This is a genomic window from Campylobacter sp. RKI_CA19_01116 (assembly GCF_025771405.1).
In the GTDB taxonomy this organism is placed as follows: Bacteria; Campylobacterota; Campylobacteria; order Campylobacterales; family Campylobacteraceae; genus Campylobacter_D.
The window spans coordinates 1-57,671 of sequence record NZ_JAKMQF010000008.1 but is presented as its reverse complement, the minus strand read 5'-3'; the positions used below and the strand labels follow the sequence as shown (position 1 = coordinate 57,671).

Sequence of the window (57,671 nt, the reverse complement as noted above, 5' to 3'; positions counted from 1 at the left end):
CCATTTGCAAGTGCTATTTCTCCTATCTTGGCATTTTTGGTTCCTCCACCAAAAATACTAGCCCTAGTACTTGTATGATGAGGACTTCTAAAAACCCTACTAGCACTAAAATCATCGTCTAAAGAATTTAATGACTTATAGGCATTTTGAGCTAAAATTTCTTTCAAACTTTGTGGTGGCATGATGAAAGGAAGTCTTTTAGCACACATACTTTTACCACTACCTGGACTACCTTCAAATAAAATATTATGCATACCCAAAGCTGCTATTATACAAGCAAATTTAGCATTTTCTTGACCCTTAACTTCTTTAAAATCACAAGGGTAAATAGAATTTTTTATATATTTTTGATTATTAATTTCTATGGCATTTTCAAATAAAGGATGGGCATTATTTATGTGATAATTCTCATAATTTTTTTCTTTAAAAAAATCCATAGCTTGAGCTAAATTTTCCAAAGCATAGATTGTTAAGTTAGGTATCATCGAAGCTTTTTGTGCTATAGCTTTTGGTACTACCACTTTGACATTTTGTACTTTTGCACTTAAAAAAAGTAAGATAGAAAATAAACTAGCAGTGCTTTTTATACTTCCATCTAAACCAAGTTCTCCAAAAACAAAAAAGTCATCTAAATTTTCTTTTTGAAATAAAATCAAAATCGCAATAGCCAAATCAAAATGAGAGCCATTTTTAGGGATATCTGAAGGACTTAAGTTAATAGTGATTTTTTGAGCTGGGAAATTGAAATTTTGACTTAATAAAGTTGCCTTAACTCTTTCTGTGCTTTCTTTGATGGTAGAATTTGCAAGACCCACTATACTAAAACCTGGCAAACCTCTTGTGAAAGTTGATTCTACATCGATAATATCAAGCTCTGTAGAAAAACTTGCACATTTTAGTTTTTTCATTTGGTCTTTTTGGATTTTTTCTTAAAGTCTTTATCAAATTTTTGACGTTTTAAAAAAGAAAGTTTTTCTATAAATAAATGCCCATCAAGATGATCAACTTCATGTTGAATAGCCACTGCTAAAAAATCATGTGCTTGCAAACTTTGTGGCTTGCCAAATCTATCTTGATAATCAAGTTGTATATTTTTATAACGCATCACATCTTCATAAAAACCTGGTATGCTTAAACAACCCTCGTTACAAGAAATTTTTTCATCATCTAAAGGTGTTATAATAGGATTAATAATTTCTAAAAGAGTTTGTTTATCTTCTTTTTGCTCACCTTCTTCATCACCAATATCTACAAGCAAAGCTCTAATTGGCACATCAACTTGAATAGCAGCCAAACCTACACCCTTATTAGCTATCATTGTTTCATACATATCATCTAAAAGTATATGTAAATCTTTATCAAAATTTTCTACTTTTTTTGACTCTAAAAATAATCTTGGATTAGGATAGGTAATTATCTTTCTTATCATTTTTCTTTTTCCACTATTATAAAGGGTTCTAAATTTTTTCCTGAATCTTTTAAAGCTTCAATACATTTTTCTATTAATTCTTCACCCTTGCTATCTTGATTAACAGCACTTATAGCCACTTCAACATCTACATCTATTTCTTTATCTGCTAGGAAAAAATTTGAATTTTCTAAAGATTCTAAAATTTTATTACATATTTCTTGTGCTTTTTCTAAATTTGTATGAGAAATCATCATAGCAAAAATATTGTTTCCACAGTGGGCTACTATATCGCTTGAAGAGACATTTTTACTAAAAATTCTACACACACCTTTTAAAAAAGCATTTTTTTCTTTTTGAGTATAAGTTTGCTCAAGAATTTCTTCTTTTACTCTAAAAAATATTAAGGAAGTATGATAATTATATTTTGCATTACTTTCAATGCTTTTTTCTAAATTTTCTAAAAAATATTTTTTATTATAAACTCCAAATTTAGAGTCAAAATCACTTTGCTCTTCTATATGTTTATAAGTTTGTCTAACCTCATCAAAACTTTCTTTAATCTCATCTGAATATTTATCTAAAATACTAGAAAATCTTGAAAGATCTGCTTCAAGAGCGTGAATTACATTAGAAACAGCTAAATTTCCTGTACTAATAGCAAGTTCTGAATTACGTCTTCTTAACATATCTTTAACTGTTTCAAGATGTCTATAAATCATAGCAATGTATTGCAATAATGCCGAAGTAGAACTAAAACTTTTTTTGATTTCTTGTTCTATATTTGCACGTTTGATACCATCATCGTTTTGCTCAAATTCCATAATCTCGCTAACTTTTTTCTTAAAAGCTACCGGACGTTCTTCAAGCATTTTTTGAAAATAAACTCCATAATTAGTTGGTGTTGGAGGTACATTATCTTTTACAAGCTCAGTCAAAATAGACTTTGCAAATTTTTCAAATTCACCTCCACTAATTTTTTGAATTTTTGGAGCTTCTTTGGCTGGAGTTGGATCGCTACTTAAATTTAAATCAGCAAATAAATCATCATCTAACATTGCTATGCTTTTCCTTATTTAAAACTTTTTTCCAAAACCTTATCGATTAAGCCATATTCCTTAGCTTCTACAGCACTCATAAAAAAGTCTCTATCAGTGTCTTTTTCTATTTTAGAGAGTTTTTGTTTGGTGTTTTTAGCCAAAATATCATTTAAAATCGCTTTTAATCTTAGAATTTCTTTTGCTTGAATTTCTATATCAGTTGCTTGCCCTCTTGCTCCACCTAATGGTTGATGGATCATAATTCTTGAATTTGGCAGAGCAAATCTTTTCCCTGGAGCACCACAACTAAGCAAAAATGCACCCATTGAAGCAGCTTGACCAATACAAATAGTACTTACATCAGCTTTAATATAATTCATCGTATCATAAATACTAAATCCACTGGTTACAACCCCACCTGGTGAGTTAATATAAAGATAAATATCTTTTTGAGGATCTTCAGCCTCTAAAAACAAAAGCTGAGCTACAATAGAAGCAGCAAGATCATCATTGATCTCGCCACTTAGCATGATAATTCTATCTTTTAAAAGTCTTGAATAAATATCATAACTTCTTTCGCCCCTGCTTGTTTTTTCAACCACATAAGGTATGTATGAGCTCATTATTTTTCACTTTCTTTTTCAGTTTTCTTTTTGTCATTTTTTTTGAAAATATCAGCAAAAAGTTTTTCTTCGATTAAAGACATTTTAATAGCAGGCAATGCACCTTGTTTTTTGTAATTATCTAAATGTTCTTGCGGGTTAAAACCATATCTATAAGCTTCAAAATAAATCGCTTGGATTAATTCTTGATCGCTTACTGTAACATTTCTAAGTTTTGCTAGCTCGTCTATAATGAAAGTTAATTTTACGCTTTTTTGTGCATCTTCTTTAAAACTTTCTCTTTTTTCTTTATATTTAGCCTCATCTTTAAATTCTTTTAATTCTTCTTCGCTTAAAGTTCTCAAAGAGCTTCTAAATTGCATATCTGTTTCTTGCTCTACTATATTTCTTGGTAAAACAAAGTCAAACTTAGCTACCAAAGCTTCTGCAAATTGATTTTTAAGCTCATCGTTGATAAGTTTAAAGATTTTTTCATTTTTTAGTTGTTCTTTTAATTTTGCATCTAATTTTTCAACACTTGGTTCTTTTTCTTCAGGTAACAAGCTTTTTAAAAGCTCTTCATTTAACTCAGGTAATTTAAGTTCTTGAATTTCGTGAATTTTTACTTTAAATACCGCATCTTTTCCTGCTAAATGCGCTGCGCCATATTCTTTTGGAAAAGTTACATTAATATCTTTTTCCTCACCTGCTTTTAAACCAATCATACCTTCTTCAAATCCTGGTATGAATTGTTTTGAACCAATTTCTAAAACATAATTTTGAGCTTTTCCACCATCAAATGCTTTACCATCAACAAAACCTTCAAAATCAAATTTAGCAAAATCGCCTTCTTTTAAAGCTCTTGCTTCTTTAATCGCTTCAGGAGTAGCAAATCTTTTTAATAATTCTTCTTTTTTTGCATCAATTTCTTTTTGAGTTACTTTTGGTGTATTATAAGTTGGAATTAGTTCTTCATATCCATCTAATTTTACTTCTGGTCTAAAAGATAATACCATTTGAGCCTCAATAGCGCCATCTTTTCTATCAAATTTTTCAAAATATGGCTCACCTACTAAATCTTTAGCCTCTTTTTTAACTTCTTTTAAAGCACCATCTACAGCATTTCTTAAAAGATCTTGCTCCGCATCTCTTGTAAGCTCTTTTTCATATCTTTTAAGTATAGCAGCAACAGGAACTTTTCCTGCTCTAAAACCATCCATTTTCATAGTTTTAGATGCTTTTTTAGCTAATTTTTCAACTTCTGCTTTAATAGCTCCTTGAGCAATTTTCACAGTAGCATTTGCATTTGCAAAATCAATTAGTTTTGCTGTAACTTCCATAATATTTTCCCTTTTTAAATAAAATTTTTTGATAATATACCAAAATTTTCCTTATCACTTTATATAAAAATAAAAATATGTTAAAATTTTAATTTTTGATGGAGAAAAAATGCAAGAAAAATTTGAACAATCAGTAAAAAATATGTTAGAGATTATTGGGGAAAATCCACAAAGAGAAGGACTTTTAAAAACTCCTACTAGAGTTTTTAAGGCTTTTGAATTTTTAAATAGCGGTTATAAACAAGATCCAAAACAAATACTAAATGATGCCTTATTTGAAAGCTCAAACAATGAAATGGTTTTAGTAAGAGATATAGAATTTTATAGTCTTTGTGAACATCATCTTTTGCCTTTTTTTGGGCGCGTGCATGTTGCGTATATACCAGATAAAAAAGTCGTAGGACTTAGTAAAATTCCACGCCTTGTAGAAGTTTTTGCAAGACGCTTACAAATTCAAGAACAACTCACAGAGCAAATCGCAGAAGCACTAATGGAACATGTAGGTGCAAAAGGCGTTGGGGTGGTTATTGAAGCAAGACATATGTGTGTTGAAATGCGTGGGGTACAAAAGGCAAATTCTACTACTAGCACTTCAGCATTAAGAGGTAGTTTTTTAAAAAGTGAAAAAACAAGAAAAGAATTTTTTACCTTAATTAACTCAGCAAAACAGGTTAGGTTTTAATGGGTTTAGAAAAACTTCGTAGCAAAATTGCTTCACAAAATCTTGCTAGTGTTTTTGGACAAATTACTAAAATTTCAAGTACTAGTATAGAAATAAATGGTTTAAAAACTAGCATAGGTGATATTATTAAAATAGTTTCTAGTGAAGATGAGAGCAAAGAAGCTATGGCTATGGTGGTAGAAGTAGATGAGAATTTAAGCTATTTGAGTCCTTTTGGTTTTGTGGAAGGTTTTAAAATAGGCGATCGTGCTTTTATTAATGATGCGGGTATGCAAATAGGTGTTAGTGATGAACTTTTAGGAAGAGTAGTTGATCCTTTTATGCGACCAAAAGATGGTAAAGGACCTATTGAGGCAAGTAAATTTATGCCTATTATGCGTGCACCTATTGATGCAATGAAACGAGGTTTGATAGAGGAAGTCTTTCCAGTAGGAGTTAAAACAATAGATGCGCTTTTAACTTGTGGGGTAGGACAAAAGCTTGGGATTTTTGCAGGAAGTGGGGTTGGTAAATCAACCCTTATGGGCATGATAGTAAAAAATTCCAAAGCTCCGATTAAAGTCATAGCTTTAATCGGTGAGCGCGGTAGAGAAATTCCTGAATTTATACAAAAAAATCTTGGTGGTAAACTTGATGATACTGTCATCATCGTTGCAACAAGTGATGATAGTGCGCTGATGAGAAAATACGGAGCATTTTGCGCTATGAGTGTGGCAGAGTATTTTAAAGAACAAGGCAAAGATGTGTTATTTATCATGGATAGTGTAACGCGTTTTGCTATGGCTCAAAGAGAAATAGGCCTAGCTCTAGGTGAACCACCTACGACAAAAGGCTATCCGCCAAGCGTTTTAAGTCTTTTACCTCAGCTTATGGAGCGCGCAGGAAAAGAAGAAGGTAAAGGCACTATAACAGCATTTTTTACCGTGTTGGTTGATGGAGATGATATGAGTGATCCAATAGCTGATCAAAGCAGATCAATACTTGATGGGCATATAGTGCTTAGTCGCGAACTTACTGACTTTGGAATTTATCCACCTATAAATATACAAAATTCAGCCTCAAGGGTTATGGGTGATATTATTAGTGATGAACACAAACTAGCTGCTAGAAAATTTAAACGTTTAAATTCTTTGCTTAAAGAAAATGAGGTTTTACTTAGAATTGGTGCTTATCAAAAAGGCACTGATAAAGAACTTGATCAGGCTATCGCTAAAAAAGACTTTATGCAACAATTTCTTAGTCAAAATCCTGAAGAAAGTTTTGAATTTGAAGATACTATCAATATGCTAAAAATGATTGATACACAATAATTGGAATGATTTTTGCTTTTTCATGATAAAAAGTCATGAAAAAAGGATGGATCATGTCAAATATAGCTTTTTTAGATCATCAACAAAGCTTGGGTTTAAAATACACCGATATTTGTCAAAATATCTTTGAAAGAGAAATTTTTACACATATGTTTTTAGAGTGTATAAGCTATCTTTTATTAGAAAATAAAGCTAAATTAAAATACTTAAAAATTATTAATTCAAAAGAAGAATTTATCGTTGAATTTAAAATCAACAATCAAAAAAAATCATTTATTATCAATGATAAAAAAATACTAAATGCAGAATTTAGTGCAAAAAGAATAACTCAAGATGAGTATGAAAGAGAAATCGCTAGAATTTATCAAATAGAAAGATATTTAAAAACACAAAGCAATCTTCAAAATTTTTCTAGCGAAATTAACACTACCATGAAAAATCTTTTTAAAGATATGGATGAGTTTAAAAACTATATCGATATGCTTGAAGCAAAAGAAAACACTCACAATCACTACTTATCAAAAATTTATAATATAGCTTAATATTAACCAAACTTTGCCGATAATACTACTAATCCAAACAAAAGGAGTATGTTATGGGCGAAGTTACTAACAACCAAGCAAGTTTAATGCTTAACATTGCAACTACTATGATGAAAAAAACCATAGAAGCCAATGAAAATGCAGTAATGCAAGTACTTGAAGGCGTAAATGCAAACCCTGCTCCAACTACTACTCCTAGCACTAGTTCAGGATTGCTTGACATTTACGCTTAATTTTTCTCTTCGATTCAAAAATTTTGGCATAGCTTTTGCTTTTTTAAGGCTAAGCAATATTTTTGAAGAGAAGAGTTATGTTTGTAAATTCTAATGTCAATCCGTATCAGAATTTTGCAAATTATCCTTTTGCAAAGACTGGACACGCGGAAGAAAAAAAAGAAAATACCAATATTAAAAGTGATTTACTTGATATAAAAGGTTCTAATTTAGATTATGAAGTAAGCTATGCAAGCGAGTTTGGTTTTAGAATCAATGAGCAAGGTTTTTTTGAAAAAGATCTTAATAAAACGGCTGCTTTGCCTCTTGATTATGATATTAATATAAAAAGCATAAGAGAAATTTCAAAACAACTTATAAAGCTTGATGAAAATTTAAACTATAACAAAATAGACTTACCAAGACTTTTAAACACTTATCATAATACACTAAAAACCATCAATCATGAATTTCAAAAAAATGATAATAGTTTTTTAAGTAAAGCACAAATTTCAGAATTAAATCAAGGTTATAGCTATACTTATGAAGGAAAAATTTTAAAAGTTTATGAAAATGCCAAAAGTTTACAAAATGCAAAAGAAGCAAATAAAAATCTAAATACCTTAATGCTTGATAACAAAATAGGAGACTTTGCATTCAATGCGAGCATTGAAAACACGGCTAGTAATCCTATCATAAGACCTTATCTAAACCGACAAGGCGAAGTTTCTAAAAGTGGATTATTGCTTAATTATATTTATCATGATTTAAAAGAACAAAATAATCAAAAGGCTAATTTCTTTTTAACTCCTATTGAGTTAGATATGTCTTCTAATGTAAATTTTCAAAAACTCATGAGAGGTCAAATGAGTATGCAAGATTATCTAAGTGAAAGCAATAAAGAAAAAATGAGTTTTGATTTATATTTATATATCAATGGAGTAGATAAAAACAACACCACAGAAGATAAACTTTCAGTTTTCTTTCAACAATACATCAACTATCAACACAGTATCAACATGCAAGAATTTGCTAATTCAAGTTCTATTTATAGTCTTTATAGTGAGCAAATTAGCAAAGATTTTGAAGCTTTAAAAAAAGAGTTTAATCAAAATGATTCTAATATCGATCTTGAAAAAATTAATACTCAAAAAGAACTTTTAGATACCCAATTTTTAGAAAATCGCAAAAGACAAGCAAGCATTAATAAAATTTTACACTCATATTTAAATGCAATGGCTTAACTTGTGCTAAAATAATAAAAAATTTTACACAAGTTAAATCCATTTAGTTTAATGTTAAATTTAACATTTTAGTGTATATTAACAAAAAAGATAAAAATTATCCTAATTAAAGGAGTGTAATTTTGAAAGTATATTTAGATAATAATGCAACAACACAACTTGCACCAGAAGCTTATGAGCTTATGAAACCTTTTTTAAAAGAACATTATGGTAATCCAAACAGCCTTCATCAATGGGGTAGTGCAACTCACCCTGCTTTAAAAGAAGCTATGGATAAACTTTATGCAGGACTTGGGGCAAGCGATTTAGATGACATCATTATCACTTCCTGTGCCACAGAGAGTATCAACTGGGTATTAAAAGGTGTGTATTTTGATAGAATTTTAAATAGCGATAGAAATGAAGTAATTATTTCTAGTGTAGAACATCCTGCAGTAGCAGCTAGTGCTATGTTTTTAAAATCTTTAGGAGTAAAAGTCATAGAACTTGGCGTTGATCATGAGGGTGTTTCTAGTGTAAAAGATCTAAAAGAAGCTATTTCAGATAAAACTGCCCTAGTAAGCATTATGTGGGCAAATAATGAAACTGGTATGATTTTTCCTATAGAAGAAATGGCTCAAATTGCTCATGAATATGGAGCATTATTTCATACTGATGCAACTCAAGCTGTTGGGAAAATCAAGGTTAATTTTGCAAAAGCTGGGGTTGATTTTGCTTCATTTTCTGCACATAAATTCCATGGTCCAAAAGGTGTAGGTGGACTTTATATTAAAAAAGATATAGAATTAACTCCGCTTTTACATGGTGGTGAGCATATGGGTGGTAGAAGAAGTGGAACTTTAAATGTGCCATATATTATAGCAATGGCAGAAGCTTTAAGAATTGCAAATACTATGCTTGATTTTGAAAACTCACACATTAGAAGATTAAGAGATAAATTAGAAGATTTAATTTTAGCTATGCCTGATACAAGTGTAGTTGGAGATAGATCAAGAAGGGTTCCTAATACCATCTTAGCAAGCATTAAAGGCGTAGAAGGCGAGGCTATGCTTTGGGATTTAAACAAAAATGGTATAGCAGCAAGCACCGGTTCAGCCTGTGCTAGCGAAGCACTTGAGAGCAATCCTATCATGGAGGCAATTGGTGCTGAAAATGATTTAGCTCATACTGCCCTAAGACTTTCTTTATCAAGATTTAACACAGAAGATGAAATTGATTATGCAGCAGAGCAAATAAAAAAAGCAACGCAAAGACTTAGAGCAATCTCAAGTACTTATGCATATAAGCCTGAAAATATTTAAAGGATAAAAAATGGCAAAGAATAATTTAATTGGCGGATCAATTTGGGATGAGTATTCTCAAAAAGTACAAGATAGAATGAATAACCCTCAACATATGGGCGAATTCACACAAGAAGATGCACAAAAAGCAAATGCAAAACTTATTGTTGCAGATTTTGGAGCTGAAAGCTGTGGTGATGCAGTTAGACTTTATTGGTTGGTAGATGAAAAAACTGATAAAATCATTGATGCTAAATTTAAAAGTTTTGGCTGTGGTACAGCAATAGCAAGTAGTGATACTATGGTTGATCTTTGTATAGGTAAAACCGTAGATGAGGCTGTAAAAATTACAAATTTAGATGTTGAATTTGCTATGAGAGATAACCCTGAAACTCCTGCAGTTCCACCGCAAAAAATGCACTGCTCAGTTATGGCTTATGATGTTATCAAACAAGCTGCGGCGCATTATAAAGGTGTTAATCCTGAGGATTTTGAAGATCAAATCATAGTTTGTGAGTGTGCTAGAGTAAGCCTTGGAACCATTAAAGAAGTAATTAAACTAAATGATTTACATACAGTAGAAGAAATAACGCAATTTACCAAAGCAGGTGCTTTTTGTAAATCTTGTGTTAAGCCTGGAGGACATGAGAAAAAAGATTATTATCTTGTAGATATTTTAGCTGAAACTAGGGCTGAAATGGAAAGAGAAAAGCTAAAAGATCAAAGTAAAACAGATATTGCTTTTGATGATATGACCATGGTTAAACAACTAAAAGCAGTAGAGGCTGTTTTAGATAGCGATGTGCGTCCTATGCTACATGGTGATGGTGGAGATTTAGAAGTAATTGATATCCAAAAAAGTGACAATAAAAATATAGATATATATATACGTTATCTTGGAGCATGTAGCGGCTGTTCAAGTGGGAGTGGTGCAACCTTATATGCTATAGAAAATATCTTACAAGAAGAACTTAGTCCAAATATACGCGTTATACCTGTTTAAGCAGTTTTTCTGCTTAAACTTTAAATTTCAAGCCTTTTTATGTTAAAATAACACGTTAATAAAAATTTAAAAAGGCTATTTATGCAAAGACTTCAAACCTTTGTTAAAAGTGAAACTTTTCCTGGTGTTTTACTAATATTTTTTACCGTACTTGCACTCATTTTACAAAATAGTTCTTTAACGGATCAATATACTAACTTTTTAAATATTCCTTTTGGCTTTCAAGCTGGAAGTTTAGAAATTTTCAAACCTTTACTTTTATGGATTAATGATGGACTTATTGCAATCTTTTTCTTTGCCATAGGACTTGAATTAAAATATGAAGTAACAAGAGGGCAACTCAATAGTATAAAGGCTATGTCTTTACCTGTATTTGCTGCACTTGGCGGTATGATAGTGCCTGCTTTGATTTTTGCGTTTTTTAACTATAAGGATCCTTTTGCTTTGCAAGGTTGGGCTATACCAACGGCTACTGATGTAGCTTTTGCGGTTGGTATTTTAATGCTTTTAGGCAAAAGAGTACCTACTTCTTTAAAATTATTCTTACTTTCTTTAGCTATTTTTGATGATTTAGGCGCGATTATTGTGATTGCTTTATTTTATACAAGTGAGCTTTCAGTTTTTGCTATGATTGCTGCTTTGGTGTGTATTTTAGCACTTTATTTGCTAAATCATTTCCACGTTACCAAAAAATCTTTTTATATCATCATAGCTATAGTATTTTGGATAAGCATGTTAAAAAGTGGGGTGCATGCAACTTTGGCAGGTGTGATTACTGCTTTATTTATACCACTTCAAACAAAAAGCGGTGAGTCTTTCTTAAAAGAAATAGAACATGATTTAGCACCCTGGGTAAGTTATTTCATCTTACCTATTTTTGCTTTTGCAAATGCGGGAGTTGATTTAAAAGATATGGATCCAAGTTTTATGTTTTCTTCGGTTAGCTTAGGTATTATTTTAGGATTATTTTTAGGAAAACAAATTGGAGTATTTTTATTTTCATATATTAGTATAAAACTAGGGCTAGCAAAACTTCCACAAAATGTTAATTTCAAACAACTTTACGGGGTTTGTATACTCACAGGTATAGGTTTTACTATGAGCTTTTTTATAGATGGCCTAGCTTATCAAAATAGTGATATTTTTGCATATTCAGACAAACTTGCAATTTTAGTAGCTTCATTATTAAGCGCTATAGTTGGATATGTTTACTTAAAACTTATTTATAGTTTTAAAAAATGAAATTAAGAAGCTTCCAAAACTTTTTATCACTTGAAATTTTAGGAGGATTGTTGCTTTTATTAGCAACGATCTTTGCCTTGCTACTTAAAAATAGTCCTTATGGACAACACTATATGGATTTTTTAAGTGTAGAAATGGGTGTAAAAGTAGGTGCTTGGGAACTTTTTAAGCCTTCTTTATTGTGGATTAATGATGGTCTTATTGCAATCTTTTTCTTTGCCATAGGACTTGAATTAAAAAAAGAATTTGTTCAAGGAGAGTTTAAAACTCTTAGTAATATTACCCTACCCTTAATGGCTGCTATAGGCGGTATAGTTGCGCCTGCTTTGATATTTTGTGCTATCAATTTTAACGATGCTTATGTTTTAAAAGGTTGGGCTATACCAACGGCAACTGATACTGCATTTGCTCTAGTTATACTTACAATGCTAAAACAACGCATACCAAGTTCTTTAAAAATATTCTTAGTATCTTTAGCGATTTTTGATGATGTAGGAGCTATTTTAATCATTGCTATTTTTTATACAGGAGAGCTTTCAACTTTAGCCTTTTTTGTTGCCTTTTGCTGTATTGTGGGTCTATTTTTACTTAATCGCTTGGGTAATGAAAGAAAATCATTTTATTATATACTTGGAGCATTACTTTGGCTTAGTGTATTAAAAAGTGGAGTGCATGCAACTTTAGCAGGTATTATCACAGCTTTATTTATACCTGTATATACAAAAAACAACCATGCTTTATTAGAAGAAATCGAGCATGGTTTAAAATTTTGGATAGCTTTTATAATACTACCACTTTTTGCTTTTGCCAATGCAGGGGTTGATCTTTCAAAAATTGAAGCTCATATGCTATTTAGCGGTGTAAGTGTAGGGATTTTCTTGGGCTTATTTGTTGGAAAACAACTAGGTGTATTTGGCTTTGCTTATATGGCAATTAAACTTAAACTTGCAAAACTACCAAAAGATGCTAATTTTAAACAACTCTATGGAGTTTGTATACTCACAGGCATAGGTTTTACCATGAGCTTTTTTATAGACGCCCTTGCCTATGAAGTAAGTGATATATTTAATTTTGTGGATAATTTTGCTATTTTACTAGCTTCCTTAGCTTCAGGTGTATTTGGCTATTTTTATCTGCGCTTTGTAAAATAATTAAGTTTTTTTTAAATTAAATAAGATATAATTTCATTTCTTATTTAATATTTGGCCCATTCGTCTAGCGGTTAGGACATCGCCCTTTCACGGCGGTAACACGAGTTCGAGTCTCGTATGGGTCACCACTTTTAACTTCTAATTACAAAAATATTAAAAATAGTAATTTTCCATAACTAAGCTTAATTTATAATCAATACATCAAATAAATATTCTAAAAGTAAAAAATATAAATAAATTTACCTACTGACAAGCTTGTAAGATTTTATGAAAATACTATGGATAATAAGGCTTATCCTTTAAGAATTTATAAGATAGAATTTTAACTTTCTTTATTTTCTCCATCTTTAAAAGAAAATATAGGCAAACTTAAACCATAATATATAGCCAAAAGTCTTGCTATGGTTCCTACAATCAATGAAGCAAGAATTACCCATAACTCATCTACGCCCAAAATATACAATATATAATACAAAGCCCCTGTTAATATAGCAACACCCGCATAAATTTCTTTTTGAAATACAAGTGGTATCCTAGCACACAATATATCTCTTAATATCCCACCAAATACACCAGTAATCACAGCTGAACTCACAGCCACTATAAAACCATACCCCATTTGTATTGCAATTTGTGCACCTAAAACACTAAAAACAACCAAACCTATAGCATCTAAAATCAAAAAAAGTTTTTCAAGCCTTATAACATATTTGGCAATTTTTGTTGTAATCATAGCTGCAACACAAATTAAAATCACATATTCAGGAGTTTTAATCCAAGTTAGCGGATGATGATCAAGTAAAATATCTCTAATAGAACCTCCGCCAATAGCTGTTACTAAAGCTATAAATATCACTCCAAAAAGATCCATTTTATGTCTTCCCGCAGCAATAGCTCCTGTCATCGCATCAACAGTAATTCCGATAATATAAAGTATAGTTAAAAGCATAATGAGTTTTAAAAAAACCCTTGTTAAAACAAGGGTTAATTTTTACTTACGATATCAATGATATTTTGAGCTACTTTTTTAGCAATAGGATCAACAAATTCAGCAGGAGAGGTAAATCCTACACAAGAGCAGTTAATCTCACCTAAAACATATTTATCTTTACCATTTTCATCTGTATCTAAGATAAAATCAGCAGTCCAAATCAAAGGAATATCATAATTTCCAAGTTTTGAACGAATTTCAGGCAAGGTTGCTAAAAACCAATCAACCAATCCTTGCCAATCTTTTGGCTCATCATATCTATATTTTGCACCTGAAAAAAGTGTAGCAGAGAATGCATCAGCACCTTCTGCAGGCTTTTTATGCACTACATAAATTGGAGTATGATAAAGCATTAAAATTCTAATTTCACCTTCTTTGATACGCGGCAAGAAAGTCATATCTACAAGCATACCATTATCACCTATAATGTATTGCTCACAAAAGTCCATAAACTCACCAAGTTCTCTTTCTTCTGTGTGATTATCTTTTGCTTCTGTGCATTTGATTTTTGCATTTAATGGCACACTTGTCGCCCCCATTGGTAGCTCATCTATCAATCTTACACGCCAAATTCCCTCACCCGTTGAACCACGATTTTGTTTTAAAACCCTCTCACCCTTTGCTAAAGTTTTTGGAAAACTTTCTTTAAAAGTTTTGATATCATAATACGCATAAGTATCTTCAGGCACTAAAGCCGTTTTATTAAGCTTGGTAAGCGCATCTTTAGCGCCATATCCTATCATCGCATCAGGATGAGGCATACCTATAACACCATTTGCACAAAGTTTTCTAAGCATATCAAAATACTCGTTTTCTTCTTTTAAATTTCCAGGATTAATTCTAGAAACATAAGCATCAGCATTGTTTTTTACATATTCATAAATTTCATCTTTCTTTTCAACTTCAAAAAAGATAACCTCAGCATTCCAACCTTGTTCTTTTAAGGCATTTACCATAGGCATAGTATCTTTTCTATGACCATCTTCACCTTTATCGCTACCACCTCTAACTTCAAAAAACACAATATTTTTTTTCATATTTCTCCCTTTTTAAAGATATTTTATCATCATATCTAAATAAGTATTAAATTTTTATTTGTTTTTTCCATAAACTCGTTGTAAATTTTGCAAATTTGAGCTTGCATTTAAAAGCAAAGCATCAGCCATGCAAATTGCTACCATAGCATTTACCACAACACTACCTCTTATACACACACAAGGATCATGTCTGCCTTTTAACTCGTGTATAATATTTTCTCCTTGAATATTTTGCGTTTGTTGGGGTAAAAATATAGAAGGAGTTGGCTTAAAATATGTTTTTATATCGATAAAATCCCCATTAGAAATTCCGCCTAAGATCCCACCGCTATGATTGCTTAAAAACACTCCATCTTTTAGCTCATCATTATTTTGACTTCCATATATATAGCTACTTTGAATACCGCTTCCTATTTCTATAGCTTTAACCGCATTGACTCCCATAATTGCATGAGCAAGTTTAGAATCAAGCTTATCATACAAAGGCTCACCTAAACCTTTTATAAGGTTTTTCACTCTAGTAAAAACTCTAGCGCCTATGCTGTTTTTAGCTTTTTTAGCTTTTAAAATTTCATCTTTAAAACTTTGCTCTAAATTTTTATCTAAAGCATAAACTTCACTATTTTTAGCATAATCAAAATCAAACTCATCATTACTAAGTTTGCTATCAATGCTTCCTACTCCAAAAACTCCGCTCATTATTTCTATGTCAAATTCTTTTAAAAGCATTTGTGCCACAGCTCCTGCTGCTACTCTTGCTACACTTTCTCTAGCACTAGCTCTTCCACCGCCTCTATAATCTCTAATGCCATATTTGTGATAATAAGTAAAATCAGCATGTGCAGGACGAAATACATCTTTTTCATAATCTTTTGAGCGTGTATTTTCATTATACACCAAAACACTTATAGGAGTTCCTGTTGTATAACCCTCAAAAACCCCACTTAAAACTTGAGCTTTATCTTCTTCTTTTCTAGGAGTGCTAAATTTATTTTGACCTGGCTTTCTTTTATCTAGCATTTCTTGCAAAAAATCAAAATCAAATTTCACCCCTGCTGGCATACCATCTATCACACAACCTATAGCTTGACCATGAGATTCGCCAAAGCTTGTAAATTTAAATCTTACTCCAAAGCTATTCATAGTTTTCCTAATTTCTCAAGTGCGATTTTAGCACATTGTTGTTGGGCTTCTTTTTTACTACCTGCTATAGATCTTGCTACTTCTATGCCTTGAATTTTTACTGCGATTTCAAATTGCTTTTTATGATCAGGCCCAAAAGCTTTTACCACTACATACTCAGGTGTGCCTGCCATATTTGCTTGTGTAATTTCTTGTAATCTTGTTTTATAGTCTTTAAACAAACTTTGTGTGTCAATATGCGGATAAACTTCATTAAGCAAATTTAATGCTATATTTTTAGTTTTTTCAAAACCTATTTCTAAATACAAAGCCCCCATTAGTGCTTCAAAAGCATCAGAAAGTATGGAAGGTTTATTGCGTCCATCGTTATTTTCTTCTGCAATAGACATAAAAATACATACTCCAAGATCAAGTTTTTGCGCTAAAGTTGCAAAAGATTTTTCATTCACCAAAGCTGCTCTAAGTTTAGAAAGATTTCCTTCTGAGTCTTTTTGAAATTTAAAAAACAAAAACTCCCCTACCACTAAATCCATCACAGCATCACCCAAAAACTCTAATCTTTCGTTATTATAAGGCTTTTTATAGCTTTTATGCGTCAAAGCTTCGATAAGCAATTGCTCATTTTTAAAATGATAATTTAATCTTTCTTGGAGTTTTTTAAGCATTTATTGACCTTTCTTCTTGGAGCTTTAAGGCTGCATTTCTTGCTAGCTCATCACAACGCTCATTTAATTCATGGCCATTGTGTGCTTTGATCCAAAAAGCAGTTATTTTATGATCTTTAGCTACATTTAAATACTCTTTCCAAAGATCAATATTTTTTTTACCCTTAAAATCCTTTTTTACCCAACCTTCAAGCCATTCATTAATACTTTGTACCATTAAATTTGAATCTGTGTATAACTTTACCTCACATGGTTCTTTTAAAGCTTTTAAAGCCTCTATAATAGCCATTAATTCCATGCGGTTGTTTGTTGTATTCTCACACGCCCCACTTTGTTCTTTTTGATGATTTTTATAAGTTAAAACATAAGCCCACCCTCCAAAACCAGGGTTATTTAAGCAAGAACCATCAGTATAAATTTCAATATTTTTCAAGCTTTTACCTCATAATAAATCTCGCATTTTCCAAATTCATAACAAAATGGACAATGATAAAAAAACAAAGGACTTTGATTTTTACAATTATTACACACATAAGTAAAGCTAAGATTTGCACTTAGCTTATTATCGTTTAAAATTTTTAAAATTTTTAGTTTATGATTTTTGATAGAAATAGCTTTGTTGCTTAAATTTTTTGCATAAAAAAACTCATGGTATTTTTCATCTTCAAGATTAAGCGGACTTTTGCATTCATTAAGCAAATCAATGACATTTTCAAATTGGGGCATTTGAGTAAGTTTATCTTTATAATGCAAAAAGCAAAGTCTTAAAATATACTCATTATCCTTGCTCAAAGCTAAAATTTCTTTTAGTTTTTGTTCTTGCTCTTTAGAACTTACTTGAATTTTAAAAGCCTTTATCAAGGCTTTTTCTGCATATATATTTTCTCCTAGCTCGAACAAACACTCTAAAACATCTAAAACCTTGTCATAATCTTTGAGTTTTAAATAAACAATTTTTAAAAGTTTTAAGCTTTCTTTATTGCGTGCTTTAATTTTTAAGGCATTTAACAAAGCTTCTACACTACGCTCTAAAAATCCTGCTTTCAGATAAACTTGTGCTAGTGAAAAAAAGATAAATTCTTTTTGGCTTGCTTCATTTGCTTTTTGCAAAGCTATGAGATAAATCCCCACAGCTTTTTCAAATTCACCACTTTTGGTAAAAATTTGAGCTAAGAAATTTAAATTTTCTATGCTTAAATTGGCATTTTTTAAAATTTGTTGATGTGTAGAATTAATTTCAAATTTTTTTACAAAACGATCAAGTTTGCTTTTTTGGTCTTTACTTGCAAAAATACGCCATATATAATGTGAGCTAGCTATGATAAAAACCAAAGCAGTTAAAACAATAAGACCAAATAAAGGATCGCGGTATTCTACAAAGAAAAAATCCATAACCTTACAACTTAATTTTCAAATTTATAACAATTATAGCTAAATGCTTATATAATTTTCTTTAAGGTTTAAAGATGATAGAACAAGCAAGTATAGAACAACTTTTACAAAAAACAGATATTGTTGATATCATAACTCATTATGTTGAAGTAAAAAAACAAGGCTCAAGCTATGTTTGCGTTTGTCCTTTTCATGATGATAAAAATCCTAGTATGCATATTAATTCTATTAAAGGATTTTATCATTGTTTTGCATGTAAGGCTGGGGGCAATGTTTTTAAATTTGTAATGGATTATGAGAAATTAAACTTCGTTGAAGCAGTGGAAAAAGTTGCTTCATGGAGTAATTTTTCACTTACTTATACCTCGCAAAAACAAGATAATAAAAAATCCATCATTCATATCTTGCCTACTCTTAATGCTTTTTACAAACAAAACCTAGCTAAAAACAAAGAAGCTTTAGCTTATCTTTATAAAAGAGGCTTAAATGATGAGGATATTAGAACCTTTGAACTAGGCTTTGCGCCAAGTTCCAATGAAACACTAAGACTTTTACAAAATGAGCAAATCACTCAAGAAGAAGCTTTAGAGGTAGGTGCGATAAAACAAAATGAAAATGGCGCTTATGCAAGTTTTATCAACCGCATTACTTTTAGCATTTATGATCATAAAAATTTGCTTATAGGCTTTGGTGGTAGAACTTTAGATGAAACAAATATGGCAAAATACGTTAATTCTCCCCAAAGCAAACTTTTTGATAAATCACGCGTTTTTTATGCACTCAATTTAGCAAAAGATGCCATTTATAAACAAAAAGAAATGATAATTTGTGAGGGCTATATGGATGCTATAGCCTTTCATAAAACAGGATTTAAAAATGCTGTAGCGGTTTTGGGAACAGCTTTGGGTGAAAATCACATACCTTTAATAAAAAGATTAGAAGCAAGGGTAATTTTATGTTTTGACAATGATAATGCAGGACTTAATGCCGCTGTGCGTTCAGCACATTTGCTAAGTTTAGCAAAAATTGATGGAAAAGTAGTCTTAATAGAAGGTGGAAAAGATCCGGCCGAACTTGTAGCAAGCCATCAAGAAAAATTACTTTTTAATATTTTAGAAAAAGGTATAGAACTTGGAGAATTTTATATAAGAAGTTTGATTGCAAGTTGTGATTTAAACTCAGCACTTAGCAAACAAAAGGCTTTAGAAGAGGTACAAAAATATACTTTTAACCTTGAACCTTTAATAGCAAATTCCTACACTACCTTGGTAGCAAATCTTTTGGGTGTAAATATTAATGATATTAAACTTTCTAAAAATACAAGAAAAATAAGCTTCATTAATCCTATAAAACAAAGTAAAATCAACAATATAAGCGAGTTAGAGCTTTTGAAATTTTTATATGAAAACAATGAAACCATAGGGCTTTTTAAGCTTTTAAGTACAAAAGAATATTTTTTACACCAAGACATTACTAAAGCTATTTTAGAGCAAAAAAACTTTGAAGATCCTAGTATAAGAGAGCTTTATGAATTTGAAAATATCAAAAATTTAAGCAATTTAGAAGAATTTTTATATGCTATTTGTAAGATCAACCTTGCATATTTTAATAAATTAAAAAGTTTGAATTTAAAACAAGCCTTTAAAAAACAAATTTATAATTTACTCAATCAAAATTTAGAAAAAATCAAAAAAAGCTATCAAAATGATGAAGTTTTTTTAAACCATTTGATAGAAGTTTTAAAAAGCGTGCATTTTTTAGATGATGAGGAAAGTTTGGAATTATTTTTAAATAGACTACAAAAAAACATCAAAGATAAAAAAGTAATTCATTATAACTTTGAAGAAGAAGTTTTTTAAATAAAAACTTGCGCAAAAATTAAAAAATATTCATTACAATATGCCAAAAATTTCGAAAGGAAAAAATGAAAGCATTAGCACTTTTTAGCGGCGGGCTTGATTCTATGCTTGCTATAAAACTCATAAGCTCTCAAGGTATAGAAGTAAAAGCTTTAAATATCAATATAGGCTTTGGTGGCACAAGCGATAAAAGCGAACTCATGACAAAACGCGCTGCTATGGCAGGGGCTAGTTTTGAAATGATAGATGTAAGAAATGCATATTTGCAAGAAGTTTTATTTAACCCTCAATATGGATATGGAAAGCATTTTAATCCTTGTATAGATTGTCATGCTTTTATGTTTAAAACTGCTCTTTCAATGTTAAAAGATGAAAATGCAAGTTTTATCATCACAGGAGAAGTAGTTGGTCAACGCCCAATGAGCCAAAGAAATGATGCTATGGCCAAGGTTAAAAAACTAGCACTTGATGAAGAAGATTTAATCTTGCGTCCAATGTGTGCTAAAAATTTACCTTTAACCAAACCTGAGCGTGAGGGTTGGGTTGATAGAGAAAAGTTAGAAAACATAAGTGGAAGAAGCAGAAAAAGACAACTTGAACTAGCTGCCAAATTTGGTTTTGAAGATTTTGAAAGTCCAGGCGGTGGATGTTTGCTTACACTTGAGAGCTTTTCTAATAAAATCAAAGATTTCATTAAATTTGATAAAAATATGCAAGTTAATGATGCTCAACTTTTAAAATACGGACGCCACTTAAGACTTCCAAATGGCTCTAAAATGATAGTAGGTAGAAATGAGTTAGAAAATCAATTTTTAAAAGAATTAAAAACTCAAAAATACGAAGAATTAAAACTTTTTGATTTAATAGGTGCTTATTCTTTGGTGGATGAAAACATCAATCCACAAGATCTTGAACTTGCTCTAAGCATAGCACTAACTTATGCTAAAACTCAAAATAATACAAAATACAAAATAGGCTTTAAAGATAAAATTTTCCAAAGTATGGCTTTTGAAGATAAAAATAAAATTCAAGAGTATTTTATAAATTAAACTACCCTTTAAAGGGTAGTTTTTTAGAATTTCTTTCTTCTAACCTCTGCTACAATATCAGCTGACATAGAATCAACTTCATTAGCTACAGAATTAGTCGCATGAGCAATTTGTGAGTTTTCTTTAGTTAAACCATCAATTACTGAAACAGATTGATTAATTTGTGAAATTCCTAAAGCTTGCTCCTTAATACTCTCACCCATTTCATTAATAGATTGAACTAAGATATTAGTATTAGCTTCAATCTCACCTAAAGACTTTTGAGTTCTTTCTGCTAGATTTCTAACTTCATCAGCAACAACAGCAAAGCCACGTCCATGTTCACCAGCACGTGCAGCTTCAATAGCTGCATTTAATGCAAGCAGGTTAATTTGATCTGCAATATCTCTAATAACATCGGTTACATCTTTGATATCACTACTTTGCTTAATAACCTCTTCAGTTCTTGCCGCTACTGCATTCATAGAAGCACTCATTTCTTCAACTGCAGCTGCACTTTCTTGTAAAGAATCAGCTTGTTTTTGCGCACCATCATTAAGTTTTAAAACACTCTCTTTTAAAGCATCAGCTTTAGTTTGAAGCATTTCACCTTGACTTAGTGAAGCTTGAAGCATTTTTCTAATCTCTGCACCTACTGCATTAAGTGATTTTTCTATCTCACCTTCTGCATTTTCAAGCTTATCGGAAAAATCAAGATTTTTAAAACTTGCAAAAACTCTTTCTATTTCATTTAAATCCCTACCTATTTTTAATTCCATATCCTCAAGCATTTTGTTTAACACTTCTTTTAATTCTACAAGTTTTGGATTTACAGGATTTGCCTCTATTCTTTGAGTGAAATATCCTTTTTCTATTTCACAAGAAACTTCTAAAATATTTTGCACAGTAATGTCATCTTTTTCTAAGCAAGTTTGAATATACTGAACATTATCATTAATCACACCAGCCATTTTGCCTATTTCATCATTATATCTAGGTTTTAAAACTTCTACTGTTGCAACCTCATGATTTAGGTATCTAAAAAATTTCATTAAATGACTTTGGAGTCTTTGTACTCTAATAGAAACAATTCTTTTTACAGAAATACTGATTGCAATCACGATAAAAATAACCGCTATAACAGAACTTACCAAGATGATATTTCTAAGATCTACGATTGGTGCATACACAGATTCATTAGGCACAACAGCCAACATAGCCCAATGAATTCCAGTATTTGGCCACACTTCAAATACCCTTATAGCTCCATGATATTCACTACCATCATCTGCTATATAATCAATAGCTCCTGCATGGATAGTTTTTTGAGCTTCTATCACATGAGCTGCATTTTTATTAACATCCGTAATTTTCTTCGTAACAAAATCTGCATTTGGATGTGTAGCTATAACACCATTGCTTGCTATTAAAATCCTTCTTGCTCCTTGATAAATTGATCTTGATGGATCATTTAAAAAATCTGCAATAGGTTTAAGATCATAAAGCATACCAACAACACCTATTGCCTTGCCTTCTTTATTTACAATAGGTGCAGCTACATTAAGTCCTAAAAATTTATTACCTTGGATGTTATACCATCTTGGTTCACCAAAATAAAGTTTATCACCACCCATTAAATTTTTAATAGCTTGTGTTGAAGCTATTTCTTCACTTGCTGCTATAGTTTGCATACCGCCAGCATTATTTGCGTCATTATCTTTCATCAAAATCATAAATTCATTATTATTTGTAAAGTATTTTGTATCAACGCCTAAATTTTTATATACAGAACCATCTTGCAAATAATAATAACCATAAGCCACATCACGGTTTGCATCAATAGCCTCCCCTAGAATATTTTCTATCCTTTTTGGGTTTATAGCACCTTCTGAAATAAGATTGTTTAATGTTCTTTGAGTACCAATAGCACTTACAAATAAAGACTTGATACTTGCTTCAGCTTGATTTCCATAGCGATGTACAGAAGCTGTAAGTGTATTTTCTATCTGCGTGTTTAAAATAGCAGTAGATCTGTTAATAATAAGCAAAGACAAAGCACTCAAAATTAAAATAACAGTAATAATTGCCACGAAGACAATTTTTGCACCAAGACTCCAATTTCGCATTTTCTCTCCTTAGATATTAAGTGGTAAAATATTCTTGTTATTATAAATAATTTTTATTAAAAAAATATAAAAAATTATTTTATTTTTATTTATTTTATAAGAATTGTAATTACTTTTATTTTTTATCGCTTAAAATACTATAAAATATGGATAATTGTAATTAATTTTTAGTTAGTATTTTTTGCCATTTATATTTAAAATATATTAAAAGTTATAAAATCGCTTTGTCCATTTTCGCTAATAATATTAAGAGTATATTTACCTTTTTTTAAATTTAAGGCCAAAGATTCTTCCTTACCTTCGAAAATTAGCTCTTGATTTAAATACCAAAAAAGCTTTTCTTTTCTAGGATTTGTAAGCTTTATTAATAATTTTTGTGAACCTTTTAAATCTTTTGGTAAAATGATATTAAGATTATTTAATGGATAAATAATTTTTAAATTTTGATTATAATTTTGCAAATTTTGCCTTTCTTTTGCAAAAAACGCTTGTGCATTAGAAGGTAAATTTAATATAATCTTTTTCTTTGCATGGATGAAATTTTCATCTAAAGAATCAACTTCTTTGTTTTTATACATAAAAACTTCTTTTAAAAATGGCGAAATCCTTAAAACATTTGCACTTTGTGGGTAAAGTACCTCTTTAAAATCAAATTTATAATCATATCTATACCCTGTTTGATTTTCTATCTTTATAGTAACCAAATCACTAGGTTTTTCAAATTCTAAATTAACTCCCTCAAGTAAAGCTAAAAGCTCAAAAAACAATTCTCCTGCTATACTCACACCATATAAATTTGCATTTGCTTCGCCATTAAAATTTCCAACCCATACTCCTAAAGTGTATTTTGGAGAAGTTCCTATAGCCCAGGCATCTTTTCTACCATAACTTGTGCCTGTTTTCCAAGAGATGATAGTATTAAAATCATATTGTCTTAAACCTGATCTATCCAAATCCTTTAAGGTTTGTAAGGTTAAAAAGCTTGCTCCATCACTAATAAGTTTTTTATCTTTTTTAACAAATGTATTTTCTTCATACAAAAGCTCTTTAAAATTTCCATAATTTCCAAGTCCTAGATAAATTTTTACCATATCTTCTAAACTCAATTCTTTTGTACCTAAAATCAAAGAAAGTCCATATTTTTTAAAATTTTCATCTTCAAAACCTAAAATATCTTTGAGTTTATAAAAAAACTTCTCATACCCATATTCTGCAAGCAAGCTTACAAAAGGGATATTAAGTGATTTTTGCAAAGATTCTTTTGCGCTAATAAGGCCATGATATTTTTTATTTGCATTTTGCGGGGCAAAATTAGAAAAAAATGTAGGCACATCAAGCATTAAAGACTCAGGCACTACAAGCCCCTCATCTATGGCAAAAGCAAAAAGCAAAGGTTTTAAGGTTGAACCCACACTACGCTTTGCCATCACCCCATCAACTTGACCAAAACTTGCAAAATCATAAAAATCATTAGATCCTACATAAGCTAAAACTTTATTTGTTTTGGTATCTGCTAATAATATAGCTAAATTTTTTATACCCTTTTGCTCTAATTTATAAGAATATTCTTTGGCTTTTTCTTCAAATTTGATTTGAATTTTTTTATCTATGCTAGAAATGATTTTTTCTTTATCCGCTAAAAGCCTACGCGCTAAATGCGGAGCTAAGTTTTTTCTTGCTTTAAAGCTAGGAAGTTTTTCGGCCTTTGCAAGAGTTAAGATATCTTTAGAAAAATATCCCTTTTCAAAAAGCCTATCAAGCAAAACATTGCGTTTTTTTAAAAGCTTATCTTTGTTTTTTTCAAGATTAATCAAACCTGGATTATTAGGAAGCACAGCAAGCAAGGCTGCTTCACTCCAAGTAAGATCTTTTAAATCTTTTTCAAAATAAAACAAACCCGCACTTGCAACACCTACTAAATTTCCTCCATAGGAAGCATTGTTTAAATAAAGTTTTAGAATTTCATCTTTTTCATAAGCACTTTCTAAAGCAAAAGCTTTGATGATTTCGTTAAATTTATTAAAATATGTACGTTTATTTTGCTCTAGAAGTTTGATTGTTTGCATAGAAATTGTACTTGCACCACTTCTTTTACTTGAAAAAAGATTATTTTTAAAAGCTCTTATAAGTGCTAAAAAATCTACTCCATAATGAGAATAAAAATTTTTATCTTCATATAAAATAACTGCACTTTTTAATTTTTGTGGTATAAAATCACTCTCTAAATGCCATTGTTCATTAGCATCTAAAAATACACTAAGAATTTCTTTGTTTTTATCAAGTAAAACCTTGCTATAAGTGCCTTTAAATAAATCCTTGCTATCAAAACTAAAATAAACTAAGCCTATGTAAAAACATAGGCTTAAAAAGCATATTGCAAGGCTTATTTTGATTTTCACTGCACTACTTTGACTCTTTTGCTCTCACTTAAAGCTTTATAAGCATTATCATACATTGCTTCAGCATAAGCTCCGCTCAAAGTATATACACCTGGAGTAACAGCACTTAATTTCACAAAAAATTCTCTTGATTCATCAGAATATAAAGGAAAGAAATACATGATTTTATCATCTCTTATATCGACAAAATCATAATAAGAATTTTTCACAAAATCAGGAGTTTCATCATCTAAAAGATCATGCACTATCTCCCATCCACTTGGTAAAATTTGAGTTAAAGCTATATTAGAAGCGCCTGGATAATTTTTATTTGATATTTTTAATTTCATATAAAAAATTTGAGAACTTTTTATAGCACTTTCATCTATTTCATTTCCATTTTCATCATAAAAACTTCTTTCTATATACATACGCTGCGCAAAAGGCTTGGCAATACCTTTTTTAATACCCTCTACTCCAAAATGTACATAAGTATCTTCTTTAGCTTCTATCAAAGCACCGCCTTGATTAAACTCAAATTTAGAAAAAGTTGCATTGAGCTTTTTATCCTCACCATTAATTTTTACTCTTGCATTGATAGTTTTAGAGCTTTCATCGCTAAAACTATTTGCCAAAGCATATAAAGCATAGCCTGTGCTTTGAGTGCTAAGCCAAGCTTGGCTTTCTAAAGTTTTTTTAATATCATCTAATAATTCATCATTATTTTTACCATAGATTATTTTATACGCATTTGTAATAATAGCTTCATCTCTTAGAAAAGATCCATAAGTATGAGTATAATTAGCTTTTCCATCAGGCTTTGTGCTTAAATTTTTAGCTATATTTAAAGCTACCTCATCAAAACCTGCTAATTTATAAGCTGCGCCAAGTTGCCAAAGACTTACATTATTTAGGCTTTGCAAATAAATACTATCTTCATAAATGGCATTCATTATACTTAAATTTGGCTCTTTAGCTAAAGCTAAAAGATATAAAGAATTTATTCTTATTTCTTTATTTGTTTGAGCTTTTAAAACATAGCGTTTTTGATAATCAAGCCATGCTTTAAACATACCCTCACTCACATAATAGCCTCTTTCTTTAGCCAAAATCATAAACATACCCGCATAATTACTTCCCCAAGCATCAGAATCTTTAAGTCCTTGCCAATAAGCAAAGCCACCATTAGCAGTTTGGAAATTTGCGTATTTACTTAACAATGCATTGATATTGTTAATATTTTTTTGCTCATTTGCTCCTTGATCAAGTTTTTGTAAAAAAAGTTGTGGTAAAACTGCTGAAGTGCTTTGCTCTATACATCCATAAGGATAATTTTGCAGGTATTTTAATCTATGATTTATATTTAAAATAGGCTTAGAACTCACACTTAAAAATGCTACTGGATTAATATAATCTTGTGTGATTTTAAACTCCATAGAAGTATTTGCAGGAATTTTAAAAGATTTACCCTCATAAGTAATGGTATTTAGCGCTTTTATGTCAATTTGAGTATTTTGAGTATAGGTGTAATCTTTTGCATTTAAACTTAACTCTATTTCTTCTACTCCAAGCTTGTTTGAATTTACTTTTGCATTAACATAAATATCTTTGCTTTTTTCATTACCAAAGTCAATTAAAATTTCATCTTTTTCAAAATTTATGAGTGAATTTTTTGTTTTTAGTTTAAGTTTTGCATTTTTTACATCATCATCAACTTTAAATACCTGCACCAAAAGCTTAAACTCATCATCAAGCCTTAAAGCCCTTGGCAATGTTTCAAGCATTACAGCAGGTGCGCTAACTTGGATATCTTTAGAAGCACTGCCAAAACCTGCTAAGTTGTTTGCCACTACCATAACCCTAACCGAACCTAAGTATGATGGCATATTAAATTTTAATTTTGCATAACCATTTTCATCACTTTGTGCTGGCTCTTGAAACAACACAATAGGTTTAAAGCGTCTTGCTTTTTCATCGTTTTTACTTTTATTTGTCCTACTTTCTAAGAAAACATCACCACCTGTAGTTAATACCTTAGAAGCATTAGAAATATTTTTAGCAATGATTTTATCATAGGTATCATATATACTCATGTTAAAGCGTGTTTTTTGGTAAAAATATCCCCAAATATCTGGGGTTTTAAAAGCATTCACATCAAGCAAGCCCTCATCTACAATAGCGACGGTATAAGTATAACTTTGCTTGTTTTTACTTTGGATTTCTACTTCAAAATCTTGTTTTGGCATGATTTTATCCGGTACTTTTAAATCAAGCTCGATTTTACTTTGCTCATCTACTACATTTAAAGGCACCACGCCAAAAAGTCTTAAGGCTCTATCGTTAGTGTATTGATCATAATCTTGAAGTAAAATCACGCTCACATAAACATTTGGCATATATTCTTTAAGAATAGGAATTTCAACCTTTGTAATATCTTCATGCGTATCTATCACAAAGCGTTTTAAAACCTTTGCATTATCATTTAAAGTAACAATAGCTTTTGCACCTTTAACACTTTCAAATTCTATAAAAGCTGTTTCATTTGGCTTGTATTCTTTTTTATCGCTTTTTATTTTTAAAGAACTCACTATATCAGCATTACTTGGCGCACCAAAACTACTAATATAAAAAAACTCTCCTGTGCTTGTTTTACTTTGTACATCTTCAAGCTCTATAAACATTTCACCATGATATTCTTTTGGATCAAATTCTATTTTAACCGGTTTATCCTTACTTAAAATACTTCCTTGAGTAATGATTTGTGTGTTTTTATCTTTTTTGAGTGATTTTAAAAAATCATCATAATTATCATAATCCCACCACCAAGAATAATCATTTGCATAAATAGTATATTTAATTTCCCTATTTGCTATCAAATTCTCATCTAAATCACTCACAATGGCTTCAAAATTGATAATAGAACCTGAGCTTAAATAATGATTTTTTAAACGCTTAATACCTACAAAATACTCATGCAATATTACTTGTGAATTTACAAGTGCTTCAACCGATCTTGAGCCTTTTTCAAAAACCCTAGCCCTTATACTAGCTTCTAAATTATATGGGGTATTTTTTAAAAAGTCATTTAAAGTAAATTCTTGCTTTGTAAAGCCATTTTCATCTAACATACCTTTTAAATTATCTTGATATTTTTGTACTAAAACACTAGGATTTGAAAAAATGTATTCTGGGTATTTTGAATTTTTATATTCTTTTTTACTCACAAACAAATCAGCTTGATATTGCAAATTACTTGCTGGTGTTCCAAAAAGATATTTTGAGCTAATATTAAAATCTAATTTTTCATTTTCTTTTATACTTTTTGGAGCTTGCATGGATACTTTTATACGATTTGGCACTATATTTTGCACTAAAATTTCTTTATCAAAAACCATATTTGCAAATTCTACTCTAGCTAAATACACTCCACTTAAAGCTTGTTGATCGAGTGAAATCTTTTTATAAAAAGTTCCATTACTTAAAGGTTCAAGCTTGATTTTATCCAAAAGCTTTTTATTGCGCGGGTCAAAAAAACTTAAAAATATAGGATGATTAACAACTCCTTTATCATTTCTTGCAACCATAGTTAAATGGATATCATCACCTGGTCTATAAACCCCTCTTTCTGTGTAAATAAATACTTTATTTTGAGAAGTTAAATCAAAACCATCAACATCAAAACCATCATATAATAAAGGTGAGCTTAAACGTAAAATAGAAGCTTGTTTATCTTTTGAAGCAATGATAAATAAAGCTTTTGATTCATCAATATCATCAAAAACAGCCAAACCATTATCATCACTCATTTTAGAAGCTAAAACTTGATTGCTTTTGCTAATAACATCAACCTTAACCCCACCTAAAGCCTTTTGCGTGGTAAAATCTCTCACATCTACAAAAAGCTTTTTATTTAAATTTTGAGCAATCAAAGCTATATCTGAAAAAATTAAGTTCTTGCTTACTTTTGCTTTTTGGTTAAAAAATTTATATTTTTTCCAACTCTCCATTCCCTCATCAAAAACATAATCAACATCTTCTTCTTTAAAATAAAGCTTGACTATAAACACACCACTTAAATCTTTCAAACCATCTAATACGATCTCATTTTCTTGCCATTGATTTTTGGTATTTTTTATATCAAAGTCTTTTTTTAACACTATTTCACTAGTATAATCACTCTCTGAAAAAATATCACTATCATAATCGCTTAAATTTTTAGCACCTTGAAGATTTTTATATCTTAAATATTCACTTAAGTTATTTGAAAATACTTGATAAACTTCCAAACGAACCTTTTTAATATTCATACTCTTAAAAGCTATTTTTTTACTCGCCTTGCTAGATAAAAACACTCCTTGATTTGTAAAACTTATAGCAGGCTCATAGTCTTTTAAACTTACTTGAGTTTTGTAATTTTCTTTTGTACTAATTCCATCAGCACTTTTAATCCCTTGAGCAAGTTGAATTTCATAAGTTTTATTTGGGGAAAAATTACCTGTAAGCTTGATTTTATTTCCAAAAGCTAATGCTTTAAAATCTACTTCTGGGGTAATAAAAATCAATTCTTTTAAATTCTGATCTTGTGAAATATTTTGAGAAAAAAGCAATTCTATGTTTTTATTAACTATATTTGCATTTTGAAAAACAAATTCGCTCTTTGCAAGCAAAATATACTCTAAATCTATATTTTTCTCTAAACCTAAAATTTCTTTATCAAAAACTACTTTTACATTAGTATTAGTATTTTTGATACTTAGTGCTTTAGAATATATACTTGCTATATCACCTTGGATAATGATTTTATCTATTTGAATTTCTTTTTCTTGTGCAGTAATTTTAATAGCTTTTAACAATTCATCTTTATTAAGAGTATAAAAACTTTGAATATTTAAAAGCAATACACTCTCATCATTTGAAATATTTTGAAAATATCCTTTAATATCTAGTTTTTCAAAAGGAGTTTGGACTTTTAATTGCACTTTTTCATTTGCTAAAATATCATTTAAATCTATAAAAATATCATATGCTTGATTTGCTTTTAAAGCTGTAAAAATATTTAATCTTGTGGGTGTTTCAAGCTCATATTTTACTTTTGTCTTTTGATTATTAACAATAATTTCTCTTTCTTTTATAACGCCTATTTCTTGATTAATAATATTAGTATTAAACTCTATAAAAATACTTTGCGTGTTTTCATTAAAACCATAAGCTCTTATAGCAGAGCTTTTATCTTCATTTTTAGAACAAGCAAACAATAAACTTGCAAGCAAAAATGCAAAAAAACAATGTAAAAACCCTCTCATAAATACCTCATTTTAGTAAATTTTTCAAATTATATCTAAATTCACTCTTGCTTCACTCAAAAAATTATATAATTCTTGCATAAAAAATAAAGGAGAAAAAATGAAAAAGAAAATCGCTACATTATTAACAGTTTTAGGTCTTTCAAGTCTTGCTTATGCAGATGGAATTTATGGAGTGATAGTAGATGTAAATGATGGTGCAAAAACCATTTTAATTGACACCACTTACGGTCAAAAAATGAATGTAAAAATTCTACCAAATACTGAAATTGATATGGATGATTGTGGTATTTTTGGTATGGATAAATACGGCACTTTTAGAGATTTAAAAGTAGGAACTTTTATAGAAGCTGAAGTTTTCCATGGCTATGCTCAAACAACACCAAATCCACAAACACCAAATCAAGTTCAAAATATAACTGCTAAAGAAATCAAAATCGAATGCAAAAAAAGAGCTTATTAAGCAAAATAACTCCTAAAAAGGAGTTATTTTAATGCGTTTTTTTCTTATACTAGTTTGCATTAGCACTTTTGCATTTGCTTATAAAGTTCAAGGCATCTTAAAAAATACCACAGCTCACACAATAAGCATTCAAACAAGTTTTGATAATAATTTAATCATCACAATTTTACCCCAAACACGTATTGATGTTTATGGTTGTGGAATTTTTGGAAGCAATAAAAAACAAGCTAATGTACAAGATTTAAAAAAAGGAAGCCTTGTTAAAATTAAAGGCAGTAAAAATGGAAGTATTATCATCGCTGAAAAAATTATAGTTGAATGCGATAATCAAAGAAGAGCTTATTAAGATAATAGCTCTTCTTTGTCTTCTTTATTGATTTTTTCTATATAAAGACTTTGCGAAGGAAAAGCAAAGCTGAGTTTATTTCTTTCAACAATTTTCATTAACTCAAGCAGAATACTTTGTCTTGCCTCTCTAAAACCACCTGCATCTACTGCTTTGGTATAAAAATATACTTCTATATCAATAGAACTTGCACCAAAACCACTCACAGCCACATAAGTGTTATTTTTATACCCTTCTAAGTCATTTACTGAAACTAAATTTTGTCTGTATCTAGCACGCGTTCCACCATGATTTAACGCGCTATCATCAACTTGAGCTATCAAAGGACTAGTAGCTAATAAATATCTTATATCTTCTACACATTGTTCAAGTTGCTCAGGTCTTGCATCATAAGTGACACCGATAAATAATTTTACATGGCGTCCTATTTTTCTTTTGCTCCAATTTTTTATATTTGTTCCCATGATAGTTGAGTTTGGTAAAAATACTAAAGAATTATCAAAAGTTCTAATAGTGGTTTTTCTAAGTCCAATCTCTACTATGGTTCCTTCTATACCTGAAATTTCCACCCAATCTCCTTGATTAAAACTATTATCAAAAAGCAAAAGCACAGAAGCAAAGAAATTTGCGATAATATCCTTAGCTGCTAATGCTACAGCCAAACCACCAATACCTAAAGATGCAATTAATGCTGAAATATTAAACCCTAAATGCGCTAAAACAAATAAAACAGCTATCACTATAATGATAAAATATAAAATTTTAATGATTAAATTAACCACTTCACGCTTACCACTTTTTTCAGCAAGTTTTGCAACAATCACCATACCATAACTATCAAAGATATTTATCACAAGCCAAGCAGTTAAAATAACATAAGCAATGGATAAAATATTGCTAATTCTTATATCTACAGGTGCAGGATAGTAAAAAATAGTAAAACAAATTCCTATAGCATAAGCAAATAAAAACCAACCCACTGGCCCTTGAAGTTTTTCTAGAAAATGAGTTTTTATCTCCATATTAGCTGAATTTTTTCCAAACAAACGTATGAGTATAAAATATAAAATCTTTGCTAGATAAAACTTCAAAGAATAAAAAAAGACAATTACAGCGATAGAAATGACTATTTTTCCAAGATTTACGCTACTAATAGAAGTTTGTTCATTGATATAATTAATTGCATTTTGCAAGCCTAAACCTGTAAATAAAAAATTAGTTTCAAGCAAGCTTGCATTGTTTCTTAGATAAACTAAAATTTCATTATAAGATTTAATAGCATTTCTTAAATTATTTTCATTGATTTCTAAGGTTCTAAGCTGAGTAATATCATTAATTTTTTCTTTATCTAAGGTAAAATTAAAAACCATATCTTCTTTAAGCACATCAATACTTTTATCAATAATGCTTCTTATAGTCTGACTTTGTGCTCCTTCGATAAAAACTTTTTCTAATTCAAAGATACATAGGTAAAAATGTTCTGCAGAGGTTAAATTTAAAAGTTTAATTTTATTATCCACATAATCATAATATCTTTTCTTAGCTTGAGCATTTTCAACACTTTTTTGCAAAGCATTTTTAGTTTGCAAAAAGTCTTTCGCCTCTTTATCATCAATTTTTTGAGATACCATTTTTAAAGGTAAAGTAGTTAAAATTGCAGCTTTTTGTTTTTCTATTTCTTTAATATTATCTTGAAATTCACTGCTATTTGTATCGCTATTTTTAAAACTTTCTAAAAGTAAATTTAGCTCTATGTAATTTTGCACTAGGGCAAAAATACTATTTTTATCCTCTAAAGCGTTTTTTTCTTGTGCATATAAAGCATTAACAAATAAAAAAAGCAAAATAATGTTAAAAATCTTTTTCATGGTTTTCTCGCTCTCTCTTGAATTAAAACAAAATTTTCAAAATTAAAATCATACTCATAAATTTCACCCGTTTCTATGATGTAATACCAAGCATGGAGTTCAATTTCTTTTTTATTTAAAGCTTCTTCAACGCCTGGATAAGTTAATAAATTTTGCAAAGAATTTACCAAATTCATTTTTTCAGTCATCCAAGAACGCATAGCTAAATCACTACCTGCAATCTTTAAAACCTTATTTTTTATAGGCTCAAGCAAAGTAAGCCATTTTTTGACATTAGGCATATTTTTTAAATCATTTTCGTTTGCATATAAAGCCGCGCAGCCTCCGCAATTACTATGACCGCAAACTATAATATTTTTTATATGTAAAGAATTAAAAGCATATTCAATAGCTGAAGTAGTTGCTAAAAAATCATCCCCGACTCTATAAGGTGGAACGATATTACCTATATTTCTTACAACAAAAAGCTCGCCTGGACCTGTATTAGTGATTAAGTTTGGTATCACTCTTGAATCAGCACAACCTATAAAAAGCGTATGAGGATTTTGCTTGTTTTTTAAACTTTCAAAAAGCTCTGCATGCTCTTTAAAATCTTCTTGCATAAATTTTAAAGCACCATCGATCAAGTCTTTCAAGAATAGTCCTTTTTTGTATTTTAACAAGACATTATACTAAAATTATTTTTACTTAAACCAAATCAATAAATTTATTTTTTGTTATATTTTTATGTAGTTTTAATCTTTCATTTATCTTTTTTTTGTAAATTTTGGTTTTAAAAATTATTGGAGGATTTTAATGAGTCTTTACGATAGAGATTATTCTAACTCTAAAACTCAAGAATTTGAAGGTTATGCTAGAAGTGATTTAAGCATTTTTATAAAACAAACTTATCAGCTTTTTGCTGCTTCATTATTAGCTGCAACAGCGGGCGCTTACATAGGAATTTTTGCTCTAGCGCATCTATTTGCACAATCTCAAGCAACTTTTTGGATTTTATTTGTTGTTGAAATTGGTTTATTGTTTGCATTACAATGGAAAAAAAGAGAAGCTCCGCTTAATTTAATTTTACTTTTTGCCTTTACTTTTGTTTCAGGGTTTACTTTAACACCACTTTTATATTCAGTTTTAGCACTTCCTGCAGGGGCTAGCATCATCGCTCAAGCTTTTGCTTTAACAACAGTAGCTTTTGGTGCTTTAAGTGTATTTGCTATGAATACAAAAAGAGATTTTACTATGATGGGAAAAATGCTTTTTATAGCTTTAATCGTTATCATAGTGGCTTCTTTAATTAATCTATTTTTCCAAAGCTCACTTGTGAGTTTAGCTATTTCTGGTATTGGTGCGATTTTATTTTCTTTTTACATCCTTTATGATACTCAAAACATCATTAGAGGAAACTATGAAACACCAATCGAAGGCGCAGTTGCTCTTTATCTTGATTTTATCAACCTTTTCATCTCTCTTCTTAATATTTTAAGAAGCTTTAATAGCAGATAAAAATTTGCGAGATTTTTTCTCGCAAATTTTCTTTACCTCTTTCAAGTTTTTATCAAACTTTTTAAGTTAAAATACTCATTTTATTTTCAATAAGGAAAATTCATGACTACTCTTTTAATTATTTTGCAATTTGCAATTGTTGTGATTATTTGTATTGCAGTTTTATTACAAAAAAGTTCAAGCATAGGACTTGGAGCTTATAGTGGAAGTAATGAAAGTTTATTTGGAGCAAAAGGTCCTGCGGGATTTTTAGCTAAATTTACTTTTGTAATGGGTGTTTTACTTATTGCTAATACAATTGCTCTTAGCTATATGTATAATAATGCTAACTCTAACTCACTTGCTGAAAAAGCAGAACAAATTTTACCAAAAGCACCTGAGACAAACACAACTAACATTCCAGTTGCACCAAGTGCCCCAATTAGCGAAAGCAACACTAGCAAATAAAAAGGATAAACCATGCTAAATGAAATTTATACCAAACAAAAACAACAATCAGATAAAAGCTTAGAGGCCTTAAAAAAAGATTTTACTACTATAAGAACTGGTAAAGTAAATATCAACATACTTGATCATATTCATGTAGATTATTATGGTAGTGCAACCCCGCTTAATCAGGTAGCAACAGTTTTAGCAACCGATGCTTCAACCATAAGCATTACTCCTTGGGAAAAATCAATGCTAAAAGCCATAGAAAGTGCCATAGCTGCAGCAAATATAGGAGTAAATCCAAACAATGATGGTGAAAGTGTGAAATTATTCTTTCCACCTATGACAAGAGAACAAAGAGAAGAAAATGCTAAAAATGCCAAAGCTATGGGAGAAAAGGCTAAAGTAGCCATTAGAAACATTAGAAAAGACGCAAATGATGTAGTTAAAAAACTAGAAAAAGATAAAGCAATTTCAGAAGATGAAGCCAAAAAAGCCTATGATGAGGTTCAAAAACAAACTGATAATTACACAGCAAAAGTAGATGAATTAGTTAAAAATAAAGAAGCAGAACTTTTAAAGGTTTGATAATGAACTTAGAACAAATTTATAAAGATTGTGGAGCATACCTACAAGGACATTTCTTGCTTAGCTCAGGGAAACACTCTGAGTTTTACCTTCAAAGTGCTAAAGTTTTAGAAAATCCAAAACTAGCAGGTGAGCTTTGTGAAGAGCTTGCAAAAGTTATTGCTAGTTTTAACATCGAATTTGATAGCATTTGTTCTCCTGCCTTGGGTGGAATTTTAGCAGGTTATGAGCTTGCTAGAGCTTGCAATAAACGCTTTATTTTCACTGAGCGCGTAGAAGGAGTGATGAGTCTTAGACGTGGTTTTGAAGTAAAAAAAGGTGAAAAATTTATCGTTTGTGAAGATATTATTACAACAGGTGGTTCTGCACTTGAGAGTGCAAAAATCATCGAAAGCTTAGGTGGGGAAGTAGTAGGCTTTGCAGCTTTAGCAAATCGTGGTTTTTGTGCGGTAAAAAATTTAAACAACCCTAGAAAAGAAAATGCAAAACTGCCTGCAAATTTACCACTTTTTACACTAGGAAATTTCGAATTTGATATTTATGAAGCAAATGCTTGTCCACTTTGTGAAAAAGGCACCAAAGCTATCAAACCTGGTAGTCGTGGAAACTAATGAAAACTAAAGCAAAAATAGCTACTCGCTTTTTAAGATTTAAAGCTTTTTTGATTGATCTATTTTTGCTTTATGTGCCTGTTTTGTATTTATTTTATTTTACACTTGGCTCTAAAGAAGCCTTTTTAAACAATCAACTTATAATTTTTTTATGTTCTTTGCTTTTTGGGCTTATACAGGCCTTATTTTTAGCAAAAAAAGCTCAAAGTCCTGGACTTAAAGCTTATGATTTATATTTAATTGATCTTAAAAATGGCCAAAAACTTAATTTTTTTAGAATACTCTTACGCTATATAATTTTTATCGTAAGTTTTGGTTTATTGATTGGGTTTTTGGTAAGTTTTTTAAGAAAAGATACTTTGGCTTTGCATGATATTTTAAGCCAAAGTGTTATTGTCACAAAGGTAGAAAAATGAATAGAAAAAGAATTTATAATCCAAAATCAAATGAAACTTTAAATGATAGAAAAGTATTTAATGGTAATCCTCATGGCATTTTAAATTTTACTAAAGCAAAATACACTTGGGCTTTAAAGCTTTGGGATTTAATGGAAGCAAATACTTGGTTTCCAAAAGAAGTGGATACAACCAAAGATGCACTAGATTATCGCTGTAATCTAACCGTAGCAGAAAAAAGAATGTATGATTTAGTTTGGTCTCAACTTATCTCAATGGATAGTTTTCAAACAAATAATCTTGCTGATAATATCAATCCTTACATCACAGCACCTGAAATCAATGCAGTTTTAGCAAGACAAGCTTACGAAGAAGCAAACCACTCAAAATCTTATGCGGTAATGGTTGAAGCAATCTGTGAAAATACAGACTTAATTTATGAAATGGAAAAACATGATGAAACTTTAAGAGAAAAAAACGATTTCATTTCAAGTATTTATGAAGAACTAGCTGGCGAAGTAGATGATAATAAACTTTTACTTGCAATGGTAGCAAATCAAATTTTAGAAGGGGTGTATTTTTACAGTGGCTTTACTGCTATTTATGCTTTAGCGCGCGCAGGAAAAATGCTAGGTTCAGCACAAATGATACGTTTTATACAAAGAGATGAGATCACGCATTTGTTATTATTTCAAAATATGATTAATTCTGTACGCAAAGAAAGACCTGATTTATTTAATGATACTAATGTAAGTAAAATCTATGACATGTTTAAAAAAGCAGGTGAGCTTGAAATCAAATGGGGTAAATACATCACTCAAAATCAAATCATGGGTTTTACAGATGATATTATAGAAGAATATATTCACTATCTTGTTGATCAAAGACTAATTGCAATTAATCTTGATAAAATCTATAATGCAAAACATCCTATTAAATGGGTAGATGATTTTTCTAAATTTAATGATCAAAAGAGTAATTTCTTTGAAAGCAAGGTTACAAATTACTCCAAAGGAAGCTTAAGTTTTGATGACTTCTAAGTCTCAAAACTACTCATTTTTTTATACTTTTTAAATCAAATCTCTTTTTCAGTTTAATATTTTATTTTTATTTATTCTAATATAGTAAAATCGGCGGTTTTTATTTTATTTCAAAGGGGAAATGATGGAGTTTTTAGAACTTTTGTTAATCTTTATCGCCATAGTCCTCATGATAGTTAAACCAGAAAAAGAAAAATTAGCTTTTTCTATACTTGTAATTTCATGGGCTATTATGGTATTTGACTATTTAGGTCGTAAATCAGGCGCAATCTTAGGCCTAATGAATCTATAAGGTGGCAAATATGTGTGATATTAACAAAACTAAATTCTTTTATTTTTTAATGTGCTTAGCAGGATTTTTGGTTATTTTATTGCCTGTTGGAATTGCAAATTTAATCTTTGGCTATATGCTAGGTGATAGCCCTTGTACTTCTTGCTGGGGTCAAAGAGAATCAATGATTTTCATCGGCGTAGCGGCTTTATTTGTTGTACGTTATGGTATGAAAGGTAAATTTTTAGCTTTCCTTTTAATCGCAACAGCTTTTGGTTTATGGCAATCATTTAATCATATAAGCGGCCATGCACACCGTGATCTTGATCAAGGTTTTGGTTTACCTATTTTTGGTTTACATACTTATTTTTGGGCTGAAGTGGTATTTTGGGCTGTAGTTTTACTACTTGGTGTTATTTTTGCCTTTGCTCCAAAATTTGGTTCTTTTGAAAAAGAAATGGAAGGATCTAGCTTTAGAAAATTAACTAAATTTAATCTAGCTGCTATGGTTATTGTTGCTTTTATCGTAGCTTCAAATGTATTCCAAGCTTTTGTAAGCACTGGTCCTGTTCCATATAGCGGACAAGGCGATCCGGTTCGTTTTAGTTTAAATCCAAAATATATCATTTGGGATGATTCAGGTTGGAGCAAAAGCTGGAAAAGCATTTCTTTCTTAGGAAAACGCGATGTTAAAGAACCTGACTTTGCTTTTGCGCCTGCTAGTGAAAAACTAGGTATTCAATTTGATAATAATATTAGCAATGCTCCATTTGCAAGTATTGATGAAAATCTAAAAATAACAAATGAAACAAAAATTGATTTTCCTAAAGCTATCAATACACTTGATTATATCAATGGAGAATATGTTGCAAGTTCAAAATGGGAAGTATTTTTCCTAGATAATAATTTTAGCACTAAAGTTGATTTTGTTTTAGATCCATATTTTTCAGCTACAATCAACCCTATCGTAGGAATTATCCCTTATCTAGACAATAAATACATCTTAATGGGTTCTAATAAAACTTTCTTAAGATTTGCTCAAAATCCTAATGCAAATGAGGCTTTACAATATGCTGACTTTATGAAAGGGGCAAATAATTTCGAAGGTCAAGGCAAAGATCTTGGTCGTGGTAGAATTGATACAGTTAGAGCTAAATTCCATCACATACTAAGCACAACTACTGATGGAAAATATATGTATACAGCAACTGTTCCAAACAATAAAGACGCTAAAACTTTTGTAATTTCTAAAATTTCTTTAGCAGATAGAGTTCTTTCAGCTGAATTTACTCCTAAAGCTGATCTAAAGGAAGGGAAAACATTAGGTGATCTTTATGTAACTTCAATGGCATTTAAAGACGGTAAAATTTATGCATTAAGCAAAAAGCATAATGTTATTGCTGTAATTGATCTAGATAAAGAAGAAGTTGTAAAAACCATTTCTTATCCAGAAAATATAACTAATGCAAGAAGTTTATTCTTTAAAGATGGCAAAATGCACATCTTATCTTATCAAGATGGATCAAACATCCTTTATGCACTTGATTAATCTTAAGGCGTTTTTACGCCTTAAGGATTTTAAAGCTAGATAAATAAAATTTAAGATAAAATAACACTTTTTATCAAGGGGTGCTTATTGATTCATATATTTGAACAAAAACAATGTCAAACTATGGCAGAAGAAATTCGCAAAAATACTTTCATCAATGAAGAATTATTTGAAGCTTTTTGTTCCACTCCAAGAGAAATTTTTTCACCTTTAAAAATGCATGCTTATAGACTTGATGCGCTTCCTTTAATGGGTAATCAATGGATAAGCTCACCTTTAACCGTAGCTAAAATGACTATGGCACTTGATTTTAAAGATGCTGATAGTGTTTTAGAAATAGGTTGTGGTAGCGGGTATCAAGCTGCGATTTTAAGCAAACTCATTAGAAGAGTTTTTACCATAGAGCGCATTGAAAAACTTGCAATTAGCGCTATAGAAAAATTTAAAAAACTAAACTATGCTAATATCCATGTAAAATTTGATGATGGACAAAATGGTTGGAAAAATTATGCACCTTATGATAGAATTTTACTCTCAGCTTGTATAGAACATATCCCAAATGTATTGTTTGATCAACTTGAAAACAATGGAATTTTAGTAGCTCCTTTACTCATAGGAAATCAACAATTTATCACTAAATTTACCAAAAAAGATGGCGAGATTAGTAAAGAAGTTTTAGATGAATGTCTTTTTGTACCTATTAAAGATGGTAAAGAATAATCTTGCTAATTTTTAAGATAAATATTTAATTTTAATATAATTATTTTTAAACATAAGCTTTTTATAGGGGATGTTTTTTTATAATTATGCTAAAAAAGGAATATTATGAGTTTAAAAAAAATACTTTTTGGTTTATTTACCACTAGCATGCTTTTTGCCTATGAGCAAATGCCTCAAAATGCCTCACATGGAAATTTTATGGAAAAAGATAAATGGAAAAATTTAGATAAAAACTGGATTTACTGTGAAAGTGGTTTAAATCAAGATTTTATCAATATAAATAGTAAAAAGGCTACAAATAAAAATCATTCTTTAGAATTTAACTATTCAAATGATTCTTTTGGCTTAATAAATGATGGTTATACCATAAAAATGCATTTTGCAAGCAATGGAAGCCATATCGTGCTAGATAATACAGCTTATAATTTATCTCATTTCCACTTTCACGCTCCATCAAAAATTTCTATTGATAAAAAATCTTATCCTTTAGAAATTCATTTTAGTCATGTAAGTCAAAAAGGCGATATAGTAGTGGTTGTACTGTTTTTACAAGAAGGTGTGGAAAATCCTTTTATTAAAAAAATCATCCGTGCTTTTCCTAAAAAAGAAGGCGATAAACTTTATGTTCAAGGCTTAAGTGCTAATGAGTTATTGCCAAATGACCTTCAATCTTTTTATATCTTTAAAAATAAACTCAACGAGCCTTGTAATCAAAAAATCACTTGGATAGTTTTAAAAGATATAAACTATGCCTCTAAAGAGCAAATCCAAACTATACAAAATTTAATGGGGAAAAATGAGAATTTAAAAATACAAGAAATTAGCAATCTAGAACAAAATGATTAAGTAAGCTAAACTTAATCATGTATAAAAGCTTGAATTTTTTCTAAATTAGCTCTAAAAAGTTTAAAATTTAACTCACTTGAAATTTTTAAATCAGCGAAAAAAGGATTTTTCAAACTTGCTATGAGCAAATAATCATCTTTTTTCAAAACTCTTTGTGTAGAAAATTCTTTATCCTTTACTTTTTCAAAAATACTTTCATTTGAGTTAATATCTTCTTTTAATTTCTTACTATAAAGCAAAATTCCACAAAAGAAATTCCCAAATTCATCTTTAAATTTCACATCATAAAGAATAAAATCATCAAAAATAAAAGAATTTTGAGAATAATAAGTTTTTAAAGAAAAGTCAAAAGCAATTTTTTCAAAATCTTTTTGGCCAAAGCCTTGTTTGTCAAATTTAGCATTGTTTTGTTTTAAAAATTCCTCGCACATTTTAAACACAAGCTCATTGCGTCCCCACATAAGCTTTCTTCCTAAAATTCTAAAAAACAAAACTCCTGCTAAAACAGCAAAAAACAAAGCTATAATCACATCTTTGCTAAATTGAAAAGCAAGAAAAAATATAACCAAAGCTTCAGCAAATGCTAAAATTTGTAAAGCTTTGAGTCTTTTATTTAAAGCTTGTCTTATGGCTTCAAAATCCATTAAGACTTAGCCTTTTCCATTCTTTTTCTTTGAGTAGGATCAAGATATCTTTTTCTAACTCTAATATTTTGTGGAGTAACCTCTACAAGCTCATCTTCTTCTATCCACTCTAACGCTCTTTCAAGGCTTAATTTTCTAGGTGGCACAAGCTTAATCGCATCATCACTACCACTTGCCCTAACATTGGTTAGATTTTTACCTTTAATAGGATTAACATCTAAATCATTTGGGCGTGAATGCTCACCTATAATCATACCTGTATACACTTTTGTTTGAGGATCAATGAACAATACCCCTCTATCTTGCAAATTAAACAAAGAATATCCTAGTGCAACACCATTTTCCATAGAAATTAACGCACCATTATTTCTTTTTTCAACTGCTCCGCTAAATGGACGAAACTCTAAAAAGCTATGGTTCATAACACCCTCGCCTTTAGTATCTGTTAAAAATTGTGATCTAAATCCTATAAGCCCACGCGCAGGAATTTCAAACTCAAGTCTAGTTTGACCATCTCCAGTTGGTGTCATAGTTTTCATTTCAGCTTTTCTTTTACCTAATTTTTCAATCACAACCCCAGTAAAATCATCAGGCACATCAATCACCAAATGCTCAAATGGTTCTGTTTTAACTCCATCTTCTACCTTAACGATAACTTCAGGTCTTCCCATGCAAAACTCAAAACCTTCTCTACGCATATTTTCAGCCAAGATAGTTATTTGCAGTTCACCTCTTCCACTTACTTTAAATTTGCCCTCGCCTGTACTTTCATATTTCATAGCAATATTAGTTTTCATCTCAGCCTCTAGACGTTCTGCGATTTTATTTGAAGTTACATGCTTGCCTTCAGTACCTGCTAAAGGACCATCATTTACCGAAAATACTATGCTTAAAGTTGGTTCTTCTATATGTAAAGGATCAAGCGGCATAGGATTGTTTGGATCTACCACACTATCTCCCACATCTAAAGCTTCAAAACCTGCAATCGCTACAATATCGCCTGTCCCTGCTTCCTCGATGTCCATTTTTTCTAGACCCATAAAACCAATAAGTTTTGAAATTCTTCCATTGATTTTAGAACCATCTGCCTTAGCAAGCATTACATTTTGATTTTTCTTTACTTTACCATTAAAAATTCTTGCAATGCCTATTTTACCAACGAAATTATCATAACCTAGAGTAAAAACTTGAAGCTGTAAAGGGTTTTCATCGCTACCGCTTGGAGCAGGTACGCGCTCAAGTATAGTCTTAAACAATGGCTCCATATTAGTGCTTTCATCTTCAAGTGCAAGCTTTGCATAACCATTTTTAGCAGCTGCATAAACTACAGCAAAATCAAGTTGTTCATCATTTGCTTCTAAAGCCACAAAAAGATCAAAAATTTCATTAATTACTCTTTCAGGATCAGCAGCTGGTTTGTCGATTTTATTGATAACAACGATAGGTTTAAGTCCTAAAGATAAAGCCTTTTTTACCACAAATTTAGTTTGAGGCATAACACCTTCTTGTGCATCAACTAAAAGCAAAACCCCATCAACCATTTTTAACACACGCTCAACCTCACCGCCAAAATCAGCATGGCCTGGAGTGTCTATGATGTTTATTTTAGTACCTTTATAATTAATAGCAGTATTTTTAGAAAGTATAGTAATACCTCTTTCTTTTTCTATATCATTACTATCCATCACACGCTCTGCTATTTGCTCGCGCTCACTAAAGGTTCCTGATTGTTTTAAAAGCTCATCCACCATTGTTGTTTTTCCATGGTCAACGTGAGCTATAACAGCTATATTTCTAATATTGTCCAAGTTTTTCTCCAAAGTCTTAAATTTAAAATCTAATATTATATAAAAAAATTGCTTAAAAATTAAGATTGCTAAATTGGAACACTTGTTGCTTTTGTTTGGGTAAGAATTATTTTTAAGGAGAAAAATATGTCAAATCTAGGAACTCAAATCTTTAACGCTAACTTAGAAAAACAAGGAACTTCAGTTTTAAATAGTAAGCATTTTATGGAACTTTTAAATTATCTAGAAGTTGTAAATTCAAATGAAGAAAAAGAACTAAACTATGCAAAACTTTCAAGTAAAGTCAGTGAAATTTTAGATGATGCTCATAATGAAAATGCGGTTTTAAATGCTAAAAATATAGAAGAATTACTAGTAATATTTAAAAACTTTAATCTTTCTCATGAAAATTTAAAACTTGATTGTGCAGCACAATTACAAAATTTATTTCCAAATTTAGCAAAAAATAATTTTTTAGTAGGTTAATTAATGTCAAATATCCAAGCTAGCGATGCTTTAAACTTACTAAGCATCGCTCCACAAAATGAAAATCCTAACAAAGAAAGTGCTAATTCAAATAGTGATGGAGAAGAATTTTTAAATTCACTATTGCAAGCTATAGATGAAAAAGATGGAAGTTTACCAAAAGACTTTAAAGCACCACAAAAAGAAAATAAAAACGAAAGCTTAAAAGAAACCATTGATGATAAAGTTCGATTAGACGAAAAGGATGCTTTAAAGCTTTTTGAAGGTGCAAATTTTATGCAAATTCTTTCTTTACTAGAAGTTTTACAAAGTGATAGCAAGGATATAAAATTAAACAAACTTGTCCAAGATAATACTGCTATTTTAGCTCTTGAAAAAAACCTACACAAGTTAAAAAATATAAAAAATATCAATGAGCTTTTTAATATAGCAAAAGAACTTGGATTAAATATAAAAAATATAAAATTTGAACAAATCAAAGATTTAAAAGAAGCTTTTCCAAATCTTGATAAAAAAGGTTTTTTTGAAAATGCAAAACAAAACAATACTAATGTTTTTCAAGATTTAATCAATCAAAAAATCACCAAACTTTTAAAAGAAGAACCAAATACAAATAAAAATATAAAAAGCAAAGAAAACGAAGGTGTTTCTTTACTTTCTTCTGCTTTAAAAAACATAGAGCTTCCAAAAAAAGATGTAAAAGTAAAAGAAAATATTCAAAATATAGATTTCAAAGAAAAATTTATAGAAAAAATTCAAGATAACAAAGAAACAAAAGACATAAAAAATATAAAAAATATTAATAAAAATGATAAATTAAATGATATAGAACTCATTAATCTAACTCAAAATTCAAACTTAAAAAAAGAAATTAAGGATAAAGAAAAAATAGATTTTAAAGAAATATTAAAAAATGAAAAATTAACTACCAGTGAAGATAGTTTTAGTAAAAAAATAAGTTCTGTTTTAGAAAATTCAAAGGACTTAAAAGCTGAATTAACAAATACAAAAAATACTCAAAATTTACAAAATCAAGATTTAAAAATTAATTTAGAGAATTTATTAAATCCTCAAGAAAAACAATTAAAAACAGAAAAAAATGCTCAAAACACAGATGTTTTTAACGATATTTTCAAAACCACCAAAGAATTTACAAAAGATGATAGTGAACATAATGAAGAAAATTTAAATTCTTACGTGAAAGAAATGAATAGAGTTTCTAATAATTTTGTGAAAAATCAAAATATTCCTATGAAAGAAACTTTCAATGATTTTGCCCAAGAATTTAAAGACAAACTAGAAAGTTATAAAGCACCTATAACTCGCTTTAGTATAACTTTAAATCCACACAATCTTGGAGAAGTAGAAGTTACCTTAGTCCAAAGAGGATCTAATCTAAACATCAGCTTTAATTCTAATCAAAATACTTTAAATCTTTTCATACAACATCAAGCTGAGTTTAAAAACGCTCTTGTAAACATGGGCTTTACAAATTTAGAAATGAATTTTAATAATCAAGAAAGAAAAGAACATAATAACCAACAAAAACAAAAAAATAACAATAATAAAGAAGATAAGGTGAATTTCGAAAAAGAAATTCAAGAAAAACCAAGCTTAGAAATGGTTTTAGCAAAATATTTTTAAATGGAATATTTTTTGCTTTAATCTTTAAAAATATATAAAAAAGGATTTTTATGTCAAATATAAATACACAAACTCTTCAAAGTCCTTTAGCAACACTTAATACTAAAGATATGCCAAATGCAAAAGGAAATGCTAGAGCTGGAGAAGGCGATAGTGGGTTGATTTATAACCCTGGAGCAGAACTTGACAAGGATGCATTTTTAAAGCTTCTTTTGATAGAACTTCAACACCAAGATCCAACCGATCCTATGGATACTGAAAAAATGCTTACTCAAACAGCACAACTTTCAGCACTTGAAATGCAAGATAATACCAATAAAACCATGACTCAACTAGTAGATGCGATGGCAAAACTACAAAATTCTATTGCAGCAAGTACCGGTATGAGTGCATTAGCTGCGGTTGGAAAACTTGCAACAGTTAAAGATGATTATCTTGTGGTAGCAGATGATGATATACAATTTCAAATTAATATGTATTTACCAAAAGAACCACAAAAAGGTAAAAAGACTGATATTGACACTGAAGGTTTTGAACTTAAGAAAAATGGTGAAGATAAACTAGACATTACAGGTAAGGTAGATAAAGAAATAGCAGGGCCTGGAGAAACTGTATATGTAAAATTAGTTGATGATAAAGGCCAAGAAGAAACTGTTAAAGCAGTAGTTGGTGAGGATCAAACCTTTAAAATTATAGGACATACTCCAAGCGTTGATATCAAAACAGCTAAGATTGATTCAGCTTATAAATCAGATAGCGAACCTGTAACATTTACTATTTATAACGAAGCAGGTGATCCTGTAAGAACAATGAAAGTTAAAGATATGACTGCAGGTATGAAACAGATTGTTTGGGATAGAACAGATGATAGTGGAAATCCTGTGCCATCTGGTAAATACTATGTAAGAGCAAGTTATATAGGTGAAGATGGAACAACAGTTAACTCAACTTATGGTGCTTATCCTATCACTGGTGTAAGATTTGAAGATGGCGAAGCCTTGGTTGGCATGGGTGGAAGCTGGGTTAAATGGGAAGACATTAAAGAAATTACAGGATAAAATCATGTTTACAGCATTTTACAATGGAGTAAATGGAGTAAAATCCCAAAGTTATGGTATAGACAATACTGCTCACAATATAAGCAATGTCAATACAGTTGGTTTTAAATACTCTGATGTAGCATTCAAAGATGTATTTTACAGCACCGTTACAACCCAATCATACAACAAAGGTCAAACTGGTTATGGTAGTGTAGCAGGAGCTACAAATGATGTTTTTGAACAAGGGCCACTAGTTTCTACTGATAACGAATTTGATGTGGCTATTGCTGGAAAGGGCTTTTTTGGTGTAAGTAATGCCAATGGAGTTTATTATACTAGAAATGGTGCTTTTAAACCTGATGCAAATGGATTTTTAGTAGATTCAAATGGTAATTATGTGCTTGGAACTATGAATCCATCATTAAAAGAAATTCAGCTAAGCGATAGGGTTTCTAATATGTTTGGTCAAGTTATGGGACAAAAAGTTACCACAGCTTGGAGTGGAACACCTGGAGAAAATTTCCAAATAGGTGGAGTTAATACACAAGGGCCTATTTCTGTGCCTAAAAATCTTTATTTGCCACCTCAACCAACACAAAATATCACTTGGAGTGGAAATTTAGACACAAGTACCAAAACAGAAGCAGTGAATGTAGATGTAGATGCTTCTAAATTTGAATTTAGTAAAAATGAAGATGGTAGTGTAAAAATTTCAGGTAGTGTAAAAGATGAGCAAATTTTTGGTTTAAAGCCTGGTGATACTATATATTTTAAAATTACTGACGAAAAAGGTGCTAGCCAAACATTACAAGCTACTTTAGATGAGAATTTGGCTTTTAGTATTGACAATCAAAAACTAGATAAAGTAGATTTAGAAACAGCTAAGTTAGAATCATCTCATTTAAGTGTAGAAAAAGAAGTAGCTGATAGCACAGAACTTTCTGCAAAATTAATTAATCCTGATGGTTCTACTAGTTGGGTTAAGGTTAAATTAGATAGAGTTTTACCGCAAAATGGCACAGATTTAGAGTACAAAGCCGTTGCTCAAGTATATGATAATGATGGCAATAAAATAGGTGGAACTACCGAAGGTTTAATCACCTTTAATGAAGCTGGAGCTTTGGTATCTAGCACTCTAAACTCAGTTGATAATAATGGAACAAAAGTCAATATAAACCTTGGTTCTTATTATGATCCAAATATACCAAATTCAGGTTATGATGGACTTCATGCTTTAAAAAATAAACAGCCTTCAGTACACACACAAACAGATGGCAAAGGCGAAGGGTTTTTAAATAATTATTCTATCAACACAGATGGTACCATCATCGCCACTTTTACTAATGGCGATCAAATAGCTATGGCAAAACTTGCTTTGTTTAATTTTACCAATGAACAAGGTTTGGAAAAGCTAGGAGAGAATCTTTATGGACAAACAGGAAATAGCGGTAATCCAACCTTTTTGCTTGATGATAATGGAAATTTCAGCACAGCAACCTTTAAAGGCTCTTATTTAGAGCAATCAAATGTAGATTTATCCGTAGCATTTACAAACTTAATCACTTTGCAAAAAGCTTATGATTCAAGTAGTAAAAGTATCACAACAGCTGATCAAATGATACAAAAAGCAATCAACATGAAACGCTAATTTTAGCCTTTCATGATGGTTCTTTTGAATTTTTTTCTAGAATATATTTTATTTCTTGCTCAAAAAATTCATACACCCTAAGTTGCACTAAAGCTTCTTCTTCATTTTTATCCATCAAACGCTCAAGTCTATGAAAATTAATCTTTTTTGCGTATCTTGGATTTTTCTTTAAAAGTGAAGCAATATTTTTAAGCAAAGCATCTAAACTAAGCTCATTTTTTAAAACTCTATCCACATATTCTTTAGAAGTTTGCACTAAAATTGCTTGTCTGCTTTTATCATCTGGATAAACTTCACTTGCAATATCAGCCAAAACTTGCCAAATTTCTGCTTTTATAGTCTTATTTGCCACAATAATAGCAGCAAAAGATTTTGCTCTAAATTCTAAAGATAAATGACTAGGAACAAAAAATTCTCTAAATTTAGATAAAAAGTTTGCAAATATACTCAACATACTTCACCTCAATGTTTTTTAAGATATTTTAAGGTATTATTTCAACTGCCTTCTCTTAGACCTGTGCAATGCTATTTTTAAGCACCGCTTCAGGGTGGGAACGCAGCAGAGCACTTAGACTTAGTGTGTGCCGCAGTCATCTGGGAGAGGGTTTTAAAGTTTAAAATATCCTTTAATATCCTCACAAATTCTAAAGAAATTTACCCCATTAATAGTCGGATTTGTTTTAAAATATTCATACATTCCCACAAAACCGCTTTCAAGCTCTTTAGACTTTACTCCATAGCTAATTGACAAAGCTGCTTCTATAAAAGCTGCTAATTTATCACAATACTTCAAAGCCTTTCCATCAATAGCCTTAAAACGATCTTCATTAACAGCATCTAAACTACCACTATAAACACTTGGTTTGTTATTAAAAATACGATTTTCAAATTCATTTTTTACAAAGGCACTTTCTTCATTTTGTCCTTCTCTAATACCAAGTATATAGCTAAATTCTTCTCTAAAAGATAGTGGTATAAAAGGTAAAATCTTCTCATTAATAAGCTTCATTTCATATTCATTGATGATTTCATTTAAACCATCTATGCCATATTTTACCGGAGAGATGATATCTCTAGTTAAACTTTCAGGCAAATCATGAAACAAAGCGCAATAAAAATTGCTTTCTATTCTACCATCGCATGCTTTTACTTCTAAAGAATAAAAATAAGACAAAATAGCCACCACAAGCATATGTCCTAAAACCGCAGTTTCTGGAATCCTTGGAGTTTGCGCCCATCTTTTTTGAAAGCGCAAACGTCCACTTAAATCGATTATTTTAGAAATTTTTTGATTAAGAGCTATTTTTCTTGCACCGATTAATTCATAATAATCTTCTAATTCTTCTTCAACCTTAGCCTTAATCTCATCAATATCACTTAAAAACGAGCTAGTTTGATAAACTATATTAAACTCCCACCTTGTCGCAAAATACGAAGCAGCTTTTAAAATAAGCCTTTCTTTCGCATAATCTTTACCTTGCAAAAAAAGCTCATAGCGTTTTAAAAACTCACCATTTTCAATATCTTGAATCATCGGTGCGATTTTACTTAACACCCAAGCACTTACTTGCTCATTTTTTGCACGCGTTATCTCATGATACACATCAGGGCGTATATCAGTCACTACTACCCTGCTTAAAAACTCAAAAATCCCCGCTTCTATGATAAAGCGCATATTGACATCTTTTTCCATTTTAGCAATGAAATAAGCAATGATAAATTTATGTGCTTGTTTATCAAGCTCGACTAAATTTGTCATTCTAGGATAATCATTCCATCTTGATATAGAAGCGGCTTTAAAAATATGCTCTATTAATTCTACACTAATCATTTATTTCCTTTTTTTGCTGTGATTTTACTTTATTTTATAATCTTTAGCAAATTTTATTTTGATATTATGATTTAATGTTTTATTGTTAAGTAATGCAATAAGAAGAATTTGAGATTAACAAGCTTATGTCAATAAAAATTATAAAACTAGCTTTAAATCATCAAAAAAGCTCTTTTGTTTTATAGAGTGTATATCCTTCATAATAATAGCTTGCGTCAATCCCTCTTGCAAAAATATTAAAACTATGAATGTCATCACTCAAAGCATTTTGAAGTAAAATTTTTATCTCTACATCTTTAATAGGGCTTCTTTGCATAGCCATTATATAATCATCTTTATCAATCAAACTCCAATCAACCACTTTTTTCAACTCTTTTTTAAGTATTAAATCAAGCCAAATTCTCATACTTCTGCCATTTCCCTCTCTGAAAGGATGAGCTACATTCATTTCTACATATTTTTCTACAATTTGTTCAAAGCAAGATTGCTCCATGAGTTCTATTTTTTTAATTGCTTCATGTAAATAAACAGCAGGGGCAAATCTAAAATTTCCTTTTGAAATATTTACCTCTCTTATTTTTCCTGCAAAATCATAAATATCTTCAAATAATTTTTGATGAATTACCCTTAAGCTTTCAAAACTTCCTGCTTTTAATGTATCTAAAAAACCACTTTCAAATAAAGCTTTTGCCTTTAGTTTGCTTATTCTTTCTTCTTCTTTGGCTAATTCTAGTTGATTTTTTATACCAAGTTTATTTGTAAGTATCATTTTAAACCTTTAAAGTTTATATTTTATAAGATATTTAATATAAACTTTATTAAATTTATGATTTAAAACTCTTTTGTTTGGCTTAACTTAAGATAAATTTCATCATTTTTACTAAGTTCTTTATGATGATAAATACTAAAAATATATCCTTCCAAACTCACACTTAACTCATAAAAATCCCCATAAAACACGCATTCTAAAACGCTAGCTTTTAAAGGAGTTTGTGAAGTTGAAATTTGTATATCATTAGGGCGTAAAATGCCATTTTTACTTTGCAAATATACTTTAAATTTCTCATCTAAAATTGTATTTGGATCTATAAAAAATGCTTCTCCCAAAAAGCAAGCACTATCTATATTTTTAGGCTTATAAAAAAGCTCTTTGGCACTTCCATAGTCTAAAATTTTCCCATCCTTAATCAAAGCGATATTATCTGATAAATAAAAAGCATCGTCTTTATCATGTGTGACAAAAATAGCACTAAGCTTATGCTCTTTTAAGATATTTTTGATTTCTTTGCGCATTTTAACGCTTAAAGTGTGATTTAAATTTGAAAAAGGTTCATCAAAAAGTATGATTTTTGGCCTTGCGACTATGGTTCTTGCTAGTGCTACTCTTTGGGCTTGCCCACCGCTTAGCTCATTTGGATAGCGCTTTAAAAGTGTATTTAAATTTAAAATTTCTAAAACTTCATCAAGTCTTTGTTTTTGCTCGTTTTTACTTAAAGAGCTTATACCAAAGCATATATTTTCTTCTACATTTAAGTGTGGAAACAAAGCATAGTCTTGAAACAAAACCCCTACATCACGCTCTTGTGGGGCTAAATATACACTCTTAGAAGCAACTAGTTTATCCCCTATACAAATACTGCCATCATTGATTTCAAAAAAACCTGCTATACAACCAAGTAAAGAACTCTTACCACATCCACTTTCTCCCAAAATACTGACAATCTCGCCTTCTTTTAAGCTCAAAGAAATTCCTTTTAAAACTTCTGTTTTTCCAAAAGATTTGTAAAGATTGTCAATTTTTAAGATTTCCATTATTGTCCTTTTTGGTTGTTTTTATTTTGCAAATAATGCATTAAAAATGTAGGGATAATCCCAAATAACACTATAATCAAAGATGGCAAAGAAACATTGTAAATTAACTCATTTTCACTATAAGCAAATACAAGCGATGAAAGTGTTTGAAAACCTGATGGTGAAAGTATAGTCGAAATAGGCAATTCTTTTAAAATATCCACACAAATAATCACCACAGCTAAAGCTAAATAATGCTTCATCAAAGGAAAATGAATTTGAGTGAAAATTTTAAATGGTTTTGATTTTAAGGTTAAATTTGCATAGTCTATGTTTTTAGAAATTCGCTCATAGCCTGATTGAGTTGCAAAAATCCCTGAAGCTAAAAACCTCACAAAATACCCAAAAAATAACACTAAAAATCCACCACCTATAGCATATTCAAAAGATAAAAGATCAAAAATATAATTTAACACACCCAAAATCACTAAAATTCCCACAGCCACCACAGCTCCAGGTAAAGAATACCCCAAAGTCGTAAGCCAAAGGATGGCTTTAGAAGCTTTTGTATCATTTAAACGCACCACAAAACACAAATAAAATGCCACTCCCACAATAGTAAAAGAACTCGCCAAAGCCACGCTAAGGCTATAAAATGCAGGTGTTAAGACATTGCTTAAATTTTGCATAAAATCAAACCCAGTCCAATAAACAAGCCATATAATAGGCACGACAAAAGCTAAAAATGCCACTAAAAAGCACCATAAAAAGGCTAGAGATGCCTTAAAGCCTTTTAACTCGTCTTTTGGAGTAGGTAAAAATACATTTTGATTAAAGCCTTTTTTACCTCTTTGAATTTTTTCTAAAAGCATTAAAAGTGCGATAAACACTAGCAAAGCCACGCTTAAAGCCACAGCGCTGACTTCATCACCACCACTTCCCCATGTTCTAAAAATTCCTGCACTAAAAGTATCTACACCAAAATACGCCACCAAACCATAATCACTCAAAACTTCCATAGCTACCAACAGCAAAGCACCCACTATACCCACACGGCAAAATGGCAAGATCACTTTAAAAAATGTTTTTAAATTTGAAGCTTTCAGTGTTTTAGCACTTAAAATGATATTTCCAAGTCCATAAGCAAAGGTATTTTTAGCAAAAAAATACACATAAGGATAAAGCGCAAAAGATAAAATCACAATCACCCCGTATGCATTCATGATATCTATACGCCTATCAACCCCTAAAAGCGTGGGAATTAAACCTTGAAATTCAAATAAATCAATCCAAACAAAACCCATCACATAAGAAGGTATAGCCAAAGGTAAAATCAAAAACCATTCAAAAAATTTCGAGCCAAAAAATTTATAAAAAGCTATCAAATAAGCACTAACTAAACCTATAATCAAACACAGCACTAAAGTACCAAACAATATAAAAGCACTACCAAAAATATATCGTGGCAAGACATTTTTACTCAAATGTTTTAAGGTGTTAATATCTATAAAAGGAAGGTGTAAGATAATGGCAAGTATAGGCAGTATGATTAAACTACAGAAAAAAAAGGTGGCAAAAGACCACCTTAGACTTAAAAATTTCAAATTTTATTTTTCCTTAAAATTATTTCCATTGAACTTCATCAAAAATCATTAAAGCTTCTTTAGCATTACCCCAGTAAGCTTCAAAATTTGGTTTTTCAATTTTAAACTCGCCCCATGATTGTAAAATTTTAGCAGGTTTCACTTCTTTATTTACCGGATACTCATAATTTTGGTTTGTTAAAATTTCTTGTGCTTCTTTTGAAAGCATAAACTCGATAAATTTAACAGCAGCTTCTTTATTTTTAGAAGTTTTTAAAACACCTATACCACTTACATTGATGTGTGTTCCTCTGTCATCTTGGTTTGGAAAAATCACTTTTACTGAATTTGCAGCTTCAACATCTTTAGGATTTTTTGAATTTGCTAAATGCCCTAGATAATAACTATTTGATATAGCTACATCGCCTTCTTTTGCATAGATTGCACGAATTTGATCACGATCCCCACCTTTTGGAGTACGTGCAAGATTATTTGCTATACCTTGTGCCCATTCTTTTGCTTTTTCTTTACCCAAAGTATCAATCATTGCACTTAGTAAAGAGATATTATAAACATTATTTGAACTTCTTACTAAAACTTTACCTTTAAATTTAGGATAAGTTAAATCCTCATAAGTTTTAATCTCTCCATCTTTAATTCTATCTTTAGAAGCGATAATGATTCTTGCTCTTGTTGTAAAAGCATACCATTCGTTGTTTTTACCTCTTAGCTCTTTTGGAGAAAGTTTTTCTAACTCAGGTGAGCTAACTGAAACAAAAAGATTATTTGTGCGAACTTGTTCTAAATTTCCCGCATCAGCAGTCATAAACAAATCTGCCTTTGAATTTTTACCTTCAACTTCTAATCTTTTAGCAAGCTCATTAGCCTTAGCTTGCACCACATTTACACTAATGCCTGTTTTTTCTTGAAATAATTTGAAAATTCCTTTATCAGAATCATAATGACGATGAGAATAAATCGTAAGCTCTTGAGCGCTTAAACTCATAGCAGCTAATAAAGATAGTAAAACTACTTTTGCTTTCATTTTATAAATTTCCTTAATTTTAAATTTTGAAATTGATAAGGATTATTATATTAATAATTCACTTTATATTTACTTAAATTGATACACATAATCATTTTAAAATAAAATGATACAAAATTAACATAAATCAAGATATTTTTTCTCTCATTTTTATATAATCACCAAAAATACAATATGCAAAGGAGAAAAAATGACTCAAGAACAAATTCAAATCATCAAAGATTGTGTGCCAATTTTACAAAAAAATGGCGAAGTTTTAACTAAAGAATTTTATAAAATCATGTTTGAAGAATACCCTGAAGTAAAACCTATGTTTAATATGGAGAAACAAGCTTCAGGAGAACAACCAAAAGCTTTAGCAATGGCTATTTTAATGGCAGCAAAAAATGTAGAAAATTTAGAAAATATGAGAAGCTTTGTTGATAAAGTAGCTATTACTCATACAAAATTAAATGTCAAAGAAGAGCATTACCCTATAGTAGGCGCTTGTCTTTTAAAAGCTATTAAAGTAGTGCTAAATGCAGATGAAGCCACATTAAAAGCTTGGGAAGAAGCTTATGGTGCTATTGCTAAATTTTACATAGACATTGAAAAAGAAATTTATGCAAAAGCTAAGTAATAATAGGCTTTGATTTCAAAGCCTAGAATTTTTCTACTGCATTTTTAGCTAGTTCTTTTATATCGCCCTTTAATTCACAAATTTGACCGTTTTGTGCGAGTAAAATTCTATCAGCCATATCAAAATATACATCATCATGAGTTATAGCAAATATAGTAATGCCTTTTTGCTTCAAAAGTGGCAAAAGTTTAGTATAAAAAAACTTTCTAAACATAGGATCTTGATCAGCTGCCCACTCATCTAAGATCAAAATATCCCTTTTTTCAAGCAAAGCATTAAGCATGGCAAGACGCTTTTTTTGTCCAGCTGAGAGCTTTATAGTACTAAAAGTATTTCCCACAAGTTCTACTTTTTCATTAAGTTCTAAAATTTCAAGCCAGTATGCCAAGTCTTCTTTACTAAATTTCTCATCTTCTAAAACATGCTCAAACAAATGAAAATCACTAAAAATCGCACTAATTAAACTTCTATACTCGTAAATATTTTCCGAAGTTATTTTTCCATCATCTAAAAAAATATCCCCTTTAAAATCTGTAAAAAGTCCTGCTAAAATCATAGAAAAAGTAGATTTACCACTACCATTTTTACCTATTAAAAATACACATTCGCCTTTTTTAAGCTCAAAATTTACAGGTTTTAGTGCAAATTTTTCATTGTATGCAAAAGATACATCTTTAAAAGAAAGTTTTTGCCAAGTTTTTTTATTTTGACTGAGTTTAAACTCATGAGAATAATTTTCTAAATTTAAATTTGAAATTTTATCTAAAGCGATTTTTGCCATCATAAGCGTAGGAAAACTTCCTATCATAGCTCCAAGTGGCGCTCTTAAAAAAAGCACACTCAAAGCAATAGTCGTAGCACTTTGCAAACTAGCAAGCTCATAATTTAAAGCTATATAAAACTCCACTCCTACTAAGGCTAGCATAGCACTATTGCTCCAGTTGTTAGATAAAATATGCAAGATATTTCCCATAGTGGAGCTTTTTTTCTTTTTCAAAGCATTTTTTTCAAACTCATTTTCATAATAATACTTTGCTCTTAAAGGATTTAAGGTTAATTCCTTATGCCCTTGTAAAATATTTTGATAGTTTTTTTGCAAAGCATCATCATTTTCTCTAGCATTTTTAAAATAAAAATACACCTTGCTCATTAAAAAATTATCCACCAAAAAAACACACACTATCCACGCTAAACACAAAAAGAAAATTTCTAAAGAAAGATAAGCTATATAAGCACTTACACAAATAATCAAAACACTTGATTGTACAAATTCAGGAAGCCTTAAAAGCCCAAAAGAAATACTACGCACATCATTATTTAAAGAAGCTAAAATCTTTGCTTTAGTAGTATTTAAAATACTCAAAACACTTGTATCTAAAATTTGCTTTACAACCCTTCTTTGCATTTTAAAAATAAAACTTTGCCCAAACGAACTTAGAGCAATTTCTACAAAAGAAGAACTCGCAAAAAATACAAGCAATAAAAGCACAAAATACACAATGATATTTGAGTTTTCAAGGCTAGTTTTTAATAAAAACTCATTGATAAAAACTAAAGTTAGCACACCTAATATACTCGTAAAAATACTAAAAAGCAAAAAAAGAATGATTTTAAGTTTATTTTCTTGAAATAAAATCCACAAAAAACTCACAATGATACCTTTTTAAACAATAATTATAAAATTATAACAATTTATTTATAATATAAATTTTACTCAAAAAAACCTATTTTTCAATATATTCAAGCTCATGTAATATATTCTTATTATACTAATATTTTATTATTGTTTATTTTTAAGCTTAAATTTATAAATATAGTATTAACATTACTTTGTTGTTGAAAAGTTATTTGTAATTCATACTAAAAATATAAATATAGTATTGATTGCAATATTATAAACATATACAAAAAGGATTTACATGTTAAGATTTTTATCTAAAAATCACCTCACG

General features: G+C 30.2%; 52 protein-coding genes, 1 tRNA gene, 1 other RNA gene and 2 pseudogenes (1 of these 56 running past the window's edge). 30 read left to right on the top strand and 26 right to left on the bottom strand.

Annotation, left to right across the window (positions count from 1 at the left end; genetic code table 11):
* The 5 genes in view from L8U41_RS06890 to tig are tightly spaced (at most 14 nt apart) and all read right to left on the bottom strand, a layout consistent with a single transcriptional unit that may run on beyond the window.
* Positions 1-908: the 5' portion of a YifB family Mg chelatase-like AAA ATPase gene (locus tag L8U41_RS06890; RefSeq protein ID WP_263728150.1), read on the bottom strand. Its footprint begins 601 nt before the window's first position; the window shows 908 of its 1,509 coding nt (coding positions 1-908); the start codon lies at positions 906-908; its stop codon lies off the left edge, out of view.
* Complete coding sequence (gene def, locus L8U41_RS06885) at positions 905-1,429, bottom strand: peptide deformylase (RefSeq protein ID WP_257904743.1); 525 nt, start codon at positions 1,427-1,429, stop codon at positions 905-907. Before def ends, L8U41_RS06890 begins: the two co-directional genes overlap by 4 nt.
* Positions 1,426-2,466, bottom strand: coding sequence for a GGDEF domain-containing protein (locus L8U41_RS06880; protein ID WP_263664077.1), 1,041 nt, complete (start codon positions 2,464-2,466; stop codon positions 1,426-1,428). Before L8U41_RS06880 ends, def begins: the two co-directional genes overlap by 4 nt.
* Positions 2,467-2,480: 14 nt before the next feature.
* Positions 2,481-3,071 (bottom strand): ATP-dependent Clp endopeptidase proteolytic subunit ClpP, encoded by a 591-nt coding sequence (clpP, locus tag L8U41_RS06875; RefSeq protein WP_087699173.1) that lies wholly within the window; start codon positions 3,069-3,071, stop codon positions 2,481-2,483.
* A complete protein-coding gene (gene tig, locus L8U41_RS06870; RefSeq protein ID WP_039619387.1) occupies positions 3,071-4,390 on the bottom strand; it encodes a trigger factor in 1,320 nt (439 codons plus the stop codon). Before tig ends, clpP begins: the two co-directional genes overlap by 1 nt.
* Positions 4,391-4,499: 109 nt before the next feature.
* Here tig and folE point away from each other — a divergent pair, with 109 nt between their 5' ends.
* From folE to L8U41_RS06820, 10 genes are all read left to right on the top strand, one after another.
* Positions 4,500-5,072, top strand: coding sequence for a GTP cyclohydrolase I FolE (folE, locus tag L8U41_RS06865; RefSeq protein ID WP_012662169.1), 573 nt, complete (start codon positions 4,500-4,502; stop codon positions 5,070-5,072).
* The gene (gene fliI / locus L8U41_RS06860) at positions 5,072-6,382 is read left to right on the top strand and encodes a flagellar protein export ATPase FliI (RefSeq protein ID WP_039668920.1); all 1,311 of its coding nucleotides are present in this window, start codon (positions 5,072-5,074) and stop codon (positions 6,380-6,382) included. The genes folE and fliI overlap by 1 nt, the downstream gene beginning before the upstream one ends.
* 53 nt (positions 6,383-6,435) lie before the next feature.
* Positions 6,436-6,924 carry a hypothetical protein gene (locus tag L8U41_RS06855; RefSeq protein WP_263664075.1) on the top strand — a complete coding sequence of 163 codons (489 nt, stop codon included), beginning with the start codon at positions 6,436-6,438 and terminating at the stop codon, positions 6,922-6,924.
* Positions 6,925-6,977: 53 nt separating this feature from the next.
* Positions 6,978-7,157 (top strand): putative motility protein, encoded by a 180-nt coding sequence (locus L8U41_RS06850; protein ID WP_039619394.1) that lies wholly within the window; start codon positions 6,978-6,980, stop codon positions 7,155-7,157.
* A 77-nt stretch (positions 7,158-7,234) separates the two neighbouring features.
* Positions 7,235-8,380 (top strand): hypothetical protein, encoded by a 1,146-nt coding sequence (locus L8U41_RS06845; protein ID WP_263683141.1) that lies wholly within the window; start codon positions 7,235-7,237, stop codon positions 8,378-8,380.
* A 122-nt stretch (positions 8,381-8,502) separates the two neighbouring features.
* A complete protein-coding gene (locus tag L8U41_RS06840) occupies positions 8,503-9,681 on the top strand; it encodes a NifS family cysteine desulfurase (RefSeq protein WP_115646283.1) in 1,179 nt (392 codons plus the stop codon).
* 10 nt (positions 9,682-9,691) lie between these two features.
* On the top strand, positions 9,692-10,663 hold the full coding sequence (locus L8U41_RS06835; RefSeq protein ID WP_087685319.1) for an iron-sulfur cluster assembly scaffold protein: 972 nt from the start codon (positions 9,692-9,694) through the stop codon (positions 10,661-10,663).
* An 81-nt stretch (positions 10,664-10,744) separates the two neighbouring features.
* Positions 10,745-11,905 carry a Na+/H+ antiporter NhaA gene (nhaA, locus tag L8U41_RS06830; RefSeq protein ID WP_263679575.1) on the top strand — a complete coding sequence of 387 codons (1,161 nt, stop codon included), beginning with the start codon at positions 10,745-10,747 and terminating at the stop codon, positions 11,903-11,905.
* Complete coding sequence (nhaA, locus tag L8U41_RS06825) at positions 11,902-13,056, top strand: Na+/H+ antiporter NhaA (RefSeq protein ID WP_263683118.1); 1,155 nt, start codon at positions 11,902-11,904, stop codon at positions 13,054-13,056. Before nhaA (L8U41_RS06830) ends, nhaA (L8U41_RS06825) begins: the two co-directional genes overlap by 4 nt.
* 53 nt (positions 13,057-13,109) lie before the next feature.
* A tRNA-Glu gene (locus L8U41_RS06820) sits at positions 13,110-13,184 on the top strand.
* Positions 13,185-13,378: 194 nt separating this feature from the next.
* Here the strand turns inward: L8U41_RS06820 and L8U41_RS06815 are convergent.
* The 6 genes from L8U41_RS06815 to L8U41_RS06790 are packed head-to-tail and all read right to left on the bottom strand — an operon-like array spanning position 13,379 to position 18,284.
* Positions 13,379-14,005 carry a trimeric intracellular cation channel family protein gene (locus L8U41_RS06815; RefSeq protein ID WP_039629140.1) on the bottom strand — a complete coding sequence of 209 codons (627 nt, stop codon included), beginning with the start codon at positions 14,003-14,005 and terminating at the stop codon, positions 13,379-13,381.
* A gap of 35 nt (positions 14,006-14,040) precedes the next feature.
* A complete protein-coding gene (locus tag L8U41_RS06810) occupies positions 14,041-15,084 on the bottom strand; it encodes a Cj0069 family protein (protein ID WP_263728149.1) in 1,044 nt (347 codons plus the stop codon).
* Between the two features lie 54 nt (positions 15,085-15,138).
* The gene (gene aroC / locus L8U41_RS06805; RefSeq protein ID WP_263728148.1) at positions 15,139-16,227 is read right to left on the bottom strand and encodes a chorismate synthase; all 1,089 of its coding nucleotides are present in this window, start codon (positions 16,225-16,227) and stop codon (positions 15,139-15,141) included.
* Positions 16,224-16,892, bottom strand: coding sequence for a ribonuclease III (rnc, locus tag L8U41_RS06800; RefSeq protein WP_263728147.1), 669 nt, complete (start codon positions 16,890-16,892; stop codon positions 16,224-16,226). The genes aroC and rnc overlap by 4 nt, the downstream gene beginning before the upstream one ends.
* Positions 16,885-17,325, bottom strand: coding sequence for a ribonuclease HI (gene rnhA, locus L8U41_RS06795; RefSeq protein WP_039668930.1), 441 nt, complete (start codon positions 17,323-17,325; stop codon positions 16,885-16,887). The genes rnc and rnhA overlap by 8 nt, the downstream gene beginning before the upstream one ends.
* Complete coding sequence (locus L8U41_RS06790) at positions 17,322-18,284, bottom strand: hypothetical protein (RefSeq protein ID WP_263728146.1); 963 nt, start codon at positions 18,282-18,284, stop codon at positions 17,322-17,324. Before L8U41_RS06790 ends, rnhA begins: the two co-directional genes overlap by 4 nt.
* Before the next feature lie 74 nt (positions 18,285-18,358).
* Here L8U41_RS06790 and dnaG point away from each other — a divergent pair, with 74 nt between their 5' ends.
* Together dnaG and L8U41_RS06780 are read left to right on the top strand one after the other, a co-directional pair.
* Complete coding sequence (dnaG, locus tag L8U41_RS06785; RefSeq protein ID WP_263728145.1) at positions 18,359-20,143, top strand: DNA primase; 1,785 nt, start codon at positions 18,359-18,361, stop codon at positions 20,141-20,143.
* A gap of 65 nt (positions 20,144-20,208) precedes the next feature.
* Positions 20,209-21,192 (top strand): MnmA/TRMU family protein, encoded by a 984-nt coding sequence (locus L8U41_RS06780; protein WP_263728144.1) that lies wholly within the window; start codon positions 20,209-20,211, stop codon positions 21,190-21,192.
* Positions 21,193-21,215: 23 nt separating this feature from the next.
* Here the strand turns inward: L8U41_RS06780 and L8U41_RS07910 are convergent.
* From L8U41_RS07910 to L8U41_RS06765, 4 genes and pseudogenes are all read right to left on the bottom strand, one after another.
* Positions 21,216-21,596: pseudogene (locus tag L8U41_RS07910) on the bottom strand (methyl-accepting chemotaxis protein); the annotation flags it as partial.
* Positions 21,597-22,664: 1,068 nt separating this feature from the next.
* Positions 22,665-23,297: pseudogene (locus tag L8U41_RS07905) on the bottom strand (hypothetical protein); the annotation flags it as partial.
* A gap of 194 nt (positions 23,298-23,491) precedes the next feature.
* Complete coding sequence (gene pbpC / locus L8U41_RS06770; protein WP_263728142.1) at positions 23,492-25,696, bottom strand: penicillin-binding protein 1C; 2,205 nt, start codon at positions 25,694-25,696, stop codon at positions 23,492-23,494.
* A complete protein-coding gene (locus L8U41_RS06765) occupies positions 25,693-30,978 on the bottom strand; it encodes an MG2 domain-containing protein (protein WP_263728141.1) in 5,286 nt (1,761 codons plus the stop codon). Before L8U41_RS06765 ends, pbpC begins: the two co-directional genes overlap by 4 nt.
* Before the next feature lie 100 nt (positions 30,979-31,078).
* Here L8U41_RS06765 and L8U41_RS06760 point away from each other — a divergent pair, with 100 nt between their 5' ends.
* A complete protein-coding gene (locus L8U41_RS06760) occupies positions 31,079-31,441 on the top strand; it encodes a hypothetical protein (RefSeq protein ID WP_263664050.1) in 363 nt (120 codons plus the stop codon).
* A 31-nt stretch (positions 31,442-31,472) separates the two neighbouring features.
* On the top strand, positions 31,473-31,787 hold the full coding sequence (locus L8U41_RS06755; protein ID WP_263679566.1) for a hypothetical protein: 315 nt from the start codon (positions 31,473-31,475) through the stop codon (positions 31,785-31,787).
* On the opposite strand, the gene L8U41_RS06750 is transcribed toward L8U41_RS06755, so the two are convergent.
* Both L8U41_RS06750 and L8U41_RS06745 read right to left on the bottom strand, forming a co-directional pair.
* Positions 31,784-33,655: a mechanosensitive ion channel family protein gene (locus L8U41_RS06750; protein WP_263728140.1), complete on the bottom strand. Its 1,872-nt coding sequence runs from the start codon at positions 33,653-33,655 to the stop codon at positions 31,784-31,786. The two genes, L8U41_RS06755 and L8U41_RS06750, sit on opposite strands and share 4 nt — an antisense overlap.
* Entirely contained in the window at positions 33,652-34,290 is a 639-nt protein-coding gene (locus tag L8U41_RS06745; RefSeq protein WP_263664047.1) for a carbonic anhydrase, read from the bottom strand. Before L8U41_RS06745 ends, L8U41_RS06750 begins: the two co-directional genes overlap by 4 nt.
* Before the next feature lie 160 nt (positions 34,291-34,450).
* On the opposite strand from L8U41_RS06745, the gene L8U41_RS06740 reads away from it, so the two are divergent.
* From L8U41_RS06740 to L8U41_RS06695, 10 genes are all read left to right on the top strand, one after another.
* A complete protein-coding gene (locus L8U41_RS06740; RefSeq protein WP_263728139.1) occupies positions 34,451-35,152 on the top strand; it encodes a Bax inhibitor-1/YccA family protein in 702 nt (233 codons plus the stop codon).
* Positions 35,153-35,254: 102 nt separating this feature from the next.
* A complete protein-coding gene (secG, locus tag L8U41_RS06735) occupies positions 35,255-35,599 on the top strand; it encodes a preprotein translocase subunit SecG (protein ID WP_012662194.1) in 345 nt (114 codons plus the stop codon).
* 12 nt (positions 35,600-35,611) lie between these two features.
* Complete coding sequence (frr, locus tag L8U41_RS06730) at positions 35,612-36,169, top strand: ribosome recycling factor (protein WP_263702848.1); 558 nt, start codon at positions 35,612-35,614, stop codon at positions 36,167-36,169.
* A gap of 2 nt (positions 36,170-36,171) precedes the next feature.
* Positions 36,172-36,780 carry an orotate phosphoribosyltransferase gene (gene pyrE / locus L8U41_RS06725; RefSeq protein ID WP_263728138.1) on the top strand — a complete coding sequence of 203 codons (609 nt, stop codon included), beginning with the start codon at positions 36,172-36,174 and terminating at the stop codon, positions 36,778-36,780.
* Complete coding sequence (locus L8U41_RS06720; RefSeq protein WP_263664044.1) at positions 36,780-37,196, top strand: RDD family protein; 417 nt, start codon at positions 36,780-36,782, stop codon at positions 37,194-37,196. The genes pyrE and L8U41_RS06720 overlap by 1 nt, the downstream gene beginning before the upstream one ends.
* On the top strand, positions 37,193-38,215 hold the full coding sequence (locus L8U41_RS06715) for a ribonucleotide-diphosphate reductase subunit beta (RefSeq protein ID WP_173786944.1): 1,023 nt from the start codon (positions 37,193-37,195) through the stop codon (positions 38,213-38,215). The genes L8U41_RS06720 and L8U41_RS06715 overlap by 4 nt, the downstream gene beginning before the upstream one ends.
* 124 nt (positions 38,216-38,339) lie before the next feature.
* On the top strand, positions 38,340-38,507 hold the full coding sequence (locus L8U41_RS06710) for a hypothetical protein (RefSeq protein ID WP_039619427.1): 168 nt from the start codon (positions 38,340-38,342) through the stop codon (positions 38,505-38,507).
* Between the two features lie 10 nt (positions 38,508-38,517).
* Complete coding sequence (locus tag L8U41_RS06705; protein ID WP_263728137.1) at positions 38,518-40,035, top strand: disulfide bond formation protein B; 1,518 nt, start codon at positions 38,518-38,520, stop codon at positions 40,033-40,035.
* A 90-nt stretch (positions 40,036-40,125) separates the two neighbouring features.
* Positions 40,126-40,755, top strand: a complete 630-nt coding sequence (locus L8U41_RS06700; protein WP_263728154.1) for a protein-L-isoaspartate(D-aspartate) O-methyltransferase — start codon at positions 40,126-40,128, stop codon at positions 40,753-40,755.
* Between the two features lie 105 nt (positions 40,756-40,860).
* Positions 40,861-41,601 carry a carbonic anhydrase family protein gene (locus L8U41_RS06695; RefSeq protein ID WP_263728136.1) on the top strand — a complete coding sequence of 247 codons (741 nt, stop codon included), beginning with the start codon at positions 40,861-40,863 and terminating at the stop codon, positions 41,599-41,601.
* An 11-nt stretch (positions 41,602-41,612) separates the two neighbouring features.
* Here L8U41_RS06695 and L8U41_RS06690 read toward each other — a convergent pair whose 3' ends face one another.
* Together L8U41_RS06690 and typA are read right to left on the bottom strand one after the other, a co-directional pair.
* Positions 41,613-42,245: a poly(A) polymerase gene (locus L8U41_RS06690; protein WP_263728135.1), complete on the bottom strand. Its 633-nt coding sequence runs from the start codon at positions 42,243-42,245 to the stop codon at positions 41,613-41,615.
* Positions 42,245-44,053, bottom strand: coding sequence for a translational GTPase TypA (gene typA / locus L8U41_RS06685; RefSeq protein ID WP_039629177.1), 1,809 nt, complete (start codon positions 44,051-44,053; stop codon positions 42,245-42,247). Before typA ends, L8U41_RS06690 begins: the two co-directional genes overlap by 1 nt.
* A 126-nt stretch (positions 44,054-44,179) precedes the next feature.
* Between typA and L8U41_RS06680 the strand changes: the two genes are divergently transcribed.
* Genes L8U41_RS06680 through L8U41_RS06660 form a run of 4 tightly spaced genes read left to right on the top strand, consistent with a single transcriptional unit; the run spans position 44,180 to position 48,850 of the window.
* Positions 44,180-44,518: a hypothetical protein gene (locus L8U41_RS06680; protein ID WP_257404661.1), complete on the top strand. Its 339-nt coding sequence runs from the start codon at positions 44,180-44,182 to the stop codon at positions 44,516-44,518.
* Positions 44,519-44,521: 3 nt separating this feature from the next.
* On the top strand, positions 44,522-46,162 hold the full coding sequence (locus tag L8U41_RS06675; protein WP_263728134.1) for a flagellar hook-length control protein FliK: 1,641 nt from the start codon (positions 44,522-44,524) through the stop codon (positions 46,160-46,162).
* 50 nt (positions 46,163-46,212) lie between these two features.
* Positions 46,213-47,220, top strand: coding sequence for a flagellar hook capping FlgD N-terminal domain-containing protein (locus tag L8U41_RS07900; protein ID WP_412175029.1), 1,008 nt, complete (start codon positions 46,213-46,215; stop codon positions 47,218-47,220).
* Between the two features lie 4 nt (positions 47,221-47,224).
* Positions 47,225-48,850, top strand: coding sequence for a flagellar hook protein FlgE (locus L8U41_RS06660; RefSeq protein WP_263707086.1), 1,626 nt, complete (start codon positions 47,225-47,227; stop codon positions 48,848-48,850).
* Positions 48,851-48,860: 10 nt separating this feature from the next.
* Here L8U41_RS06660 and L8U41_RS06655 read toward each other — a convergent pair whose 3' ends face one another.
* Positions 48,861-49,304: a hypothetical protein gene (locus L8U41_RS06655; protein ID WP_263664035.1), complete on the bottom strand. Its 444-nt coding sequence runs from the start codon at positions 49,302-49,304 to the stop codon at positions 48,861-48,863.
* A 52-nt stretch (positions 49,305-49,356) separates the two neighbouring features.
* On the opposite strand from L8U41_RS06655, the gene ffs reads away from it, so the two are divergent.
* Positions 49,357-49,454, top strand: an RNA gene (gene ffs / locus L8U41_RS06650) — signal recognition particle sRNA small type.
* A gap of 3 nt (positions 49,455-49,457) precedes the next feature.
* On the opposite strand, the gene L8U41_RS06645 is transcribed toward ffs, so the two are convergent.
* From L8U41_RS06645 to L8U41_RS06625, 5 genes are all read right to left on the bottom strand, one after another.
* Complete coding sequence (locus L8U41_RS06645) at positions 49,458-50,681, bottom strand: HD domain-containing protein (RefSeq protein WP_039629186.1); 1,224 nt, start codon at positions 50,679-50,681, stop codon at positions 49,458-49,460.
* A gap of 160 nt (positions 50,682-50,841) precedes the next feature.
* Positions 50,842-51,450: a protein adenylyltransferase Fic gene (gene fic / locus L8U41_RS06640; RefSeq protein ID WP_263679554.1), complete on the bottom strand. Its 609-nt coding sequence runs from the start codon at positions 51,448-51,450 to the stop codon at positions 50,842-50,844.
* A gap of 62 nt (positions 51,451-51,512) precedes the next feature.
* Complete coding sequence (locus tag L8U41_RS06635; protein ID WP_263728133.1) at positions 51,513-52,493, bottom strand: ABC transporter ATP-binding protein; 981 nt, start codon at positions 52,491-52,493, stop codon at positions 51,513-51,515.
* Positions 52,493-54,076, bottom strand: coding sequence for an ABC transporter permease (locus L8U41_RS06630; RefSeq protein WP_263728132.1), 1,584 nt, complete (start codon positions 54,074-54,076; stop codon positions 52,493-52,495). The genes L8U41_RS06635 and L8U41_RS06630 overlap by 1 nt, the downstream gene beginning before the upstream one ends.
* A 19-nt stretch (positions 54,077-54,095) precedes the next feature.
* Positions 54,096-55,100 (bottom strand): extracellular solute-binding protein, encoded by a 1,005-nt coding sequence (locus tag L8U41_RS06625; RefSeq protein WP_263728131.1) that lies wholly within the window; start codon positions 55,098-55,100, stop codon positions 54,096-54,098.
* Between the two features lie 190 nt (positions 55,101-55,290).
* Here L8U41_RS06625 and cgb point away from each other — a divergent pair, with 190 nt between their 5' ends.
* Complete coding sequence (cgb, locus tag L8U41_RS06620) at positions 55,291-55,719, top strand: single-domain globin Cgb (protein ID WP_263728130.1); 429 nt, start codon at positions 55,291-55,293, stop codon at positions 55,717-55,719.
* 22 nt (positions 55,720-55,741) lie between these two features.
* On the opposite strand, the gene L8U41_RS06615 is transcribed toward cgb, so the two are convergent.
* Positions 55,742-57,370, bottom strand: a complete 1,629-nt coding sequence (locus tag L8U41_RS06615; protein WP_263728129.1) for a multidrug ABC transporter permease/ATP-binding protein — start codon at positions 57,368-57,370, stop codon at positions 55,742-55,744.
* Between the last annotated feature and the right edge of the window lie 301 nt (positions 57,371-57,671).

Bases quoted from the DNA above. Each gene is read 5' to 3' on its own strand.
- def (WP_257904743.1), bottom strand. From the start codon at position 1,429: ATGATAAGAAAGATAATTACCTATCCTAATCCAAGATTATTTTTAGAG.
- L8U41_RS06880 (WP_263664077.1), bottom strand. From the start codon at position 2,466: ATGTTAGATGATGATTTATTTGCTGATTTAAATTTAAGTAGCGATCCA.
- clpP (WP_087699173.1), bottom strand. From the start codon at position 3,071: ATGAGCTCATACATACCTTATGTGGTTGAAAAAACAAGCAGGGGCGAA.
- tig (WP_039619387.1), bottom strand. From the start codon at position 4,390: ATGGAAGTTACAGCAAAACTAATTGATTTTGCAAATGCAAATGCTACT.
- folE (WP_012662169.1), top strand. From the start codon at position 4,500: ATGCAAGAAAAATTTGAACAATCAGTAAAAAATATGTTAGAGATTATT.
- fliI (WP_039668920.1), top strand. From the start codon at position 5,072: ATGGGTTTAGAAAAACTTCGTAGCAAAATTGCTTCACAAAATCTTGCT.
- L8U41_RS06855 (WP_263664075.1), top strand. From the start codon at position 6,436: ATGTCAAATATAGCTTTTTTAGATCATCAACAAAGCTTGGGTTTAAAA.
- L8U41_RS06850 (WP_039619394.1), top strand. From the start codon at position 6,978: ATGGGCGAAGTTACTAACAACCAAGCAAGTTTAATGCTTAACATTGCA.
- L8U41_RS06845 (WP_263683141.1), top strand. From the start codon at position 7,235: ATGTTTGTAAATTCTAATGTCAATCCGTATCAGAATTTTGCAAATTAT.
- L8U41_RS06835 (WP_087685319.1), top strand. From the start codon at position 9,692: ATGGCAAAGAATAATTTAATTGGCGGATCAATTTGGGATGAGTATTCT.
- nhaA (WP_263679575.1), top strand. From the start codon at position 10,745: ATGCAAAGACTTCAAACCTTTGTTAAAAGTGAAACTTTTCCTGGTGTT.
- nhaA (WP_263683118.1), top strand. From the start codon at position 11,902: ATGAAATTAAGAAGCTTCCAAAACTTTTTATCACTTGAAATTTTAGGA.
- L8U41_RS06815 (WP_039629140.1), bottom strand. From the start codon at position 14,005: ATGCTTTTAACTATACTTTATATTATCGGAATTACTGTTGATGCGATG.
- L8U41_RS06810 (WP_263728149.1), bottom strand. From the start codon at position 15,084: ATGAAAAAAAATATTGTGTTTTTTGAAGTTAGAGGTGGTAGCGATAAA.
- aroC (WP_263728148.1), bottom strand. From the start codon at position 16,227: ATGAATAGCTTTGGAGTAAGATTTAAATTTACAAGCTTTGGCGAATCT.
- rnc (WP_263728147.1), bottom strand. From the start codon at position 16,892: ATGCTTAAAAAACTCCAAGAAAGATTAAATTATCATTTTAAAAATGAG.
- L8U41_RS06790 (WP_263728146.1), bottom strand. From the start codon at position 18,284: ATGGATTTTTTCTTTGTAGAATACCGCGATCCTTTATTTGGTCTTATT.
- dnaG (WP_263728145.1), top strand. From the start codon at position 18,359: ATGATAGAACAAGCAAGTATAGAACAACTTTTACAAAAAACAGATATT.
- L8U41_RS06780 (WP_263728144.1), top strand. From the start codon at position 20,209: ATGAAAGCATTAGCACTTTTTAGCGGCGGGCTTGATTCTATGCTTGCT.
- L8U41_RS06765 (WP_263728141.1), bottom strand. From the start codon at position 30,978: ATGAGAGGGTTTTTACATTGTTTTTTTGCATTTTTGCTTGCAAGTTTA.
- L8U41_RS06760 (WP_263664050.1), top strand. From the start codon at position 31,079: ATGAAAAAGAAAATCGCTACATTATTAACAGTTTTAGGTCTTTCAAGT.
- L8U41_RS06755 (WP_263679566.1), top strand. From the start codon at position 31,473: ATGCGTTTTTTTCTTATACTAGTTTGCATTAGCACTTTTGCATTTGCT.
- L8U41_RS06750 (WP_263728140.1), bottom strand. From the start codon at position 33,655: ATGAAAAAGATTTTTAACATTATTTTGCTTTTTTTATTTGTTAATGCT.
- L8U41_RS06740 (WP_263728139.1), top strand. From the start codon at position 34,451: ATGAGTCTTTACGATAGAGATTATTCTAACTCTAAAACTCAAGAATTT.
- secG (WP_012662194.1), top strand. From the start codon at position 35,255: ATGACTACTCTTTTAATTATTTTGCAATTTGCAATTGTTGTGATTATT.
- frr (WP_263702848.1), top strand. From the start codon at position 35,612: ATGCTAAATGAAATTTATACCAAACAAAAACAACAATCAGATAAAAGC.
- pyrE (WP_263728138.1), top strand. From the start codon at position 36,172: ATGAACTTAGAACAAATTTATAAAGATTGTGGAGCATACCTACAAGGA.
- L8U41_RS06720 (WP_263664044.1), top strand. From the start codon at position 36,780: ATGAAAACTAAAGCAAAAATAGCTACTCGCTTTTTAAGATTTAAAGCT.
- L8U41_RS06715 (WP_173786944.1), top strand. From the start codon at position 37,193: ATGAATAGAAAAAGAATTTATAATCCAAAATCAAATGAAACTTTAAAT.
- L8U41_RS06710 (WP_039619427.1), top strand. From the start codon at position 38,340: ATGGAGTTTTTAGAACTTTTGTTAATCTTTATCGCCATAGTCCTCATG.
- L8U41_RS06705 (WP_263728137.1), top strand. From the start codon at position 38,518: ATGTGTGATATTAACAAAACTAAATTCTTTTATTTTTTAATGTGCTTA.
- L8U41_RS06695 (WP_263728136.1), top strand. From the start codon at position 40,861: ATGAGTTTAAAAAAAATACTTTTTGGTTTATTTACCACTAGCATGCTT.
- L8U41_RS06690 (WP_263728135.1), bottom strand. From the start codon at position 42,245: ATGGATTTTGAAGCCATAAGACAAGCTTTAAATAAAAGACTCAAAGCT.
- L8U41_RS06680 (WP_257404661.1), top strand. From the start codon at position 44,180: ATGTCAAATCTAGGAACTCAAATCTTTAACGCTAACTTAGAAAAACAA.
- L8U41_RS06675 (WP_263728134.1), top strand. From the start codon at position 44,522: ATGTCAAATATCCAAGCTAGCGATGCTTTAAACTTACTAAGCATCGCT.
- L8U41_RS07900 (WP_412175029.1), top strand. From the start codon at position 46,213: ATGTCAAATATAAATACACAAACTCTTCAAAGTCCTTTAGCAACACTT.
- L8U41_RS06660 (WP_263707086.1), top strand. From the start codon at position 47,225: ATGTTTACAGCATTTTACAATGGAGTAAATGGAGTAAAATCCCAAAGT.
- L8U41_RS06655 (WP_263664035.1), bottom strand. From the start codon at position 49,304: ATGTTGAGTATATTTGCAAACTTTTTATCTAAATTTAGAGAATTTTTT.
- L8U41_RS06645 (WP_039629186.1), bottom strand. From the start codon at position 50,681: ATGATTAGTGTAGAATTAATAGAGCATATTTTTAAAGCCGCTTCTATA.
- fic (WP_263679554.1), bottom strand. From the start codon at position 51,450: ATGATACTTACAAATAAACTTGGTATAAAAAATCAACTAGAATTAGCC.
- L8U41_RS06635 (WP_263728133.1), bottom strand. From the start codon at position 52,493: ATGGAAATCTTAAAAATTGACAATCTTTACAAATCTTTTGGAAAAACA.
- L8U41_RS06625 (WP_263728131.1), bottom strand. From the start codon at position 55,100: ATGAAAGCAAAAGTAGTTTTACTATCTTTATTAGCTGCTATGAGTTTA.
- cgb (WP_263728130.1), top strand. From the start codon at position 55,291: ATGACTCAAGAACAAATTCAAATCATCAAAGATTGTGTGCCAATTTTA.